Genomic DNA, 43,822 nt, shown 5'->3' on the forward strand with positions numbered 1-43,822 from the left:
GATCTGGCCGTTGGCCGCTTTCAGGTTGAACATCGGGCTGCCGTTGGCTGCGTTCTTTTTCTCGTAGCGGGCGTCGTGCGGTGCGTTCTCCTTGACCGAAGCGATGCCGTTCTGAGCGCCAGCTTTCGATGCGTACAGCTCACTGGTCAGGATGGTTTCGCCGTTGCCCGCTTTCAGGACGAAGCGGTACTGTGAATTGGCGGCGTTGCTGAGGACAAATTTTCCGGCCATCGGTGTTCCCCTGGGTGGTGTGTGGGCGACGCAGTACTCGGACTGCTTCAGTCTGCCGCGGTGGGCCGCAACCTCCCATCCCCGGGCGTATTGAGCATGGACTCAGACCCGCATCCGCGAATCCGGAATGCTCCGGTCAGCGCATCAGAATTTTCCGAGGCAAGCGCCACCCCGCGAGCCGCACTCGGCTCATGTGGCCGCCCAATTGTTTCTTTGTGCCGCCCAATGCGAAGGCATTGTTGTCGAACGCGGCAACCCGGCAGCGGCTCTGGATGTCGGCGCGGCTACGTGTCGGAGGTGTTCTGGCCGAGCACGGCGTAGAGGCTGCGGACCAGCGCCACCAAGGCGGCCTGATTCCGGGCACCGGCTTTTCCGAAAACAACTTTCAGCCGCGTACGCGCTCCCTCCGTCGACACCCCCATCGCGGCAGCTGTTTCAGCCAAGTCCGAACCGGTCGCCAGGCGCTCGGCCAGTTCCGCCTCGCGTGGTGTTAGCCCATGCAATGCGGTCAAAGCCTGCCGCAGCAAGGGCGGACGCATCGCCGTCAGGGAGTCCACGAAAACGACGGCTCGCGCGCGGCCCAGCGCGCCGTGCCCCGGAAGGCGATGGGCGGCCGCGTGCCCGCCAACGCTCCCGTCCCGTCGGCGCAGAACCGTCGTTGCTCCGGTCGATGCGAACAGGGCGCCGCTGCCCGGATGTGCGGCGACCAAGTGGCCACCCCGAAGGCGCACTAGGTCGCCTTCGATGAGGAGCGAATCGGCTGCCGCGTTCCATCGGGCGCACCGGCCCCGCTCGTCGAAGAAAAATGCGGCGGTGCTCAGCGCGTCCAGCGCCCGTGTGGCGTCTGACTCGTTGCGTTCGTTCGGGACGAGTCGGTTTCTGAGTCTGCAGGCATTGACCCAATGGGGGGCCAACCGTCCCAACCAAGCGCGCTCCTCTGCGTCGTAGACGCCTCGGCGCGCGGACCGCAGCAGCGTCAGGCTCACCACTTTTTCGGGTGAGCGAAACCCGATAAGGCCGCAGCCGTGGTCAATTTGCATGGGCCTCAAGAAATCCGACCAGAACGCCGTCCGGCGCAGCGCCGATAGGGGCAGAGCGTCGTCCGGCACAACAACGGAGCCGGCTGGGGGCCCGCTAGCCTCGTCAGTGGGCCGCCAAGGATTTCCTTCCGCGTGCTTGCGTTCGAACGCCACCGCCATTTCCCGCCCCTGTCCGACGTAGGCGGGAAGCGTTTGCCGGCGCGAGGCGACGTCCACCTGCAGGAGGGCACCCGCCGGGCTCTGGGTGGCCTCGCACACGCCCGTGAGAAAAGCGCTCGCCCAGTCGGGTTCGGCCAACTCCTCGAACAACGTGCCGATGAGTTTCAGGTCAGCGTCCATGCTGCGTTCCTTCATGCCTGTCCATTCCCATTTGGGAATGCTCGGCGCGCGCCGACATGCGGAGGATTCCCCGTGCGTCGCTCAAGGCGCCCCACGGAGTTGCTCTGTCATGCCGACCCCCAACCTCTCGCCCCGGCGCTGGCTGCTCGCGCTGCTGTTGACGCTCAGCCTGTTTCCGGCCTTCGCGGCGAAGCCCCTCGAAACCACCGAAACCGCGGAGGCCGACGCCCAGACCGCCGCGCTGGTCGTCCGCCGGCTCGCTCGCGACGACCTGGAGCTGTATCACCGCATCGATGTGCAGGTCGTCAATGGCCGCGCGATCCTGACCGGCTCCGTGCGCACGCGACAGGGGCTCGATGCCATCGTGAAGGAAGTCGGAAAGGTGCCCGGCGTGCTTGCTGTAGAGCAACAAGTCAAGGTCGAGCCGACTCCGTAGCCGGACCAGAAGGTGTACTTCGAAATCCAGCGCATCGCGGGGCTGATAAAAGAGGCAGCCACCCCGCGGCCGACCCGCTTCGACCCCCGCCCCCGGCTTGCCCAGGAACTGAGGCGCATCCTGGACTCCATCCCCTCCGAGTCCATCCCGGAAACGCTCCGGGCCGCCCTCCTGAGCGGCGAAGCCGTGGGGGACGAGGCGGACCACTGGCTGCCTCACGTTCGGCGGTGGCTTGCCGACGAATGCGCCCGCACGGGCGTTTGATTCGCACGGTTCCCGTTGCGTGCCCCGGCCGCTGGCTTCCGCCGCGGCCGTTCCTTTTCCTGTGCGGATTGCCATGGCGGCATTCGGGGAGGCGGACGTGGTTGATCGGCTGCGGCAGCGGTTGGAGGTCTTCCGAGCAATGCTGAATTCATCGGCCACGGAGCCCGCCCGAGTTGGCGCTTCCCGAGTCAACTCAGCCCGAGGATGCGTCGGGTCTCTTCGAAAACCGCGTTGGCGGTCGCGCCGGTCATGCATCCGGCCAGCGGGTAGCTCCGGCCTTCAGCTTCGACCTCGACCTGGTAGGAGATCGGCAGCAAGGCGTTCGCGTCCGCCGTGTGGCGGGCCGCACCGAGCGCAGCCGCGCCGCCTGCCATGCCCGAACCGCCGCCCGTCGTGAGGATGAACACGCCGTCCAGCGCGTTGCGGCACACGAGCCGGTGCACGCTCTTCGCCGGAATCTCACGGCCGCTCGGTAGCCGGATCGCCTGCGGGCTGACAACGAACGATCCTGCGGGTGCCCGGTGGCGGCGGAAGGTACTCAGCGACGACGCGCGGCCGATGACGTAGCACGCTGCCAGGAAAAGCCCGGCAATGATGCCGCCCACCGCCTGGGCGGTACCTATCTGAAATCCCAAGCAACCACCCACCACCGGACCAACTGCCAGCAACCAGGCTGGCACGGTCGGGCCGACGGCGCCGACGACGTCGAAGCGCATCCAGCCGCCGCCGGCGTCGGTGGCGCGGTAGCTGCTCTGGCTCGGGTGGGGCACGGCCGGGCGGGCGCCGGCTGCAGCGGTGGCGGACATGAAAGCCTCCAATGGCATCGGGTGGGGCCGCCCATTCGCCGATTTTCGACTCGGCGTACTCCCCCAGGCGGGCGGTGCGGCGGACCGTAACATGCAGTTTCAGCAGATAAGTGAACTCTGCTTAAAGCATAGTATGCTTATGCGAGCTTCGCTTATAGCTTCCATGACCGCCCAGCCTTGCGTGAGCGGTCATGCTGAAATCCATCTACCGAGCCGAGAACCGCGAGGTGTGCGCCCAGCTGCGCGCCATGCGGGAAGCGGCGGGGATGACTCAGTCGGAGCTGTCGGAGAAGTTCGGACGGTTCCAGTCCTTCGTCAGCACGGTCGAGCGCGGCTTGGTGCGGCTCGACGTGGTGCAGACCCGCGAATGGTGCATGGCCTGCGGCACAACCTTGACGGCCTTCGCGCAGGCCGTCGAGGCGCGCATCGAGGCTTTGCCAAAGTCGTAGGCGGCTCACCGGCTCTACTCCGAGCCGACGAAGGAACGCTGAGAGGAGCGCCGCGCTGGCTACAGCCGCAGGTGGCGCCCTCTGAACCCCACCGTTCCGCCCCTCCGCGTAGCTGTGCCGTCGCCGACTATGAGGCGGCCGCTCGCGGGCGTTCCTTCACCTTGAGCAGGGAATCTCAATGAACGAGCCGTTGTCGGCCGCGCTGATCATTGGCCGTAGTGCCGAGTCGCGTTGCAGGAGCTTGCGATCCTCGCTTTCCGCCTCCGAGGTGCCCCGCGCCGACGGCGGTTCTGCTCGGTCGAAATCGCGGCGTTTTTCCCCATTGCGTTCCGGCATAAAATGGGGGCGTTTTTGCCTTTGCGTGCTTTTTCTGTGGCTGCTGGCACTCCCTGCATCGGCTGCCGAGCGCACCCGCTCGTTCGTCTACAACGCCCGCAACCAACTGACCGACGTCATCGACACCGCAGATCCAGGGCGGTCGATTCGGTTCACCTACGACGCCAGCGGCAACCGTGAATCCAAGACGCAGGCTGGGAGCACGACGACCTACCGCTGGGACGCCCGCGATCGCCTGGTTGAGGTGCTGCGCGACGGCGTGTGGGTTGCCCGATACGACTACAACGCTGCAGGGCAGAGGACGTTCAAGGAGGTCAACGGCCCATCCCCGACGGCCGTGCGCTACGTCTACGACGGCGCGAACCTCATCGCCGAAACGAACGTCATCGGCAACACCCTGGCCACGTACACCCGTGCAGCGGACGGCCGCTTGCTGTCGATGCGCCGGGGAAATCAGGCGTATTCGTATCTCCTCGATGGCCTCGGCACCCCCATCGCCTTGTTGTCCGCGGACGGCGCCGTCGTGTCGCGCTACCGCGTGGACGCGTGGGGCAACCCGCTGGCCTCCGTCGGCACTGTGGCCAACCCGTTCGGGTACACGGGCTACCCCATCGACGACGAGTCGGGACTTTTCTACGCGAACGCGCGGTACTACGACTCCGAACTCGGCGCGTTCCTGAGCGAAGACCCGGCGGCGGGCGACCCGACGCGCCCCATCACTTTTCACCCCTACATCTACGCCAACGGGAATCCGCTGGTTTACCTCGATCGCAGCGGGCGGACCGCCGAACTCGTTGAAGTGTTGGACGGCCACGAGCGCAACCAGGCCGAGATCGTTGCTCTCGCCGAGCAAATCAAATCCATGCGCGCGACCGCCATGTGGTACGAGCGGCCGTTCGTGGAACTGGGTTTTGTCGGGACGGTGCTCCTAACGGCGGGAAACCGGCTGGGGCAGGGCGTCATCACCGGGGCGAACGCGGGCGCCAACGTCGCCCTCAACGCCGCGGACACTTACCTTGTGGATTTGGGGGAGGGTGCCGACCCCGCGAACGCCGAAATCGCGGCCTTCGCGGACGACGGGTTTGCCGCGGCCGAAGCGGCTTACCACGACCCGCGGTCCGCGGCCTATGGGGCGATGGCCGCGGCGGCCGAGCCGTACCAGAAAGCATACGACGGCGACACCGGCGTCCAGCTTGATCTCGCGGCCAGCCTCGACCCCCGGCGTTTGAGCCAGAGGGTGATGCGCGGAATGGCTCCCACGCGTGGACCGCCCGCCGCCAGCCATCAGGCGTCGTACGTCGTGGAGGGAGCGGACGGGCGGCCGCAACTGGCGACGCTCGGCGCGACGATGCCCAGAACCGCACCGCCCGCACCCATGGCGTCCATGTACGCGGCGGTGCCGGCGGCACCGTCGCTCGGACCGCCCCCGGCCGCGCGGCCCCCGCTGGGGGTCAACGACCCGCCGCAGCGCTACCAAGGCCCGTGGACGCAGCGCGACTTGGCACGGGCGCAGTTGGGGCAAGGGCCGCTGGACTTCGTGCCCCTGCGGGACCGGCGCGGGCGCGAGGTCCCGCTGGAGCTCCACCACGCCGACCAGATGCCCGGCTCGGCTATCCATGAGGTGAACGCGGTCGAGCACCGCCAGCCCGGCGTACACGGACAGCCCAATCAGGGGGTAACCCCGGAGATGCGCAAAGCCGACGCACAATTACACTGGCAGACGCGCGGGCAGCAGATGGGCAACCCGCCCCCGGAAAAGGATCCTTGATGGCTCGACATCTGACCGAATCGGACGCCCGGCTGGCTCTGCGCCAAGGGCGCGCCATCGAGCAGTTCCTGGGCGCCCGACTCGACGAGGGCGATCGGCTGCTGCGGTGGGTCCGCTGCCACACCGAACCGAGCGGGGCTCGGGTGGTGTCGCTGTTCGAGGTGTACGACGAGGGGCGGCCGGATTTCAGCGACTTGGTCGAGTTCGCCGCGTTCGACCCGGACGAACCGTACGGCGCAAACCGGTCGTTCGACACGCCGGAGGAGGCGTGGTCGCACTTGGTCAACACCGTGGGGGCGGCTCCGGAGAAATTTGTCGGAAGCGGCATCGCGGCGGAGGAATACCGAGATTTTGTGGCCGAGCATGGCTGGTGGCCGGCAGCTTGATCCGCGCCGCAGCCAAACGCGCTCGTTCGCACCACACGTTGAGAAGGACTTGCCAACTATGACAGAGCCATCCCCATCCGACTGGCGCGACCACTGGCACGGGCGCACCGACCATCCATTTTTTGCGGCGCTTACGGAGCGAATCGAACCGTTCGGGTTCTCGTGGATCGGTGCGGACATCGACGACTATTCCGGCCTTGCACGGTGGGGCCGCCCGTTGTTCGACGATTACACGCTGGAGCTGTCGCTCACGGCGGTACACCCGAAATATTTGCGGGAGAGCCACTTTGGATTCCACGCGTCGATGTTCGTGGTGTCGCCGCGGCAAAAACAAGTGTGGGACGAGCTGCACCTGTGGGAGTGCGTGAAACTCCTGCCGGACCTATACGAGCAGGTGGGCGACCACGCCCCCACGGTCGCGCACATCTTCCTGGAACTGCTGCTCGATAAGTGGGATTCCGGAGGAAACCCGCCGGGAAGGCCGCGGTGGAATCGGGTGGCGAACGCGGATGCCGCTGTATGCGCGAACGATCTCGCTGCGTTGCTCGAACGGCATCTGCCTCGGATTTTGGCGTACGTTGCCAGCGGGCCGGCGCTCGCCGATCTCTTGGTCAACCTGGAGGCTCTTCCTGGATACCCCGAAGACTGCGGGTTTGAATGCGAGGCGCGGAACGTATGTGCGTCGGTTCTGCTCCACGATCTCGGACGCACCGCCGAGGCGTGGCAAGCGTTGACGGCGGAAGAGCGGCGGGTGATCGCCGCCGGCGATGACCTGGATCCCGAGATGCTGGATGTTGTCCGCTGCCAAAACAAACGCCTGAAGCGCTGGATGAGCGCGGCTGGGTGAATCCGCAAGTGGCAAGTTCCACTTAGTTGCTTTGTGCCAACGTTTCGAGTCGAGCTTTGGCTTCCTTTTTCCCCATGCCACGCAATGCAGCGATTCTCTGTATCTGCTCCTGACGCGGGGTGTTTTTCTCCTGCTCCCAGTTGTAGATCGATTGGCCGGAGGCACCCGCCAAGCGGCCGAACTCTTGCGCCGACAGACCCAGCTTGGCGCGCAACGTCTTCAATCCCTTGGCGCTGAATCGGATACGGCCGCCGGCGGCTTCGGCGTCGGCCGCGTCCTCCGTCTCGGACACTTTCGCCTTGTTCTTCTTTTCCACGGAGGCTTGATTGCGCTGCAACGACGCGACCGTGCGTTTGAGCGCTGCAATTTCCTTGCGGTAGCCGGCACTGGCATTGCGAAGGGCGTCGAGTTCCGCTTTGACGGCTTTGCGGGCAACGCGGGTGATTTCGCCTTTCAAGGCTGAGGCAATATTCGGCATGTGTTTGGTCGTCCTAGTTGGGTGGGCGGGCGTGTGGAAAATGCGTTCCTCCACGACGCCCGAGAGCTATGCGTTGGCAAACAAATACCATAGCTGTCTCGGTTATTCTCTGGCGAAATTCGGCGGTAAAGCATCCCTCCGAAAGGCGGCCCATCCGCGCGTCTGACCACGGCCGCCGCTGAATCTCGCAACGCGGGCGCGGTTTCGCCGACGAGATGGGACGTTCAGCTCGAAGGTTCGCAACCCGCTGGGCGTTTCGAATACGATGGTCGAAGGTCGAAGTATCGCAATCGGGGAACGAAATGCGGCACTTTTTGGATGCTCATGCGGCGTTCGTGAACTGGCTTGACGGCGCGGCGGAGTGCGAACCCACCGCTGCCCAAGTCGAAGAGGCCATGTTTGTCTTGGCTGCGAAAGCTGCCCGCCGCGGGATGACCGGCGCCCGTTGGCAGTTCGTGGTGGACGGGCTGATCGCCCACGCCAAGCGCCGATGCCCCAACAACGCCGACTTGCCTCAATTCGTGGCCCGCGGTTTCGATTTCTCTGCAAACTGGTCGGGCATTCAAGCGAGCGCAACTCGGTCGCACTGAACGCGAAACGAGATCATTTCGTTCTCCGCACACGCTTCGGCACGGTCGCTTGAAGTAAAGGCCGTGCAGACCTTCCGGTTTGCGCCCGCAGTCGCCGCGTACGTGATGCGGTATACCGCAGAGCCGCGGTGGGCTGTGTTGTCGTACGCACTCCGAGCGCTATGTGGCGTAGAGAGGCCGATACCGCCGTAGCAACAGAATGGATCTGAATGCGTGAAACGCACTTTAAGGTGCTGCCCGCGATCCCGTCATGATGATGGCCATTCCGACGAAGCACACCGCCACACCGAGCCAATCCGTGGCGGTGGGCCGGACCTTCTCCACCGCCATCAGCCAGACCATGGCAACGCCGATGTACACGCCGCCGTACGCCGCATAGACGCGGCCGGCGGCGGTGGGATGCAGGGTGAGCAGCCACGCAAACAGAGCAAGGCTCGCGGCGGCCGGCACGAGAAGCCACGCCGACCGCCCTTGCCTGAGCCACAGGTAAGGCAGGTAGCAGCCGACGATTTCCGCCAACGCGGTGAGCGCGAAGAGCACGAAGGTTTTGAGAAGGTCCATGGCGGCAGTGTAGCTGTGAGGTCGGCGGGCCCGGACGGCCCCAGGTCCTGCCGCTTCACTGCCGACTACTGCACACAGCTATCCGCCGCTGAGAGCGCGCACCGCGCAGGCCCCCGCCACGCAGAACCCCACCACCACCCAGCTTGGCGCCTTCGTCGCGAGCAGCGCTGCAGCGCCGACGGCCGCGATCCCCGCGTCCGTGGGCGAGCGCACGGCACCCGTCAGCACCGGGTGGTAGAAGGCGGCCGCCAGGAGGCCGACGACCGCGGCGTTGATGCCGCCCAGAGCCGCGCGTGCGATCGCGCTGCGGCGCAGCTGGTCCCAGAACGGCAACGTGCCGACCAGCAGCAGGAACGACGGCAGAAAGATCCCGAATAACGCGATGGCCGCGCCGGCCCATCCATTCGGAGCCGGCGTCATGGAAAACCCCAGGAAGGCCGCGAACGTGAACAGGGGACCCGGTACGGCCTGCGCGACGCCGTAGCCCGCCAGGAAGGTGTCGGCGTCGAGCCAGCCCCGTCCGACGGTCTCCGCATCGAGCAGCGGCAAGACCACGTGGCCGCCGCCGAAGACAAGCGCGCCGGACCGGTAGAAGCCGTCGAACACGGCCAGTCCGTGGCTGCCGGTCCACGCGGCCAACGGCGAAAGGCCGAGTAGGCCGATCGCGAAGATGACCAGGGCACACACGGCCCAGCGCCGCCGGTAGGGCGGGCTTTCCTGCGCGGCCGCGACGGCAGCGACCCTGGGCAGAAGGAGCCATCCGAGCAGACCGCCCGCTGCGATGGCCCCAAGTTGGGCCCACGCGGAAGGGAGCGCGATGCACGCGGCGGCCGCAGCTACCGCAATGCCAAGCGTGGTTGGCCCGGTGCAGAGCTGGCGGCCCATCGTCCACACCGCGTGCGCCACGACGGCCACCGCCGCGAGCTTGAGCCCATGCACCCAGGCCGTCTGCGCCACGCCGCCCACGGCGGCTACGCCGGAGGCCGCGGCGATCATCAGCAGCGCCGAGGGCAGGGTGAAGCCCACCCAGGCCGCCAGCGCGCCGCGGACGCCGGCGCGGCGCAGGCCCAGCGCCATGCCGACCTGGCTGCTGGCCGGCCCGGGCAGGAACTGGCACAGGGCAACGAGATCCGCGTATTCCGCTTCCGTCAGCCACGCCCGGCGCTCGACGAAGGCCCGGCGGAAGTAGGCTAGGTGCGCCACCGGTCCGCCGAACGAGGTGAGCCCCAAGCCTAGGAAGGCGAGGAACACATCGAGCCAGCGGTGGCGAGTCGGGTTCGTATGGGTGGGCATGGGCGGGACGTGGAAGGTCTACGGTTGGCAAGCAACGCCAGGCCGCGGGCGGTGCGCAGCCCGGTGCCGTCCGTGCCAATCAGCCACGCCGTTTGAAGCGCGCGTAGACGAACGACTGCACGTTGCCGCCCGGCGTGGTGTGGGCGTCGGCCGCTTGCGCTGCCAGCTGAAACCCGTCGCCGAACACGGCTGCAAGCGCGTCGGCATCGTACCGAACCACCGGCAGGCCGCTGCACTGCTGCGGCCCGTCCGGTGCGAACGTCGCAATCACGAGGTGGCCGCCTCGCTTCAGAACGCGGCTCACCTCGTGCACGTAGGCCCGACGGTCCGCCGCCTCGGTGAGGAAGTGAAAGACGGCGCGGTCGTGCCACACGTCGATGCTCTGCGCCTTGATGCCGGTATCGCGGGCGTCCGCGTGCAGCCAATTCACCGAAGCGGCCGCCGCGCCGAGGCGGTCGCGCGCGGTCTGCAGCGCGGCCGCGGACAGGTCGAGCACCGTCAGGTGCCGACGCCCGCGGGCGAGCAGATCGTCCACCAAGGTCGAAGCGCCACCGCCGACATCGAGGATGCGGGCGCCGGGCTGCGGTGCCGCCGCTTCGATGAAGGCAAGGGACGTTTCAAGGTGCGGGCGGAACCAGCTGACTTCGGTGGACGCGCGGGTCTGGTAGACCTGCTCCCAATGCGCCGACGGTTCAGTAGGTTGGGGGTGTGGATCGGCCACGGCGGACTCCTCGTGCGGGCTTCGGAGTCTACCGCCGCGTCTCGTCAGGGACCGCCCGCGGGGCGGCGGTCCGTACACGCGCAAGGAGCGGTTCGACGCGTACGGCTGGAACCCATCGCTTAGTTGGACGAGCCGGGATGGATGGCCCCGAGGATGCGGCATTCGCGGACCGTGCCGCCGTGGCACGAGGTCAGCATGCCTTCGAGTTCGTGGCGAAGCGCGGTGAGGTCGGCGATCTTGCGGTCGATGCTCTGCAGGTGTTCGTGGGTGAGCTGATCCACGCGGGCGCAGTCGCGTTCGTGGTGGCGGGTCAGATCCAGCATTTCCCGCACCTGCTCGATCGGGAAGCCCAGTTCGCGCGCGCGGCGGATGAAGCTGAGACGTTGGACTTCCGCCGTGGTGTAGGTGCGGTAGTTGCCGGTTGCGGTTCGGGACGGCTTGGCGAGCAGGCCAATTTTTTCGTAGTAGCGGATGTTGTCGGCAGCCATGCCGGAGGCGGCAGCGGCCTCGCCGATCGTCATGCTTGCGTTCATGGGCTTGACCTTGGAGCGACTTCAAGGTTTATAAGAGCGGCCTGCTCCCCTGTCAAACGCAGGCCATGACCCCATTGCCACGCTTGTTCGCCGTCTTGGCGCTCGCAGCCCTCTGGGCCGCTCGGGCGGCCGACGCCGCCCCGCCGCCCGACGTCGGTGCCGAAACACCGCTCACCTTGCAGGAAACCCTGCGTCGGGTGGCCGAGCAAGGCCCGCAGTCGGCGTTGGCGGACGCCACGCTCCGTTCGGCCGAGGCTAATGTGGGCGTGGCCCGCCAGCTTCCCAACCCGACCCTATCGGTCGAGGCCGAAAACATTGGGGGGACTGGCGCCTACTCGGGCGGCCAACTGCGGGAAACCACGACCTCGCTGGCCTGGCCGCTCGAACTGGGCGGCAAGCGCGCCGCGCGCGTACGCGCCGCGGAAGCCGAGCGTACCGCCGCGGTGCTGGGCGCCGATGCCGCGCGGGCCGACGCGGTGCTGCAAGCCACCGAAATCTTCATCGAGGCCGCTGCAGGCGAACGGCGCCTGGTTCTGGCGCGGGAGCGGCTGCGCCTCGCAGAAACCGGCGTCAACGCTGCGCGGGCGCGCGTGCGTGCCGGCAAGGCGTCGCCCATCGACGAGCAGCGCGCCGAGGTGGTGCGGCTCAACGCCGAGGTCGCGGTGGGGCAGGCGCAGCGCACGGTGGATCTGGCGCGCGCCACGTTCGCACGCTGGACCGGCACGCCGGGCGCGGTGCCGCGCGCCGCGTGGTTCGAGACCGTCGAGGGCGATGTATCACCAGAGACCGATACCCCGCCAGCCCTGGCGCTGGCGGAGGCCGAAGTGGCCGCCGCCGACGCGCGGCTTTCGGTGGCGCGCCGCGCCCGCATCCCCGACCTGACCCTGAGTGCCGGCGTGCGGCGCTTCGCGGCCGTGGACGACCGCGCCACGGTGGTCGGCATTGCGCTGCCGTTTCCGGTGTTCAGCAGCGGCCGAGCGGGTGTGGCGAAGGCCCGTGCGGATTTGGATGCCTCCGAGGCGCGCCAGCGCACCATCGCGCTCGACTACGGGCGCGCGGCTGCGAGCGCCCAGGCCGAACTCGACAACGCGCGCGCCGCCGCGCAGACGGCCGGTGGGCCTGCCCTGGCCGCGGCAGAAGAAGCCGCGCGCATCGCCCGGCTCGGCTACGAGGCCGGCAAGTTCTCCCAGCTCGATCTGCTGGAGGCCGAACGCGTGCTCGCCGAGACACGCGGGGGCGCTGTGCAGGCGCTCACAGACTTCCATCTCGCCCGAGCCCGGCTGATTCGCCTGCAGGGCCGCGCCGACCCGCTGTTCAAGGACTGACCATGCGCACTTGTCAACTTCTTGTTTTGTGCTTTGTTGCGTTGGCCGCATCCGGCTGTTCCCCATCCAACCCAAATCCTGCAGCGCCCGCGCCAGCAACGGATAAATCGCTGGCCGCGGCCGCGAAAAGCGCGGATCCGCACGCACACGGCGACGGCCACGGCGGTGCGAAAGACGAACACGGCCACGGCGAAACCGCAGCAGCGGACGAGCACGGCCACGGCGCTGAAGCGAAAGACGATCACGGCGACGGCCACGGCGACGCGCACAGTCATGGCGAAGACGAACACGGCCACGGGGAAGGCGAGGGTGGTCATGTCGAAGACGAACACGGGCACGGTGAGGGCGGTCATGGCGAAGGCGAAGCCGACGTTATCCACCTCACCGACGCGCAGATCGAGGCCGCCGGCATCGAGACGGCGGTCGTTCGCAGCGGTGCCGCCGCGGCCACCACCGTGCCCGCCGTCATCGCCGCCGACTCCGAGAAATCGACGGTGGTCGTCGCGGCCGTCGGTGGCCGCGTGGTATCGCTGACGCGAAACCTTGGGGAAGCGGTCAAAGCGGGCGATGCACTCGCTGTCATCGAAAGCCGTGAGGCGGCCGAACTGCAGGCCGACGTCGAAGCCCAGCGCCAGCGATCGGCGTTGGCCGAGGCCACGCTCAAGCGCGAGGAGCAGTTGTTCGCGCAGAAAGTGTCCCCCGAACAGGATGTGCTGCAGGCGCGCGCGGCGGCGGCCGAAGCGCGCATCCGCCTGAGGCTGGCGCAGCAGCGCCTGGGCACGACGGGCGGCGCGGGCGGCTCGTTCAACCGCATCGTGGTTCGGTCCCCGCAGGCCGGCCACATCGTCGCGCGCAGCGTCGGCCTGGGCCAGGCCGTACAGGCCGATGCCGAGCTGTTCCGCGTCGCCGACCTCTCCGTGGTTGCGGTGGAACTGGCCCTGCCGCCGCAGACCGCGTCGTTGGTCGCCGTCGGCGGCAGCGTGTCGGTCAGCGTGGGCGATCGCGAAGCGAGTGGCCGGCTTGCCTTCGTCTCGCCGGTCATCGATCCGGAGACGCGCCAGGTGCGCGCGATCGCGCTGCTGCGCAACGACGAGGGCCGCTGGCGGGTCGGTGAAACCGTACAGGCGTCCGTGGCCACAGGCTCGGACGCCTACACGCTGTCGATTCCGAAAAACGCGGTGCAGACCGTCGAAGACAAGCCCAGCGTGTTCGTGCGCACGAACGACGGGTTCGCGGTCAAGCACCTCGAACTCGGCCCGGGCAGCGGCGCGTTCGTGGTGGTGCGCTCGGGCCTCAACGGCGGCGAGCGCATCGCGGTCAAGAACAGCTACGTGCTGAAGGCGGAAGCCGGCAAGGGCGAGGGCGGTGGCCACCATGACCACTGAGTCGCCCGGTCTCATCGCGCGCATCGTCGAGTTTTCCGTTGCACGCAGCTGGCTGGTTTTGTTCGCCACCCTGATGGCGGTGCTCGTCGGTGCGGCCGCGCTGTCTCGGCTGCCCATCGATGCGGTGCCCGACATCACCAACAACCAGGTGCAGATCAACATCACCGCGCCGGCGTTGTCGCCGCTTGATGTGGAACGCCAGATCACCTTCCCGCTGGAAACCGCCATGGCGGGCATACCGGGGCTGGAGTCCACGCGCTCGCTGACGCGGCACGGCTTCGCCCAGATCACCACCGTGTTCACCGACGAAACCGATCTCTATTTCGCGCGCCAGCAGGTAGCCGACCGCCTGCGCAGCGTGCAAGGCGATTTGCCGTCCGGCGTCGATGCGGAACTCGGGCCTGTGGCCACGGGCCTGGGCGACATCTACATGTGGACGGTCGAGTATTCCGGTGCAGGCACCGACGGGCAGCCCGGTGCGCAAATCGACGGCAGCTACCTCACGCCGGAAGGCGCCACACTGCGCAGCGAGAAGGAAAAGGCGGCGTATCTGCGCACCATCCAGGACTGGATCGTCGCGCCGCAGTTGAAGACCGTGAAGGGTCTGGCTGGCGTCGATGTGATCGGCGGCTACGTCAAGCAATACGTGGTGCGCCCGGACCCGCAACGCCTGGCGGCGGCCGGCATCACCTTGGTCGAATTGGCCGAGGCGCTGGAGCGCAACAACACCAGCGCCGGCGCGGGCGTCGTGGAACGCAGCGGCGAATCGCTGACGGTGCGGGCGGATGCGCGGGCCAACTCGGCCGAGGATTTGGCCAAGACCGTGATCGCCACGCACGAGGGCGTCCCGGTGCTCGTGGCGCACGTCGCCGAAGTCGGCAGCGGCGAAGCGCTGCGTTTCGGCTCGGCTTCCGAAGCCGGCCGCGAAGTGGTGGTGGGCACCGCGGTCATGCGCATCGGCGGCAACAGCCGCACCGTGGCCGCCGCGGTGGACCAGCGCTTGACCCAAGTCGCCCACTCGCTGCCACCCAACGTCATCGTCAAGCCGGTGCTGGACCGTACGCGCCTGGTGGACGCGACCATCCACACGGTGGCGAAGAATCTCACGGAAGGCGCGCTGCTCGTCATCGCCGTGCTGTTCGCCTTGCTCGGCAACTTCCGCGCCGCGCTGATCGCCGCCGCGGTGATTCCGATCACCATGCTGCTCACCTCCGCCGGCATGCTGCGCGCGGGCGTTTCGGCGAACCTCATGAGCCTGGGCGCGCTGGATTTCGGGCTCATCGTCGATGGTGCGGTCATCATCGTTGAGAACGCGCTGCGCCGCATCGCGGAAGCCCAGCACGCAGTGGGCCGCGTGCTGGACCGCGACCAACGTCGTGCCGAGGTGTCGGCTGCGGCCAAGGAAATGATCCGCCCCAGCGTCTACGGCCAGGCCATCATCATCCTCGTCTACGTGCCGCTGCTGACCTTCGAAGGTGTTGAAGGCCGCATGTTCTCGCCGATGGCGATCACCGTGATCCTCGCGCTGGCGTTCGCGTTCGTGCTGTCGCTGACCTTCGTGCCGGCGCTGATTGCACTGTGGCTGTCCAAGCCTGTCGAGGAGAAAGAAAACCGCATCATCTTGGCCACCAAGAGCCGCTACGCGCCGCTGCTGGACAAGGCACTGGACCGGCCCGTGCTGACGGGCGGATTCGGCGCTGCGGCGCTGGGCGGCGCGCTGTTTCTGTTCGCGACGCTGGGCCAGGAATTCCTGCCAACGCTCGATGAGAAGGACGTGCTGCTGCAGGTCTGGCGCATCCCGGGCACGTCGGTGGATCAGAGCCAGCAGATGCAATTCGGCGTGGAAAAGGCCGTGTCCGCGTTGCCCGAGGTCAAGCTGGTATTCTCCCGCACGGGCACGGCGGAACTGGCGTCCGATCCGATGCCGGCGCATGCGACGGACACGTTCGTCATCGTCAAGGACCGCAAGGACTGGCCCGACCCGAGGCTTTCCAAAGAAGCTCTTGTGGAAAAAGTCGAACAGGCCGTGTCCGGCCTGCCGGGCCAGACCTACGAACTGACCCAGCCGATCCAGATGCGGTTCAACGAGCTGTTGGCCGGCGTCCGCGGCGACATCGCGGTCAAGGTCTACGGCGACGACTTCGCGGCCATGGCAACCACGGCCGAAGCGATTGCCGCACAACTGCGCGCGACGCCGGGCGCCGACGACGTGCGCGTGGAACAGGTCGAAGGGTTGCCCTTGCTGGACGTGCGGCTCGACCGCGATGCGATGGCGCGCGTGGGTTTGGCGGCCGCCGACGTGTTCGCGACGCTGTCGGCCGCCGTCGCGGGGCGGCATGCCGGCATGGTATTCGAAGGCGACCGCCGCTTCGACGTGGTGGTGCGGCTGGACGACGCGCTGCGCACGGATCTCGATGCGCTCGCGCAATTGCCAGTTCCCACGCCCGGTGGCGGATTCGTGCCATTGGGGTCTGTGGCAAAGCTGGTTCAAGCCAAGGGGCCGAACCAGGTCAGCCGCGAAAACGGCAAGCGCCGCGTCGTGGTGCAGGCCAACGTACGCGGCCGCGACATCGCGGGTGTGGTTGCCGAAGCGCAATCCCGCATCGCCTCGCAGGTACAGCTGTCCGCCGGCACCTGGCTGGACTGGGGAGGCCAGTTCGAGAACCTCGAACGTGCCCGCGCACGCCTGGCCGTTGTCGTCCCGGTGGTGTTCGCTTTGATCCTGTTCCTGCTGTACTCAGCGGTTGGTTCCTGGCGCAAGGCGGCCATCGTGTTCACCGGCGTACCGCTCGCGCTGGTCGGCGGCGTGCTGGCACTGTGGCTGCGCGGCCTGCCGTTCTCGATTTCCGCGGCGGTCGGTTTCATCGCCCTGTCCGGTGTGGCCGTGCTCAACGGCCTGGTCATGGCGCGTGCCATCGACGATCTCGCCCTGACCCACGCTTGGCGCGACGCGGTGCGCGACGGAGCGCTGCAACGCCTGCGGCCGGTACTGACGACCGCGCTCGTCGCTTCGCTCGGCTTCGTGCCCATGGCGCTGGCCACGGGTGCAGGCGCCGAAGTGCAGCGCCCGTTGGCCACCGTCGTCATCGGCGGCCTGATCACGGCCACCGTACTCACGCTGTTCGTGCTGCCGAGTCTTTACCTGCGCATCGGCCGCGCCAAAGGAGCTCCCCGTGGCGGATGACTGTTGCAACAAGAAAGGCGAGGAGCTTGCGCGCCTGGCCATGCAGGCGGAACAGCGCCGCGTTCTCATCATCGTGCTGGCGATCAACGCCGCGATGTTCCTCGCCGAATTCGGCGCTGGGCTCGTCGCGCGCTCCTCCGCGCTGCAGGCTGACGCGGTGGACATGCTCGGCGACGCGGTGGTCTACGGCCTGAGCTTATTCGCACTGGGACGCGGCCGGCGCTGGGAGGCCGGTGCGGCGCTCGCCAAGGGCGGGCTGATCCTGCTGTTCTTCGTGGTCATCGTCGTCGATATCGCGCTGAAGCTTGCGCACGGCATGCCGCCGTCCACGCGGCTGATGCTGATATTCGGTTCGCTCGCGCTCGTGGCCAATCTCACCTGCCTGGCCTTGCTGTGGCGCTTCCGCAACCTCAACGTAAACATGAGCAGCACGTTCGAATGCTCGCGGAACGACGTGATGGCCAACGCCGGCGTGCTGGTTGCTGCCGGTGCCGTGATGGCGTTGGGCGCGGGTTGGCCGGACATCGTGGTCGGCCTGGTGATCGCGCTGCTGTTCCTGCGTTCGGCGGTGCGGGTGATCCGCGGCGCGTGGCCGGTGTTCCGGACTTGAGTACCGTGGCACGCCGCTGCGTTGGCGTTTTGTTGCTCGCGGCTCGGAGCGGCGGGCGAACAGGAATTCGGATGCGGAGTCGTGATGGGCGAATCCGCCTCCGACTGTTCGCTCGTGCTTGGATGCACGTCGCCGACGGTACGTCTGAGCGCAAGCCAGCTGCTGCGCATGCCACCGATTTCCGGTCTGCAGTTTTGGCGCATTCGCCTCAGCGACGCGATCGCTGCCGTCCACCACGACGCCGGAGACCACACCAGTGATTCCGACGGTTGCGCAGGCGTTCGCAAGCGAGTGGCAGGCAGCGAGGAGCGCCAGGAAAACGGGTCAATTCGATCGGGCCTTCGCCCATCTGGAACGCACCCACATTCTGGGTCAGCGCCGCACGTGGCTGCACGTGCGCAGTCATGTGGGCATGCTCCGCATCGCGTGGCAGCGGCGGGACGCCCGAGAAATCGTGGGCCAGCTCACGCGCGTCGTTGCGGCCGCGGCGTTTTCGCGCCTGTGGATTCCCGAAGGCAACACGGGCGGCGCCAACGTGAGCGCCCTGCAGCCGATGGCCATCCCGGACGACCTCCGTGCAATTCTCGACGCCGACCGGCGCGGAACGAAAAGCGGGACGTAGTGCGTGTTCTGGCGGCACCGCGATCTGCCGCGGTTTTACTTAGGCTCTCGTGAGTCAGTCGGCCGGTTCTTTGGGACTGCGTCCGGTAGCGGCGAATTCCAAGCAAGCTGCAATCGATTTCCGGTCGTTCGCGACGGCCGTCCGATGGCTGAGCTTTAGCATCACGTAGTTGATTCGGACGACCTGCTCGCGGTTCATTCGACGGCCCCGACTGACCCGAATGTATACGTCCTCGGGGAGGTCCGTGATCGGGTCGAGTGCTTCCAGTTCGCCGTTGTCGTACGCCGGATGCCGCATCATCAATAAACGATTGGGCGTCAGCGGAAACAGCACGTCCGTCCCAGCCAGGGCCACGCCCGCGTCGGCCGGCGGCGGGATTTCGGGGTTGTAAAAATGTACCGGGCTGTCGGTCGTGATGAAGGGCATTTCCCCGTCCGATTCGACAACCTCCCAGTCCATCGCCATGAAATACGGCGACAGGCTGGACATCGCATCGCGGAAAAAATCGAATCGGACGAAATCCTCGATGTGAATCCCGATGCGTCCGGAGACAACGGCCTCTCGGATATCGGGAGGCGCTTGTTCCAAGACGAACGCGCGCAGGCGGGCTTTGACGCGCTGAGCTTGCCGCGGGACCCGCATCCATTGAAATTCGAGGTAGGTCAGAAGCGCGGCGGATTCGTCGGCATCGAGCGAGCCCGTGCCGAGCAGCGCCTTGTCGATGGCCTGCTGGCCCTGAGGCTCCAGTTCGGCGCCGAGGAAGCGTTCAAGCTGAACCGGGTCGGTTCCTTCGGGCGCCCACGACTGCCGGTAGTAGTCGTTGATGCGCATGATCTTGTTCGGCCGCTGCATCCGCCACGTTTTGGTGTGGGTGTCGTAGACGTGCAGAAAACCGCGGGAGTCTGCGAATCGTTGGAGGTACCACTGAGGCACGTAGTGGTGTCGTCGGGGCTCGTTCACGACCTTGGCTGTCAGCGGACCACGTTCTTCACAACGGTTGGCGGCCTTCCGGCGTTTCTGCGGGCGGCATGTATTGCCGATTCCGAGCCGGATGCCACGCGCAGCAGCATAAGCCGTTTGCGGCTCGCGAACGCCGTCGCGTAAGCGTGGTCGGCGACTGGGCATTCGAAAGGCGGCGGGCATACCCGTTGGCGCGCGCAAAGCAGGGCCGAAGACGGTCCAGTCAAGCATGGGGCCGGCCCGACTTGTCTCATCCGATGCGACGGATGCGGCATACACCTCGACCGCCACCGGAGCTTCCTCCGATAAGCCGTTGATGCGTGGACCCGTTGCGTTGTGCCCTCCCAGTTTGACTACTATTAGTCATGCCTCTGACCGACCGACAGCGCGCCATCCTGGCTTTCATCGAGGAACGAATCCGCCTCGACGGCTTCCCGCCGACGCAGCTCGAAATCTGCGCCGCCTTCGGTTTCGCGCAGAACGCCACGGCCAACTACCACCTGCGCGCACTCGAAGAGGCCGGCGAAATCACGCGGGTGCCCGGCGCGGCGCGCAGCATCCGCTTACGGAACCCCGCGCGTCCGTCGGGCGACGTCCTGCGCCTGCCGGTGCTGGGCCGCGTGGCCGCCGGCAGCCCCATCGGTGCCGACGCCGAGGCGGGCGAGGAGGCCGTGGTGGGACGCGCGCTCTTCTCGCCGGCGCCCGACTACCTGCTGCGCGTCAAAGGCGACTCGATGGTCGACGACGGCATCTTCGACGGCGACCTGGTGGCCATCCGGCGCAGCGCCACCGCGCGGTCCGGGCAAACCGTCGTCGCCCGCCTCGACGACGAACTCACCATCAAGCGGCTCAAGATTCGCGCCCGCGACATCCAGCTCCTGCCGCGCAACCCGGCCTACAAGCCCATCACCGTGCCGAGGCACGCCGACTTCGCCATCGAAGGGATTTTCTGCGGCCTCATTCGGACGGGCGCCTGATGGGCGCCGTCGTCGCCCTGGACCGGCTGCTGGCCGACCGCACCGTCTGGCGAGGCAACGCGCCGCCCCGCACCGAAGCCCCCGCGCAGCCGACGGGGTTTCCAGCGCTCGACGCGGTGCTGCCGTTCGGGGGCTGGCCACCGGCCAGCCTCAGCGAAGTTCTGACGGCCTGCGACGGGGTGGGCGAACTCGCGCTGCTGTGGCCGACGCTGGCCCGCCTGACGGCCGCCCGGCGCCCCGTGGTGGTGGTTGGGCCGCCTTACCTGCCGTACGCACCGGCGTGGCACCTGGCGGGCGTGGCGCTCGACCACGTCGCCGTGGTGCGGGCCGATGAGCGTGGCGCGCTGTGGGCGGCCGAGCAGTGCCTGCGTTCGTCGGCGTGCGGCGCCGTGCTGTGCTGGCCGGCCCGCGCCACCGACCAAGCCTTGCGCCGCCTCCAGGTGGCGTCCGAGACCGGCCAGGCGCTGGGCATCGCCTTCCGCCCGGAGCGCGTGGCGGACAACCCGTCGCCTGCGGCGCTGCGCCTGCGGGTGCAGGGCAACCCCCGGCGCGTCCAGGTGCTGAAGTGCCGCGGCGCCAATCCGCCGGCCCACAGCATCCCCCTTCCACCGTTCGCCCTGTCCTGATGCGGCCGTGCGCTGGGCCTGCATCGTGTTCCCCCATTTCGCTGTCGATGGCGTGCTCCGGCAGCGCCACCCGTCCGCGCGGCCGCTGGCCCTGCTCACCGGCCCCGCGCACAAGCGCACGGTCCACGCGGTCAACGACGAAGCCGCCGCACGCGGCCTGAAACCCGGCCAATCGGTCCAGGCCGCCCAGGCGCTGGCGTCGGACGCGGAGTGGGTGGAGTTCGACGCCGCCGCCGTCGCGCGCGACCGCGAGCTGCTGGCGGCCTGGGCGTACGCCTTCAGCTCGCACGTGAGTCTGGTGTTCGACGATGCGGTGGTGCTGGAGGTCGGGCAGAGCCTGGGCCTGTTCGGTCCGTGGCCCGTCTTCGAGCGCCGGCTGCGCCAGGAACTCACCGACCTCGGGTTCCGCCACCGGCTGGTTGCCGCGCCGAACGCGTGGGCCGCGCGCACGCTCGCCAACGTCCACGACGGCGTGGCGGTCGACGCGCCGCACCTCGCCACGGCGCTGGGGCGCGTGCCGGTTGAAGCTGCGGGCTTCGACGCCAACGTGGCGCACGCCTTCGCCCGCATGGGGCTCAAGCGATTGGCGCAGGTTGCGGCGCTGCCCCGGGATGCAGTGGCGCGCCGCTTCCCGCCCGACGTGCTCGCCTGGGTCGATGCGCTGCGCGGGCGCGTCGTCCCGTTGCCGCTTTACCAGCCGCCGGTCGTGTTCGACCGGCGCATGGAGTTCGACCACGAAATCGAGTTGTCCTCCGGCTTGGTGTTTCCGCTGCGCCGGCTCGTCCGCGACCTGGCGGCCTTCGTGCGGGCGCGCGACGGGGGCGTGCAGCGCTTCCGCCTCGTGTTCGAGCACGACCGCCACGCACCCACGCACCTCGACGTGGGCCTGTTGGCACCCGAGCGCGACGCCGTCCGCCTGCTCGACGTGGCGCGCCACCGGTTGGAACGCATCGAGGTCAACGGCCCGGTGCGCGCCGTGCGCCTGGTGGCCGACGATCTGCCGCCGTTCGTGCCGCCGTCCGGGGATCTGTTCGAGCCCCACGCCCCCGGTGCGCTGACCTTCGACCAGCTGCGGGAACGGCTGCGCGCGCGCTTGGGCGACGCCCAGGTCCACGGGCTGGCGACGGACTTCGACCACCGCCCCGAGCGCGCCTGGCGCCCCGGGCGCGAACGCAACGAGCCCCTGGCCGCACTTGCCGAGGCGCGGCCGGGCTGGCTCCTGGAACAGCCCGTGCCGCTGCGCGCGCGCGTCCACGTCCTGGTCGGACCCGAGCGGGTGGAAAGCGGGTGGTGGGACGGCGACGACGTCCGCCGGGACTACTACATCGTGGAGGCGGACGACGGGCAGGTGATGTGGGTCTACGCCGCACCGGGCGAGCGCGGGCCGTTCATGCTCCACGGCTACTTCGCGTGAGCCGCACGCACGCGTTCGAGCACTGGGGCATTCCGGCATGAAGCTGCCGGACTACGCCGAGCTTCACTGCCTTTCGGCTTTCAGTTTTCAGCGCGGGGCGTCCGTCGCCAAGGAGCTTTTTCACCGCGCGGCGCAGGTGGGCTACACGGCCCTGGCCATCACCGACGAGTGCTCGCTGGCCGGCATCGTCCGTGCCCACGAAGCGGCCAACGAACTGGGCGTGCGGCTCATCGTCGGCAGCGAGATCCAACTCGCCGACGGACCCAAAATCGTGCTGCTGGTGGCCGACCACGACGGCTACACCGCGCTGTGCCGGCTCATCACCGTGGGGCGGCGCGCCGCCGACAAGGGCTCGTACCGGCTGACCCGTGCGGACCTTCGCGAGCTGCCCGAGGGGTTGCTCGCGCTGTGGGTGCCGGAGAAGGCGCCGAACGAGGAACACGGGCGGTGGCTCAGCGCACTGTTCCTGCACCGCTGCTGGCTCGCCGTTGAACTCCACCGCAGCACCGACGACGACGGGCGCTGCATCCGGCTGCGCGCGCTGGCCGAGCGCTTGGGGATGGGCGCCGTCGCCGCCGGCGACGTCCACTACCATGTCCGTCAACGTCGGGCGTTGCACGACGTCATGACCGCCATCCGCCACCGCACCACGGTGGCCAAGGCCGGTGCGTACCGCTTTCCGAACGCCGAGCGGCACCTGCGCAGCCGCCGCCAGTTGTCCGCGGTTTACCCTGCAGAACTCCTGGCCGAAACGGTGCGCATCGCCGAGCGCTGTCGGTTCAACCTCACGCAGTTGCGCTACACCTACCCGCGGGAACTCGTTCCCAACGGGCACACGCCGACGTCGTGGCTGCGGCACCTCACCGAGAACGGGGTGCGGTGGCGGTGGCCGGAGGGCGCATCCGAGAAAGCACGCGCGCTCATCGAGAAGGAGCTGGCCCTCATCGCGGACCTGAAGTACGAATCGTATTTCCTGACGGTCCACGACATCGTTCGCTTCGCCCGCGGCAAAGGCATCCTGTGCCAAGGCCGTGGATCGGCCGCGAACAGCGCGGTGTGTTTCGCGCTGGGCATCACCGAGATCGCCCCCGACCTCATCGGCATGCTGTTCGAACGCTTCATTTCAAAGGAACGGAACGAACCGCCGGACATCGACATCGATTTCGAGCACGAGCGGCGCGAAGAGGTGTTGCAGTACGTGTTCCAGCGGTACGGGAGGGACCGCGCCGCGTTGACGTGCATCGCGACGAGCTACCGGGGGCGCAGCGCGGTGCGCGACGTGGCCAAGGCGCTGGGCCTCGCGCCCGACCAGGTTAACGCGTTGGCCGGCACGCTGGATTCGTGGAGCACCGAGGCACCGGTAGATGACTTTCTGATCGAGGCGGGGTTCGACCCGAATGCGCCCGTCGTCCGCCGCGTGGTCGCCATGACGGCCGAGCTGATGATGTTCCCGCGCCATCTGTCGCAGCACCCCGGCGGCTTCGTCATTTCCGAATACCCGCTGAGCACCTTGGTGCCGGTGGAGAACGCGGCGATGGACGACCGCACGGTCATCCAATGGGACAAGGACGATCTCGACACGCTCGGGCTGCTCAAGGTCGATTGCCTGGCGCTGGGCATGCTCACCGCGGTGCGCAAAACCCTGGAGATGCTCAAGCGCACGGGCCGGCACGACTTGACCCTCGCCACCATTCCCACGGAAGACCCGGCCACCTACGAAATGATCGGCCGCGCCGACACGCTGGGCGTGTTCCAAATCGAGTCCCGCGCGCAGATGTCGATGCTGCCGCGGCTCAAACCGAAGTGCTTTTACGACCTGGTCATCGAAGTCGCCATCGTGCGGCCAGGCCCCATCCAGGGGGACATGGTCCACCCCTATTTACGCAGGCGCCAAGGTCTGGAACCGGTCGATTACCCGCCGGCGTTGAAGGCCATTTTCGAGCGCACGCTGGGCGTGCCGTTGTTCCAGGAACAGGTGATGCAAATCGCCATCGACGCCGCCGGCTACTCGCCCGGCGACGCGGACCAGCTGCGGCGGTCGATGGCGGCGTGGAAGCGGCGGGGCGGGCTCGAACCGCATCGAGAACGATTGACCCAAGGGATGCTGGCCCGGGGGTATTCGGCCGAGTTCGCGGAGAAGCTGTTTCATCAGATTCAAGGCTTCGGTAGCTACGGGTTTCCCGAAAGCCACGCAGCCTCGTTCGCGCTCATCACCTACGCCTCGTGCTGGCTGAAATGCCACGAGCCGGCGGCCTTTGCGGCGGCCCTCATCAACTCGCAACCGCTGGGGTTTTACACGCCCGACCAAATCCTGCAGGACGTGCGCCGCCACGGTATTGCGGTACTGCCGGTGGACGTGCGGTACAGCGACTGGGACTGCACGCTCGAAACCGACCCGCGCGGCGGTCCGAACGGGCACACGGGGGCGGGCGGGTGGCCCGCCATCCGTCTGGGGCTCCGGCTCATCGGCGGGTTCGTCGAAGCCGTGGCGAAGGTGATCGCCGAGGCACGGGACCGGGCCGCGTTTTTGGACGTGGAGGACCTGTGCCGGCGCGTCGACCTCGACCACCGCCACCGCGACCTGCTGGCCGACGCGGGCGCACTGCGCGGTCTGGCCGGCCACCGCCACCGCGCCCGTTGGGCTGTCGAGGGTGTGGAAGCCCAGCGACCGCTCTTCGAGGACGTGGCACCGACGGCAGAGCCTCGCGTCGAGCTGCCGCCGCCCACGGTGGTAGAGGACATGCGCACGGACTACGCGACGGTCGGGACGACCCTGGGCCCTCACCCCCTGAAGCTGCTGCGCGGCCGACTGCAAGCGCGGCATTGCCGCAGCTCCGACGACCTCGCGCGTCTGCCGCACGGCACCGTGGTGCGCTACGCCGGCTTAGTGCGCCTGCGGCAGCGGCCGGAGACGGCGAGCGGGGTGGTCTTCATGACCTTGGAGGACGAGGGAGGAATGATCAACGCCATCGTGTGGCGGGACATCGCCGACCGACAAAGGCGGGTCATGGTCGAGAGCCAGTTGCTATGCATCCACGGCAAGGTGGAGCGCAAGGACGGGGTCCAGCACTTGATCGCGCAGCGGCTCGAAAACTGGAATGCACTGCTGGACGGGATGAAAACTCCGTCGAGGGACTTTCGATAGGCGAGCGTGCCTGTATTGCGTCAGCGCGCGACCGACTCCTCAGGAAGAGTGAGTCAAAGTCGCCGACAAATAGCGTCTGAGCAGGTCGAACAGAGGAACCGTGGGCAATGTCCGTTCATCCACGTTCTCACCGTGAAACAGCCGGTTTCTGAGTTTTCGAACGGAGTCGAAAATCTTCAGTTGGGTTTCGACTTCGTCCCGCGACCACACCGGAAACAGCCAGGCTGTCGCCAGCAGGAACTGGCGGATTGAGCGCCGATTGTGGTCGGGGTCTTGCCGTTCGACCTCGACCAACACTTGAAGTGCCGGGATTCCCGCAGGCAGCGCGGCGCGGTTCACAAGCCCGGCCGTTTTTCCAATAAGGATTTCGAGCGCGCACCAGGCATGAAGGAAGCGGAGTAGGGGATCGGAGCTGCCTGCGACCATGCGTCGGGACAGGCGAGCAACCGCAGCAAGTTTCGTATCATCCAACAGCGCGCACGCACGAGCCTGGATGTCCAGTTGGTCATCATTGGGCAACGCGCGAGACACCGACAAATCGCCAAACGCCGTCGCGGATAGCGACTGAACCTGCCGGCCATCGTCCAACAGTCCAACGACGGACTCCCCTAACTGTTCGAAGCGCGGTGTCCATTCGAACGATGTCGAGAGCACCGTCATCAACGCATCGACGTCCCTTTCATGCGCTTTTTTCAGACCTTCAGCGTCGAACAACTCCCAGCCGAACACGTCGTCGTCGATGACGACCGCGCCGTCAGGATTCCCTATGTCGCCGTCCAGCACTCCATCGACGACAACGACGACGAACCACGCGGAGGCAACCTTATCTCGCCGCTCGACGGCAACTCGACTGAGTTCACGCGCGATGGCCGCGTTGTCCCACCCGCTGGCGTTGCGATACGGGCCCCCGCCGAGCATGTGGTTGGCCACGAGCATTCGGCGGTCGAAAACTCTCAGGTAGTCGGCAGGGTCAGTGGTGAGAACCAGCCGGCGACCGGCATGGTTGACCAACTCGCGGGTAGTTGGTTGAGAAGGGAAGCTCCAGCCGCCCTGCATGCGCCACGCTGAGGTATAGCGGTACTTCATGGGAGCATCCCGAGGGACTCATGCCAAGTCTAGCGACTGATCGCGCGAACTGTATCTGCCCGCGAAAAATCCACCTCCGCAACTCCCATAAGCGATGTAGATGTATCACCGCGAAGGTACGGTCCCGGACTCTCTATCCGCGCAGAGGCGATGCGCATCGCCGTCGGAGCCAAAGGCCGATCCCGAATGGTGCACGACTTCAGGCAGCCAATCGGTGCTCGTAATACGGTCGAGCGCGGTCGTCGAGGATGGCGTACTGCGCGGCGAGGTTCTTCGGGTCCGGGTTGAGCCAGGCGTCGAGGTGGTGTTCCTGGATGGGGATGATGCATCGGTCGTGGCCCGCTGCCGCGATCTCGGGGGGAGGTTCGTCGGTGATGGCGGCGAAGCTGTAAAGCTCCTCATCGCCTTCGACCCAATGCGACCACAGGCACGCCACGAGCATGACCTGCTGGGGCTGGGGTCGGAACTCCAGGACCACGTTCTCCTCTTGCTCGCCCGGCGCCAGTTCGCGGCCTTCGACGGCGTGCTTGGCGACGTTCTCGAAGAAGGCGTTGGCCAGCATCACGCCGTGGCGGTAGCCGAAGAGGTCCCGCCAGAATCCTTCTAGGTTGTCGCGGCGCGCGTTGTACGTCCCTGGGAACTTGCGGTCGAAAAAGGCCGGCTTGCCGACGGGCCTGCACTGGTACCGCATAGGCTTGATGGTTCGCCGGCCGTTCTCGAAGACCACTATGGGCGCGTACCAACCGGGGAAGATGCGGCCGTCTTTTTCCTTAGGTTCCGTGCGCTTGATGTCGGCCATCCGGCCCAGCGCCTGGTCCACCTTGTTGGTCGCGATGCGCTTGCTTTCTGAGGCGGCCTTCGTGGGCTTGGTGGCGAGCTTCCGCTCGGCGTCGGCCAGCCGCTTGCGCTGGGCGAACACCTCGGTTTCGAGTTTGGCCACCTGCAGCTGGTTGTACTCCGTGATGAGCGCGGGAATTTCGGGCGCCTGGGGAACCGCACCGCTGAGGAACCACCGGTCCAGGGCCTTCGGGACACGGATGGGGAGTTCGCGCTGACGATCCCAGTACAGGCGGACGAAGTCTTTGATGTTCATGGCCTCGTCCAGCCCCACCACTCGGACGTAGCGGTTGTAATCGGCCACGACTTGGGCGCTGTAGCACATCCCGGCGACTCCGATGGCGAAGACGGCAAGCTACACCAACGAATGCCTGGAGACGTGAAACGCCCGCGTTGACGAACCCCGAAGCCGGACTCGACGGTTTCGCTCAGGGATATTCCGGTCCGAGTGGCATCGGGGCACGCCTCTGGCACGCCGCGAGGTAGCTCACCGCGCGACCCTGGTCAATGCGGAGGGCTTAAGCCGGACGGGCGACGAGTGAAGCGTGGCTGCCCACCGAGTCGGACCAGACGCGCGCGGCGTTGGCGAGCAGGCAGCCCCCCTGGTCGAACGCGCGATAGCTTGGCGGCCGCAGCTGCTCCGCCTTCAGTAGGGCGGATGCAGCACGGCCCACAAGGCCGGGGTGCCGTCTGTCAGGCGACGCGGCCCGTTTCCCTCCACAACGCGCACAGATGCTCGGTCCACTCGTACACTTCGGACAGCCGGTGGAAGTTGGCCGGCTGGACCGGATTTCGCCTGTGAGAGTTTGGCGCGTGTCGCGACAGTCAATGAGTGCCAAAGCGCCCAAGTGAAAGCGGGCCGCGCTCGACGACCAGGGGAGTGGAATGCGCATCGAAAAAGTGGAAGTAAAGAACTTTCGTCTGCTCAAGCACGCAACCCTACTGCTCGAAGAGCAAGCCACCGTCGTCGTGGGGCGGAACAACAGCGGCAAGACATCACTGACGGAACTGTTCCGCCGCCTGCTGAAAGACACCACGCCGCAGTTCCGCCTGGAAGATTTCGCGCTCCCCGTGCATGCAGATTTCTGGACCGCTGCCCAGAAACTGTCCGGTGGGGAGTCCTTGGACGATGTCCGGAAAGCGTTGCCGTGTATCGAGGTGCGGATGACGTTCCGGTACTCAGCCACCGAAGAACTCGGACCGCTGACCCCGTGCGTTGTCGATTTGGACGAGGCCTGTTCCGAAGCGCTGGTGGTCGTCCGTTTTGAGCCGCGCGACGGCACCCTGGCCGACCTCCTCGCGAAGGAGGGGCCGACGGACGCCGCGATTGACCTGCAGCGGGACCGATTCTACCGAGCGCTCCAAGACCGCATCGGCAAATCGTATGGGTGTTCCGTACACGCCGAAGACCCGAACGACTCCACGAACAGGAAAGAACTCGACCTGGGCCATCTTCGGGCCATCGTTCGGGCCGACATCATCACCGCGCAGCGCGGGTTGGACGACACCACCGCCCGAGACCGGGACGTGCTCGGAAAGATTCTGCAAGACCTGTTTGACTCCGCCTCCGCGGAAGGAGCAGACAAAGCCGGTAAGGATCTTATCGACGGGCTGACGCAGGCGGTCGATGGCATCCAGGAAACCCTTCGATCCCAGGTGGAGACCCACCTGCAGGGGCTGCTGCCGCACTTCGAGGTTTTCAACTACCCGGGGTTCAACAACCCCGACCTGACGACGGAAACCGGATTCGACGTGGCGCGGCTGCTTCAAAACCACACGAAGGTCCGCTACCCGGGGGCGCACGGCCTGACGTTGCCGGAAACCTACAACGGACTCGGTGCGCGAAACCTCATCTACATCCTGTTGCACCTCTACAGCTTCTTCAAACAATTCCAGGTGGCACCCGCTGCTCCGGCCGTCCATCTCGTTTTTATTGAGGAACCGGAAGCGCACCTCCACCCGCAGATGCAAGAAGTGTTCGTGCGGCAACTGGAGGTCATCGCGAAGAAATTCGCCGAACTCAACGGCGGCGGGGACTGGCCAGTTCAGTTTCTCATCTCCACGCATTCTTCCCACATCGCAAACTCTGCGCCCATCAACGCGCTCCGGTATTTCGTGGCGGGTGCGGAAGCTCCAGCATCATCCTGGCGGGCGGCGCGGATCAAAGACCTGCGTGCAGGTCTGTCGGGCAAGGCCGCCGACGACCTGAAATTCCTCCAGCAGTATCTGACGCTCACCCGCTGCGATTTGTTCTTTGCCGACAAGGCCATCCTCATCGAGGGTACCTGCGAGCGGCTGTTGCTGCCGGTCATGATGCGGCTGGTTGATGCCGAAGACGCGACGGCTCCGCAATTGGCCAGCCAATACTTCACGGTACTGGAAGTGGGTGGGGCGTACGCGCACATTTTCGATGACTTGCTGACGTTTCTCGAACTGCCGGCGCTCGTCATCACCGACATCGATGCCGTTGATGGCGACGGGGAGGCTTGCCCTGTCGCCGGCGGTGAGAAATCGAGCAATGCCTGCATCAAGGCATGGTTTGACGGAAAGTCTTCGAAGCCAAGCGACTTGGTTGCGTACGTGGAAGCTGATCGTGTTAAGGGCATCAAACGCCTTGCTTATCAGATTCCGGAAGGCGACGGCGAGCCGTGCGCCCGGAGTTTGGAAGACGCCGTGATGCTCGCCAACAAGACCGCGTACGGCCTTCAGAACGTTCCAGCGGCAGACCTCGGCCAGCGGGCCGCGGACCTCGCCAAAAAGCAAAAGAAAACGGAGTTCGCCCTGAAGTTGGCGCTGGGTAATCAAGCGTGGAGTGTGCCGCGGTACATCGCTGAAGGCCTACGCTGGCTGGCCCGGACGAATGCACCCGAGTCGCCTGCGCCGCCACAGCCGCTACCACCGCCGGCAGCGGTGGCCGCGGCGATGCCGGCAGCAACGGGAGCGACCGCGTGAACCACTCGGCTCCGCTCAATCCCGCGCAAGCGGAGGCTGAAAAGGCCATGGCCCAACTGTTTGAGTGCATCCGCGCCGGGCAGAGTTTCGTGTTCGAGGCCGGGGCGGGCGCCGGCAAAACCTATTCGCTCATCGAAGCATTGGAGCGGTTGCTGGCCGAGCGCGGGCGCTCGTTGGTCCGCCAACACCAGCAAATCGCCTGCATCACGTTCACCAACGTGGCGAAGAACGAAATCGACACGCGCACGGACCGCCACCCCGCGGTGTACTCGGACACCATCCACGGTTTCTGCTGGTCGCTTCTGAAAGACCAACAAAGCGAACTACGCCGGCTGGTTCCCGAGTTGAAGAAGTGGCCGGAGCGCCTGGCGGAAGCCGGCGAAATCGGAACCCGACAAATCAACTACGAACTCGGCTTTCCGCATGTCGAAGACGACGGCCTCTCCTTGAGCCACGATGACGTGCTCGACCTGATGACGGCCTGCCTGGGCAAGCCCAAGTTCAGGCGCATGATGACGGCCCGCTACCCCATCCTGTTCATCGACGAGTATCAGGACACCGATGCGGACTTTGTGAATGCGTTGATGACCCACTTCTTGGGGCAGCCGGGGGCGCCGCTCATCGGCCTCTTCGGAGATGGGTGGCAAAAAATTTACGGCGACGGATGCGGCACGATTTCTTACGACGGCTTAACGCCCATCGGCAAGGGAGCCAACTTCCGCTCGGTCCCCGCCGTGGTGAATGTCCTCAACAAGATGCGGCCCGAGCTGCCCCAGGCCGTCGAAGACGAAGACGCCCCGGGCAGCGCGGTCATCTATCACACGAACGCCTGGACCGGGGCGCGGCGAACGGAAGCCCATTGGAAGGGCGATGTCAGCCCGGAAGCGGCGAAGGCCTACATGGAGCGCGTCAAAGCACTTCTAACCGAAGACGGGTGGCGCTTCGAACCGGGTGAGACCAAGGTGCTGATGCTCACGCACAATTTGCTGGCCCAGGAGCAGGGATACGCCGGGATCGCGGCCGTCTTCGGGGGGCGTACGGACGCCTTCGTGAAGAAAGAGGATGCCCACATCGCGTTCCTGGTGGACGTCGTGGAGCCTGCATGCGCGGCCTTCGCGGCCAAGCGGTACGGCGACATGTTCGCGAGACTGGGTGGTTCGGTGCCCCAGATCACCAGTCCCCAACGGAAGGCGGCCATCCGAGCATCCATGGAGCGCCTCGTGGCGTTGCGGACAACCGGCACCATCGGTGAGGTCGTCGACTACCTCCGTGCCGAGGACGGCTTTCATCTGCCGGAAAAGGTGGAAAGTAAGGAAGCGAACTTGCTGAACGCTGTAGACAAACCAGCCGGCACGACTCCGTCCGAAGCCGAGGCCGCTGAAGAGAAAGAGGGCGGCGAGCAACAGTCTGCGACATGGATGGAAAGGCTTCGTCAACTGCGGCAGGTCCCCTACGCCGAAATCGTCGCACTGGAACAATTCATCAACGGAATGACTCCCTTCGCTACCAAGCACGGCGTCAAAGGGGCGCAGTTCAACAACGTGCTGGTGGTCGTCGGCCGAGGCTGGAATCAGTACAACTTTGACCAGATGCTGGCCTGGGTAAGCAAGGGAATTCCGAGGGGAAAGGAAGCCACGTTCGAGCGAAGCCGCAATTTGTTTTACGTGGCTTGCTCTCGGCCACGGAAAAGGCTAGCGGTGCTGTTTACCCAGGAAGTTTCCCCGTCCGCCATGGATACTCTCAAGTCATGGTTTGGTGCGGGTAGCGTGCAAGAAATGTATGACGTGGGTTAACCCGAGCAGACTGTTTTGGGTGGACCATCTACGGAAATCAGACCGACTAGGTGCCTACAAGCGGGTTAGTCCAAACGGACCTGGTCCGCCCGGAGAAAATACATGGCTAGCTCAGAAGTTGTAACCGCGCAGGGGCTTTTAGGCTTGGGGGTTGAGCTAAAATTCTTCTTGCTGTGTGTATTATATGGCGCGTTGATAGCGCTTCTTTTAAGGCTTGCACTCGGAAGAGCCTTGGGGGCAATTGTTTCTTTGGTGGCCGTACTTGTAGTTTGTGGGATAATTTGTCTGGCTGCTTCTGTAGGCCCACTTTGGTGGGCTTATTTCCTTGTCGCGCCAATCGTTGGTGTTGTAGTGGTTATGGCTTTTCCCTAGATATTTCTCTAAAAAAGAAAATTGATTAGGCTTATTAATTCGCGTACAAGAACGACAGAAGAGACAATTATAACTGTGGCAAAAGAGTATGGCGCCGCTAAATAAATGGCCCATTCGAGGCACTTGAACCAGGGCGGCTTTCTTCTCTCGACATCGATACTCCAACGTTGCATGCGCTCATGAAGCGATCCGGGCTGTGGCGGTATTGGCTGCAGCCATCTCATCGTCCCATGCGGCAAGCGATTCGAAGCCGGCAGGCAATGAGGTTGAGAGCTATGCGGAGGGAAGAGCATTGACGGGACGGAGCAGTGAGGGCAGTCACAACCTAACAGGTAACTGACGCAGCGCAAGATGATCCGGCGAGGCTGTTTTTTTATTCAAACCTTTTTCATTCGGCGTCGCTAAGACTTTTTGTACACCAGGTGGCCAGGCCATGGACGAACGCATCGCACGCCTAAAGACGCCCCAGGATGCCCACAACCTTGCGGCGAACGCAAAGCGATTGGGGCGTCCGGACCTGGAAGCAGAAGCCCTGCAGCGCGCCAGCGAACTTAAGGCTGCAGAGGAGGGCTACATCAGCCCCGCCCAGCAAGCCATTGCCCTCGCTCTGTACGCTTACGAGGACGAGCAAAGTCGGCTCAAGGGCCGCACCTTCCGCGCGAACCGGACCCGCCAGATGCTGGAGCGACACGGCGTGCTGGCCGCAGCCGAACGAATGGTGCTGACCCGTAAACCTTCTACGGGCTACGAAGTGCTCGAAGAAGCGGGTCTTCAGGAACTCAGTTTCGAGTCCATCATCGACCGTTTCCCGACCGAGTTCTCACCCATTGCGGTGGAGGCTGCGCGGGCGCGGTTGGAAGGAAAGCCTTTGCCACGCGCCGTCAGACAGTTCGACTCACCAGCGAGTACGGCGGTGGACAAGCCCGACGAGTTGTTCCCTGTTTCGTCGGCCGTGCTTGACGATGAGGCACGAATTTTCGTCCAGGGGTGTGTTAACCCCAGTTCGTGGTTCCAGACCGGATGGTTGCCGGATTACCGCAAGGCGGTGGCAACCATTGCACGGGCAATGAAGGACAACCGACCCGAAGATGCGTTCGTAGCCGTCTGGCGGACTCAGGAAAACTCCATCAGCAGCGGCGGACAGGGAATGCTCAGCTACGAAACCGTAGATCGGATGCGAGAGGAGCTCATCCAGGTCATCCGCGACATCCACATGGATGGCAGCCCGGCGAACTTCGACCGCACCGTAGAACGCTTCGAAGGCTGGAAGACCGAAGGGCGCATCGAAAAGGTGCCGCGATTGCTAATCGCCCGTGCCTTTGCTGGCGTACATCCTGTCCTCTACCACACGACCGTGGATGGGGGCCGGCACACTCGGGCTTTGGACTGGTTTGTCCAGCACACTGGGTTTGTTATGCCTCGCTCGGACAGTTGGGCGGCTCGCGCTCGGGCATTGACGATGCACCTCGACAGGGCGGGAATCTTTGATGACGATCTCGCTCGAAACATGTTCCCCTGGTTTGTGATCGAACAGCTGAATGCGCGCATCCTCCCGCCCAGCGTCCCGCCCGGACACCGGCCCCGAGCGGCCCAGGCAGTTGCCCACCTGCCCGAGGCTACGCGCATCCTGGTGCTGAGGCACAACATCTTGCTCTCGGCTTTGTTCGAGTCCCTGGTGTCGGAGTTCGGTAGGGCGAGAGTTTGGACCGAATTCGCGACAGGGACCGGCGGTTTTGCCGATGCTGTCGCTTTGCGTCCCGACGGACGCTGGCAGGTCTACGAAATCAAGATTGCTGACACCGCCGCCGAGGTGGTCCGCCAAGCTATGGGTCAGTTGCTCGAATACGGCTTCCGTACGGGCGGTCTGGAGCCGTTAAAGTTGGTGGCCGTCGGAGAGCCCGCATTGGATGGCATCACAGATCGCTTCCTTACACGCCTTCGCTCGGAATTTAATCTCGACATCGACTATCTGCAGATCGATGTGCCGGCCCTTGCTTAAAGGTGCCCGCCTCGGATTCCTAATAGCGTCGTTGGCTTCAGTCGCTTGATCCGAGCGAGCCCCGCCTCCGGCTCCTCGTGGTCTATGGCAAGCATCTGAAACCCAGAGTCCTTCCAGAGCCAAGCCACTGCGTCGGACCGCGCCACCCGCAGCAACGCTCGGGCGGCCATCTCCAAAAACGCTTCGTATAACGCTGGCAAGGAATGGCTTTTGCGGTTGGTTAGCGGGACATTGGCCGCATTCGAGAGGAGTAAACGCGCTTTCTCCAGTCTTCGCAGGCGGTGTCTTCCACGTTGATGCCGTGGTAGCGCCAGTTGCCGAACACCCGGGCGTCGTTCCCCGTTCCCGGATTCGCTACGAGTCCCGCGTGTTCAGGCAGCCCCGCACCTTGCCGCAGTCGGCCTTCCAGTCGAAATCTAGGCCGTACAAGACCTCCCCCACCGCGTGCCCGCGGCCTAGGAACCCCGGCAGTTTGCCGCAGTTGCAATGGCAGCGAGTCCGGAAGGCGCCGCATTCGAGCATCGGAATTTTCCGACTGAAGAGTGGGGCAGTGTCCGTTCCACGCGGACCAGGAGTGCGCACGACGGTGAGTAGCTTCGCCCCGTCGGCGGGAAGCGCAACACGGGTGTGTGCTCCACGGTGTTTCGCCGCTGCGCGTGCGCGTCCCTCGGTTCGACGGGGCTGCCGGAACTCACCGGCGCACCCCCTCGCGCCGCGGAGAACCGACATGGGCTTCATCCGCCAACTCGACGGCACCTACCGATTCCAACGCCAGCGCACGCCCGTCGCCGAATGCGACATTTTGGCCGCCGCGGAAGACATCCTGCGGCTCAGGCTCGAACGCCAGGGCGCCATCAAAACACCCCGCGACGCCGCCGAGTTTCTGCGCCTGCGAATCGGTCATCTGGTCCACGAAGAATTTCACGTCCTCTGGCTCGACACGCGCCACCGCATCCTGGCGGTGGACCGGCTTTTCAGCGGCACGCTCGACGGCACGGCGGTGCATCCCCGTGAGGTCGTCCGGCGCGCCTTGGACGTCAACGCCGGCGCTGCGGTGCTGGCCCACAACCACCCTTCGGGCGTTTGCGAACCCAGTTCGGCCGACCTGCTCATCACCGAGGAGTTGAAGAACGCGCTCCGGCTCGTCGGCGTGCGGCTGCTCGACCACCTGATCGTCGGTGCCGGAGCCACCGTATCGCTGGCGGAGCGGGGCGCGATGTAGCGCCCCCACAGGCCTCATTAGTCCTTCCGCCCGGGTCTTTGCCATCAGCATGCTGGGCCACTCGTATGAAGACTGCGGTCGGCGGCGCGATCGATAAGAAGGCGGAGCAGACCGAAAATTCTGCGGGTCAGAGACGCACGTTGTGATGGCTTTGTGGTCAGAGTGGTATCTGATGCATTACCTTGCCAATCGAAAGCAAGGACGACGCCCATGCGCTCATGAGCTGGAGCCCTTGATGGTAGAACGACACACTTGCATCGATTCCTGTGCGGGAGAATGCATCGCTCAAGTCGCTTTTTGGCAGGTGAGCATCCGATAACCGCAGGTCGTAAATTCCCGAAAGCGGAGTGAGCAGGGCGTACGCATTTTCCTCGCCCACGTCAAGGGCAAGCAGCCGTTCCACGAGTTTCAACGAACGGCTCTTGTCGTCCTTGGCAGTGTTGAGGGCTTTTTTCAATGCTGTTTCGTCAAAGAGGTCGGCTGTAAGCCGAGCGACATTTTTGGCGAGCGCAAGCAGCGAGGTGTGGTCCCTGGCCTTGAAGCGGTGCGTTGCAGCGACCAGTTCGGCCAAGTCGGAGCGGTGGCGGAACAGCGCAAACCCGTATCGTGCCTGACAGCCTTCATCGACCCATTTCATGAGATCTAGGATTTCGGCTTCGGGAGCCTTGGTTTCGGCCGGTTCCGTGCGAACCTGCGCTGAAACCAGCTCTTCGCTCACACCGCCTTCGGGCGAAACGTTCCTGGCAGCCCACAGGCGCCTCTGCCACTCAGGGAGGCGGGCAACGTCATGAGCGTAGACCGTAACGTTCCCTATGGTATTCATCCCGAAGTGAACACGCTCGCCAGAACTCATCATCAGACTGGCGGTGTCCTGCGAATGCCATTTTAAGGATGAGCCTTTCTGCGCAAGTACCTCTAGAACGACGGTAGGGCTGAACCAGAGCCAGCGGCCAATGTCTTCATCGTTGAGATCGTCCGCGTTCGCCAACGTCCCATCAGCTTCGATGAGGAAGCTGACGGCTGAGGGCACCTTGTCCCCGCGCACCCTCCTGCTGCCGGCGGCCGGTTCGATCCATTCGGCGCTGAAATTTTCTCCAGAGTATTGATGAAGGGTCGTCCCGCTCTGTTCAACGCCCCATGTCTTTCCATCGGTGTTTTCTTCGGTTTCTTCGCCCAGCAACGGCACGTCGCTATCCATGTCGTCGGTCCGCCACATCTTGAATACCGCGACGCTGCGACCAACCGGCATGCCGCCCTCGAAAATTTCATGGGCCATACCGACGAAACGTCCGTGCTCGTCCTCGATCTCGTGGGGAGTTTCTGGCCAATTGACGATGTCGGCCTTCGTTTCGACGCACTGGCGGATGCGAAACTTGAACAGTCGCAATGCCATGTTTCGAGCGCACAGGTAGTCCCGCAGGGCCTCGGAACGTATCTCGATCCCTTCGGGCGCGCCGTTCTGGTCGGTCATCAGGCGAATAACCTGCTCGAAACCTTCTTCCGGCGCGACCCAGACGTTTCCCTCTCTTACCACGCGCAAAGCCATGACCAAATCTTGGTGGACATGCCAAACGCTCTCGGCTCCCGAATACTCTTGGATCAGTACGAGTTCCAGAGCGGTCTCGTCCTCATCGTAAAACCGTCGTTTGCCGGTTTCCGTATAGGTTTCATCGTCGATGGTAGGGCCCGAACCGGCATCGACGTCCTGCCATGTCAGTTGCTCGCCTTTGGGCCGGAGGCCTGTTGGGAAGGCGAGCGAGTAAACGGATTCAACATCTTCCGTATAGCCCGCATGCCCTCGCTGGCCGCTTTCGGTAGTTCGGTACCGGTATAGGGGTATCCACGCATCTCGGGCGAGCCTGCGGCGGCGCAGAGCAGCCATTTCTAGCCATTGCTGGTCCATTAAATCCCCTGGTACTTTTGCGGCCGGGCTGCAATCGGAATCTCGAATCAGAATAACTGGCCGGGGGCAAGTTCAGTAGTAAACGTCCCGACGAAGAATCCCCAAGGCATGTCTGGTAAGACAGTGGGCGTTCTCTCACCGCTAGCAGGCAGAAACAGCCCTCGCGCTCGGCTTCCCCGGTCAAGGGCCGGCCCACGGCCCGAGTCGTCGCTCCCTTCGGTTGCTCAAGCCCGCGCCAGCCGTGGGCCTGCGGGCGTTCGCCCGCTCCCTTGACCGCGCCTCCCTCCGGGCGGGGGTTCGCCCATGCCGGGCATCGGGACCCCGATGCCCGGGGACCGAGCCAACCGATAAGGAGCAAGGCATGTTTACCCCTGATGACGTGATCCATACCTACACCCGCCGCGAAGCCTTGGACGATGGGGTGCTCATGGACGCCGGTGCTATGTCGCTGGAAGCAGGGTTCAAAGTGCCGGTCGCGCTCACCGCCCGAGTGTGGGCGACCTGCGTTGGCTGGGGCTCCGACGAGAAAGTGCCGCAGGACGAATCGGGCCGACTGTGGGATGTTCTTTGGATGGCCTCGCTGGCCGCCCGAGCGGCAGCCCGCCGGGGCGATTCTGGGCGAGTTGAGTTCCAAGTGCTGGTGGTGCCGCGGGGCGGTCGCCGCCCGCGTTTGACCCGGTTGGCCCTGCTTTTGGGGCCGGGCGACCACGGCGAACCGGTCGCCACCATCTTGGCCCCGGACGAGGACTGACTGGAGTTGGTCATGGGGGTACCGGCGGCATCTCTGCTGCTGGTACCATCCCGCCCGCTCGCACAAACGCCTCGCACAAATGAGGCCGGAAACTGTGACCGCTCAAGGGCTTACGGGTGCTGGGATTCGCACTAGGTACAACTGATCCTAGTCTCCCAGCCATCACGTCTAAGCCCTTGAGAAATCAAGGGCTTTTTCGTTTCTGGCCTTTCACCGCCTCGCACACGCGCCTCGCACACATTGGAGCGCCGAAATGCGTCTGGCCCACCACCTGGTTCGCCCCCGGAACGGCATCTACTACTACTACCGGCAGCGCGTTCCCGTGGAGCTGCAACCGGCCCTCGGCGGCTGCGCTTGCTCGCGCAGACCGCGTTGCCTCCGATGGCGGCTCCGACCCCTGCACCCGCCGTCGTGCCGGTCCCGGCGGCGACGCCGGTTCTCCCGAAGCCCGCAGGCCTTTCGTTGTCCGCGGCGATCCAGCTCTACACCGAATCCGAATCACCCACGCTCAACCCCAACACCTGGTCGCAGCGCCAACGGGCGTTCGATTCGCTCAAGGCCACGCTGGGCGAAGCCACGGCGGTTTCCACGATCACGCGGGAACAAGCCGGCGAATGGGCGCACGGCTTGATCACGCGCGTCCCGAGCGACGGCGGGAATCCGATGACGAAGAGGACCGCGGCAAACACGGTCTCCCACGCGGCGCAGCTGTTCGTGTTCCTCGCCAAACGCGGCAAGTTCGAAGGCACCAACCCGATCAAGGGTGTGGTCGTGATGAGCAAAAGGAGAAGGCCGCGCGCCGTGCTGCCGGTTTCCGGTGGGAGCCGTTCGAGCTCGATGCCCTTCAGCGCGTCTTCGATCCCATCAACCTGTCAAAGGTTGGAACGGAGCACACCCGCTGGGCGTTGTTGATCGGGCTCTACACGGGTGCGCGCGTTGGCGAGGTCGCCCAGCTGTATCTGCGGGACTTCGTGAAAGAAGGAGGCACCCCGTGCGTGCGGTTCACCACCGACAGCGACGGGCAGATGGTCAAAACAGAGGCTTCCAAGCGCCTCGTACCGCTGCATCCGGACCTGATCGAGCTGGGGCCTGTGGGGGCGTGTGGAGCGGCTGCGCGAGGTCGGGGAGGAGCGTCTGTTCCCGGGCATGCGGGTCGACAGCAAAGCCGGGACGGGCAACGCGATTTCGAAAGGGTTTGGGCACTACTTGAAGCAGCTCAAGATCGGTCCGCGCCGCGCGAACGGCACGGTGGGCTTTCATTCTTTGCGTAAGACGGTGATCGGCGGCGCGTTGCTGAGCAGTGACGAGGGTGGACGGGACGTGCCGGTGGTACGAAGAACGCGCCGCCGGTCGTCTCGTCCGAGACGCCGCACCTGCATCTGGTCGCCGCCACACGCGGCGAGCGCACTTCCTGCCGCGTGGCGCGCATTGAGGTCGCCACCTCCGCCGAGTTCGACGCCGCAGGTGGTCTGCGCGATGTACGGGATCAGCGCCGTGACGCCACCGGGCGCTGATCCCCTGACTGGCGACGAGCGGGCACCGGCCTCGATGTCGATGTATTTCGAGATCCAGCGGATTGCTGTCTTCGTTGCCGAAGCAGCCGCGCCGCGCGCCGCAGGTTTCGACCCTGCGCCGCGGTTACGCGTCGAGTTGCAGCGGGTGCTGCGGGACGTGCCGGAAGATCGAATTCCGCCGGAACTACGCGACGCGCTGCTGACTGGGTTGGTTCTCGGCGCAGAGGCGGCCGCCCGATGGCTGCCGGGATGAAGCGCACGTCCCTCCACACTCCGGAATACACTGCTCTGGTGGCGCTGCTGCGCGACCTGCGGCTTGAAGCCGGCCTGTCGCAAGCGGAGGCGGCGGAGAAGGTCGACCGGCCGCAGACATGGTTGTCGGCGTTGGAAGTGGGCGGGCGAGGCCTCGACATCCTTCATGTGCGGGAGCTGGTGGCTGTTTACGGGTTCGACTTCGCCGCCTTTGCGGTCCGACTTGAAGAGCGCATCAAGGCGCAACCCTACCGCCCGCCGCGCCGCAAGCGCGTGGACGCAGGCGTCAAAGCCACCCCGCAGCCTTCGAGCAAATCAGCCAGCAAAGCGGCTAAGAAACCGGGTCGGAAACGGCCGGATGGGCGTTAGGTTCCTCATCGAGACAACCCGATTGTCGTGTTATGGCATCGAAAATGGCGGAGTGCGTTTCGCGCAGATTCCGTTCGATGGTGGGTGTTGGCTGTCGTCCTGAGGGCCCGTCGCGGTCCTTGCGACCACGATGGCTCAAACTCCCGGTCGAGCATCGAACACTAACTACTTCGTTGGTTTTGTTCAGAATGTGGAAAATTGATGCGGGTTGAGAGGAGCGGCGCGCTGGTAGCAGTGCATCGAAACGCCGTGCACGGTCGCTGGAATGCCCTAAATTTCCTTTGCTACTCTGTGTGCGGGGAAACAGTTGGGGTGTTGGGAGTGCGGCTGCGGCGCAGCGCCACGAGCCTTGCTGGCCCGTACTTGCCGTTTCGAAGGGAATCGCTATGAACCGCGCGTTGAACGTCACCACCCCGCTGGGTTCCGAAGTGCTTCGTTTTGACAGTCTGCAGGGGCGCGAAGCGCTGTCTCAGCTGTTCGAGTTTCAGCTGATGCTGAAAAGCGACGAAAAGGGGCTTTCCGCGGACGATCTGTTGGGCCGGCCGATCACGGTGGACCTGGAGCTCGACGGGGGCGCGCGGCGGCACTTGAACGGTCAGTGCGTGCACTTTCGGTCGGCGGGACGCCGCGGCAAACAGCACTTGTACATCGCTCAGCTGAAACCCTGGTTGTGGTACGCCACACGGCGCAGCGACTACCGTATCTTCCAGGGCCAGAGCACGCCGGACATCGTCAAGCAGGTGCTGGCGATGTATCCGTTTCCCACGAAGTGGCTGATCTCCCGCAGTTACCGCCAGTGGACCTACTGCGTCCAATACAGGGAGACGGACGCGAACTTCGTGCAGCGCCTGCTCGAGCACGAAGGCATCTGGTTCTATTTCGATCATTCCGCCGGCGAGCACACGCTGGTGCTTACCGACGACATCGGCTTGGCCAGCCCGTATCCCGGCTACGCCAAAATCCCTTTTTACCCGCACGACCACACCGTGCCGGACAAAGACCACCTGCACGGCTGGGCCGCGGGCGGCAACGTGCAGAGCGGCAGGTATTCGGCACGCGACTACAACTTCGTCATGCCCAGCGCCGACCTGACCACGCTGCGCAACCGCCCCGCCGCGCATCCGCACGCGAGCTACGACATTTTCGACTACCCCGGCAGCTATCCGACCCTGGGCGAGGGCGACCCGTATGCACGTACACGCCTGGAAGAGCTGCAGTCCGGGCACAAGCGCAGCCACGGCGCCGGTCGTGCCCGCGGCCTGGCACCGGGCCGTCTGTTCACGCTGGAGCGGCATGCCGTAGGCGGCTACAACCGCGAATACCTCGTCGTCGGTGCCGACTACGATTTCAGCGACAACGACTACGAAGCAACCCAGGACAGCGGTGAGCATCGCCTGACCATTGCTGCGGAATTCCACCCGACCGACCAGCCCTACCGGCCGGAACGGCGCACGCCCAAGCCGCATACGATGGGTCCGGAAAGTGCCGTCGTCACCGGCCCCGCCGGGCAGGAAATCTTCACCGACGAGCACGGCCGGGTAAAAGTCCAGTTCCACTGGGACCGCTACGGCAGGAAGGACGAGAATTCCTCGTGCTGGATCCGCGTCTCGCATCCCTGGGCCGGCACGGGTTTCGGCGGCGTGCACATTCCTCGAGTCGGCCAGGAAGTGTTGGTCGATCACCTGAACGGCGACCCGGACCAGCCCATCATCGTCGGCCGCGTCTACAACACGAACAACCCGCATCCCTGGAACCTGCCGGCCAACGCGACGCAGTCCGGCTTTCTCACGCGCTCGTCCATGGGCGCGACCTGGCAGAACGCCAACGCGTTCCGTTTCGAGGACAAGAAAGGCGAGGAGCAGGTCTGGCTGCACGCGGAAAAGAACCAGGACATCGAAGTCGAGAACGACGAGACGCACTGGGTCGGCCACGACCGTAGCAAGACCATCGACCACGATGAAACCGTGCACGTGAAGCACGACCGTACGGAAACCGTCGACCACGACGAAACCATCACGGTGCACAACGACCGCACCGAGACCGTCGACGGCCACGAAACCATCACCATCCACAAGAACCGCACCGAGACGGTGGACGGTAATGAAACCATCACGGTCCACAAAAACCGCACGGAAACAGTGGACCAGAACGAGACGCTGACGGTACACAAGGACCGCACACGTACCGTGGACGGCAACGAGGCGCTGAAGATCGGCAAGAACCGCAACAAGAAGGTCGGCAAGAGCGAGACCGACAAGATCGGCAAGAACTGGTCGATCACGGTCGGCAAGATGAAGACCGAGACCGTCGGCCTGCTGCACATGGATTCGGTCGGCATTGCCCGCATGAGCAACGTCGGCCTAGCCTACAGCCTGAATGTCGGCGCCATGATGAACGTGGTCGTCGGCAAGAACCTCAGCAGCCAGATCGGCAAGAACCAGACCACCAAGGTCGGCACCAAGTACAGCCTCACGGTCGGCGGCAGCGAAGGCGGCGAAGGCGAGAAGAAGACCAGCGAAGTGCAGATCGACGGCAAGAGCATCGCTCTCAACAGCGATTCGATCCGGCTGACCGCCAAGCAGGAAATCGTACTCGTCTGCGGTTCCAGCACTATCCGTGTTTCGCCGGACAAGATCGAGATTCTCTCGACCCTGGTCAATATCAACTGCTGATACCGGCGCCGGTACAGTCGAGGAATCCACATGGCAGGCAAGCCCGCGGCGCGCATCGACGACAATGTCGGTGGCAGCAAGATCCTCAGCGGTTCGACCACGGTGTTTTTCGGGGACAACGCCGAGGGCAAGGCGGACAAGCCTTCGTCGTGCAAGCCCTCGACCGGCTGCCCGGTGAATCCGCTGCTGGGCGTGAAGCTGCTGCCGGCGGAAACCGATTTCGCGCTGGTGGCACCGTCGACGTTCGCATTCGCCCGCGGTTACCTTTCCAGCAATGCTCGCGTCGGCGTGCTTGGCCGCGGCTGGACCACGCCGGCCGACGGCATCGCGTTGCGCATGGAAGAGAACGCGACCGTGCTGATCGACGGGCAGGGCAGGCAGCTGCATTTCGGGCCCTTGGCAGGCGGCGAAGAACGCCATTCCCCCAGCGAGCAGGTCACCCTGCGCCGTGGCGGCGGCATCGAACCGTGGCAGGGGCGCTGGGCCGATGTACCCCCGGAATTGCGGCAGGATCCGCACTCGGTGTTCCTGCTCAGCGACGAAGGCTGGTTGCGCTTCACGCCCCAGGGCACCTTGTGGCGGCTGCAGGACATGGCGACGAGCTTCGGTTACACCACGCGCTTCGTCTGGAGCGAGTCGGGCGTGGTCAGCGAGATCCACGACAGCGCCGGGCGCTGCTATGCGTTGGTGTATACGCGGATACCTGTGGACGATGAAGCCGACGCTGGCCTGCGCCTGGTCGGCGTCGTGCTGGCCAACCGCCAGGGACCGCTG

Annotated in this window: 39 protein-coding genes (1 of these 39 only partly in view); 27 read left to right on the forward strand and 12 right to left on the reverse strand. The window is 65.4% G+C overall.

Translation table 11 applies throughout. From position 1 onward, the window contains the following. Together DFR29_RS21295 and DFR29_RS21300 are read right to left on the reverse strand one after the other, a co-directional pair. Positions 1–231: the 5' portion of a YegP family protein gene (locus DFR29_RS21295; protein ID WP_133820665.1), read on the reverse strand. Its footprint begins 105 nt before the window's first position; only the first 231 of its 336 coding nucleotides appear in the window; its start codon is at positions 229–231; its stop codon lies beyond the left edge, outside the window. A 284-nt stretch (positions 232–515) separates the two neighbouring features. After that, on the reverse strand, positions 516–1,625 hold the full coding sequence (locus tag DFR29_RS21300; RefSeq protein WP_166654253.1) for a helix-turn-helix transcriptional regulator: 1,110 nt from the start codon (positions 1,623–1,625) through the stop codon (positions 516–518). 94 nt (positions 1,626–1,719) lie between these two features. Here DFR29_RS21300 and DFR29_RS21305 point away from each other — a divergent pair, with 94 nt between their 5' ends. Together DFR29_RS21305 and DFR29_RS21310 are read left to right on the forward strand one after the other, a co-directional pair. After that, positions 1,720–2,046: a BON domain-containing protein gene (locus DFR29_RS21305; RefSeq protein ID WP_166654254.1), complete on the forward strand. Its 327-nt coding sequence runs from the start codon at positions 1,720–1,722 to the stop codon at positions 2,044–2,046. A 12-nt stretch (positions 2,047–2,058) separates the two neighbouring features. Continuing rightward, positions 2,059–2,310, forward strand: coding sequence for a hypothetical protein (locus DFR29_RS21310; protein ID WP_133820668.1), 252 nt, complete (start codon positions 2,059–2,061; stop codon positions 2,308–2,310). Positions 2,311–2,498: 188 nt separating this feature from the next. On the opposite strand, the gene DFR29_RS21315 is transcribed toward DFR29_RS21310, so the two are convergent. Then, positions 2,499–3,116, reverse strand: a complete 618-nt coding sequence (locus DFR29_RS21315) for a hypothetical protein (protein ID WP_133820669.1) — start codon at positions 3,114–3,116, stop codon at positions 2,499–2,501. A 191-nt stretch (positions 3,117–3,307) separates the two neighbouring features. Between DFR29_RS21315 and DFR29_RS21320 the strand changes: the two genes are divergently transcribed. From DFR29_RS21320 to DFR29_RS21335, 4 genes are all read left to right on the forward strand, one after another. Continuing rightward, positions 3,308–3,565 (forward strand): helix-turn-helix domain-containing protein, encoded by a 258-nt coding sequence (locus DFR29_RS21320; protein WP_133820670.1) that lies wholly within the window; start codon positions 3,308–3,310, stop codon positions 3,563–3,565. 178 nt (positions 3,566–3,743) lie between these two features. Then, complete coding sequence (locus DFR29_RS21325; RefSeq protein WP_133820671.1) at positions 3,744–5,669, forward strand: RHS repeat domain-containing protein; 1,926 nt, start codon at positions 3,744–3,746, stop codon at positions 5,667–5,669. Then, positions 5,669–6,055 (forward strand): hypothetical protein, encoded by a 387-nt coding sequence (locus tag DFR29_RS21330; RefSeq protein ID WP_133820672.1) that lies wholly within the window; start codon positions 5,669–5,671, stop codon positions 6,053–6,055. The genes DFR29_RS21325 and DFR29_RS21330 overlap by 1 nt, the downstream gene beginning before the upstream one ends. Before the next feature lie 58 nt (positions 6,056–6,113). Further along, positions 6,114–6,902 carry a hypothetical protein gene (locus DFR29_RS21335; RefSeq protein ID WP_133820673.1) on the forward strand — a complete coding sequence of 263 codons (789 nt, stop codon included), beginning with the start codon at positions 6,114–6,116 and terminating at the stop codon, positions 6,900–6,902. Positions 6,903–6,924: 22 nt separating this feature from the next. On the opposite strand, the gene DFR29_RS21340 is transcribed toward DFR29_RS21335, so the two are convergent. Then, positions 6,925–7,380, reverse strand: a complete 456-nt coding sequence (locus tag DFR29_RS21340; protein WP_133820674.1) for a helix-turn-helix transcriptional regulator — start codon at positions 7,378–7,380, stop codon at positions 6,925–6,927. Between the two features lie 302 nt (positions 7,381–7,682). Between DFR29_RS21340 and DFR29_RS21345 the strand changes: the two genes are divergently transcribed. Further along, entirely contained in the window at positions 7,683–7,970 is a 288-nt protein-coding gene (locus tag DFR29_RS21345) for a hypothetical protein (RefSeq protein ID WP_133820675.1), read from the forward strand. 225 nt (positions 7,971–8,195) lie between these two features. On the opposite strand, the gene DFR29_RS21350 is transcribed toward DFR29_RS21345, so the two are convergent. The 4 genes from DFR29_RS21350 to DFR29_RS21365 form a co-directional block, all read right to left on the reverse strand. Beyond that, the gene (locus tag DFR29_RS21350; RefSeq protein ID WP_133820676.1) at positions 8,196–8,531 is read right to left on the reverse strand and encodes a YnfA family protein; all 336 of its coding nucleotides are present in this window, start codon (positions 8,529–8,531) and stop codon (positions 8,196–8,198) included. A 78-nt stretch (positions 8,532–8,609) separates the two neighbouring features. Further along, positions 8,610–9,824, reverse strand: coding sequence for a chromate efflux transporter (chrA, locus tag DFR29_RS21355; protein ID WP_133820677.1), 1,215 nt, complete (start codon positions 9,822–9,824; stop codon positions 8,610–8,612). A gap of 79 nt (positions 9,825–9,903) precedes the next feature. Continuing rightward, entirely contained in the window at positions 9,904–10,545 is a 642-nt protein-coding gene (locus DFR29_RS21360; protein ID WP_243746134.1) for a class I SAM-dependent methyltransferase, read from the reverse strand. A 119-nt stretch (positions 10,546–10,664) separates the two neighbouring features. Next, entirely contained in the window at positions 10,665–11,066 is a 402-nt protein-coding gene (locus DFR29_RS21365; RefSeq protein WP_208113677.1) for a MerR family transcriptional regulator, read from the reverse strand. Positions 11,067–11,161: 95 nt separating this feature from the next. Here DFR29_RS21365 and DFR29_RS21370 point away from each other — a divergent pair, with 95 nt between their 5' ends. The 5 genes from DFR29_RS21370 (at position 11,162) to DFR29_RS21390 (ending at position 18,204) form a co-directional block, all read left to right on the forward strand. Continuing rightward, positions 11,162–12,403, forward strand: coding sequence for a TolC family protein (locus DFR29_RS21370; RefSeq protein WP_166654255.1), 1,242 nt, complete (start codon positions 11,162–11,164; stop codon positions 12,401–12,403). Between the two features lie 41 nt (positions 12,404–12,444). Further along, positions 12,445–13,788: an efflux RND transporter periplasmic adaptor subunit gene (locus DFR29_RS21375; protein WP_166654256.1), complete on the forward strand. Its 1,344-nt coding sequence runs from the start codon at positions 12,445–12,447 to the stop codon at positions 13,786–13,788. After that, a complete protein-coding gene (locus DFR29_RS21380; RefSeq protein WP_133820682.1) occupies positions 13,778–16,972 on the forward strand; it encodes an efflux RND transporter permease subunit in 3,195 nt (1,064 codons plus the stop codon). Before DFR29_RS21375 ends, DFR29_RS21380 begins: the two co-directional genes overlap by 11 nt. Next, a complete protein-coding gene (locus DFR29_RS21385) occupies positions 16,962–17,582 on the forward strand; it encodes a cation efflux transmembrane domain-containing protein (protein ID WP_133820683.1) in 621 nt (206 codons plus the stop codon). The genes DFR29_RS21380 and DFR29_RS21385 overlap by 11 nt, the downstream gene beginning before the upstream one ends. A 256-nt stretch (positions 17,583–17,838) precedes the next feature. Further along, a complete protein-coding gene (locus DFR29_RS21390) occupies positions 17,839–18,204 on the forward strand; it encodes a DUF3703 domain-containing protein (RefSeq protein ID WP_133820684.1) in 366 nt (121 codons plus the stop codon). 54 nt (positions 18,205–18,258) lie between these two features. Here DFR29_RS21390 and DFR29_RS21395 read toward each other — a convergent pair whose 3' ends face one another. Continuing rightward, a complete protein-coding gene (locus tag DFR29_RS21395; RefSeq protein ID WP_166654257.1) occupies positions 18,259–19,395 on the reverse strand; it encodes a DUF4238 domain-containing protein in 1,137 nt (378 codons plus the stop codon). A 134-nt stretch (positions 19,396–19,529) separates the two neighbouring features. Here DFR29_RS21395 and lexA point away from each other — a divergent pair, with 134 nt between their 5' ends. From lexA to DFR29_RS21415, 4 genes are read left to right on the forward strand one after another with little or no spacing between them, the layout of a single operon-like run. After that, positions 19,530–20,141, forward strand: a complete 612-nt coding sequence (lexA, locus tag DFR29_RS21400) for a transcriptional repressor LexA (RefSeq protein ID WP_133820686.1) — start codon at positions 19,530–19,532, stop codon at positions 20,139–20,141. Continuing rightward, positions 20,141–20,767, forward strand: a complete 627-nt coding sequence (gene imuA / locus DFR29_RS21405; RefSeq protein ID WP_133820687.1) for a translesion DNA synthesis-associated protein ImuA — start codon at positions 20,141–20,143, stop codon at positions 20,765–20,767. Before lexA ends, imuA begins: the two co-directional genes overlap by 1 nt. A gap of 7 nt (positions 20,768–20,774) precedes the next feature. Then, positions 20,775–22,181 (forward strand): Y-family DNA polymerase, encoded by a 1,407-nt coding sequence (locus DFR29_RS21410; protein ID WP_133820688.1) that lies wholly within the window; start codon positions 20,775–20,777, stop codon positions 22,179–22,181. A gap of 37 nt (positions 22,182–22,218) precedes the next feature. Beyond that, positions 22,219–25,326, forward strand: coding sequence for an error-prone DNA polymerase (locus DFR29_RS21415; protein ID WP_133820689.1), 3,108 nt, complete (start codon positions 22,219–22,221; stop codon positions 25,324–25,326). Positions 25,327–25,365: 39 nt separating this feature from the next. On the opposite strand, the gene DFR29_RS21420 is transcribed toward DFR29_RS21415, so the two are convergent. Next, the gene (locus DFR29_RS21420) at positions 25,366–26,412 is read right to left on the reverse strand and encodes a hypothetical protein (protein WP_133820690.1); all 1,047 of its coding nucleotides are present in this window, start codon (positions 26,410–26,412) and stop codon (positions 25,366–25,368) included. Positions 26,413–26,611: 199 nt separating this feature from the next. Then, on the reverse strand, positions 26,612–27,574 hold the full coding sequence (locus DFR29_RS21425; protein WP_133820691.1) for an SOS response-associated peptidase family protein: 963 nt from the start codon (positions 27,572–27,574) through the stop codon (positions 26,612–26,614). 560 nt (positions 27,575–28,134) lie between these two features. Here DFR29_RS21425 and DFR29_RS21430 point away from each other — a divergent pair. The 5 genes from DFR29_RS21430 to DFR29_RS21450 all read left to right on the forward strand — a co-directional run bounded on the left by DFR29_RS21430 (position 28,135) and on the right by DFR29_RS21450 (position 35,587). Next, positions 28,135–30,201: an ATP-dependent nuclease gene (locus tag DFR29_RS21430; RefSeq protein WP_133820692.1), complete on the forward strand. Its 2,067-nt coding sequence runs from the start codon at positions 28,135–28,137 to the stop codon at positions 30,199–30,201. Further along, positions 30,198–31,994 (forward strand): UvrD-helicase domain-containing protein, encoded by a 1,797-nt coding sequence (locus DFR29_RS21435; protein WP_243746135.1) that lies wholly within the window; start codon positions 30,198–30,200, stop codon positions 31,992–31,994. The genes DFR29_RS21430 and DFR29_RS21435 overlap by 4 nt, the downstream gene beginning before the upstream one ends. Before the next feature lie 102 nt (positions 31,995–32,096). Next, positions 32,097–32,366 (forward strand): hypothetical protein, encoded by a 270-nt coding sequence (locus tag DFR29_RS21440; RefSeq protein ID WP_133820693.1) that lies wholly within the window; start codon positions 32,097–32,099, stop codon positions 32,364–32,366. 433 nt (positions 32,367–32,799) lie between these two features. After that, the gene (locus tag DFR29_RS21445) at positions 32,800–34,365 is read left to right on the forward strand and encodes a hypothetical protein (RefSeq protein ID WP_133820694.1); all 1,566 of its coding nucleotides are present in this window, start codon (positions 32,800–32,802) and stop codon (positions 34,363–34,365) included. A 727-nt stretch (positions 34,366–35,092) separates the two neighbouring features. Beyond that, entirely contained in the window at positions 35,093–35,587 is a 495-nt protein-coding gene (locus tag DFR29_RS21450) for a JAB domain-containing protein (RefSeq protein ID WP_133820695.1), read from the forward strand. 157 nt (positions 35,588–35,744) lie between these two features. Here the strand turns inward: DFR29_RS21450 and DFR29_RS21455 are convergent, their stop codons facing one another. Then, positions 35,745–37,490: a hypothetical protein gene (locus tag DFR29_RS21455; protein WP_133820696.1), complete on the reverse strand. Its 1,746-nt coding sequence runs from the start codon at positions 37,488–37,490 to the stop codon at positions 35,745–35,747. A gap of 361 nt (positions 37,491–37,851) precedes the next feature. Here DFR29_RS21455 and DFR29_RS21460 point away from each other — a divergent pair, with 361 nt between their 5' ends. From DFR29_RS21460 to DFR29_RS29360, 6 genes are all read left to right on the forward strand, one after another. After that, entirely contained in the window at positions 37,852–38,241 is a 390-nt protein-coding gene (locus DFR29_RS21460) for a DUF6573 family protein (protein WP_133820697.1), read from the forward strand. 354 nt (positions 38,242–38,595) lie between these two features. Further along, a complete protein-coding gene (locus tag DFR29_RS21465; RefSeq protein WP_133820698.1) occupies positions 38,596–39,153 on the forward strand; it encodes a hypothetical protein in 558 nt (185 codons plus the stop codon). Between the two features lie 189 nt (positions 39,154–39,342). Beyond that, complete coding sequence (locus DFR29_RS21470; RefSeq protein WP_166654258.1) at positions 39,343–40,008, forward strand: site-specific integrase; 666 nt, start codon at positions 39,343–39,345, stop codon at positions 40,006–40,008. Beyond that, a complete protein-coding gene (locus DFR29_RS21475; RefSeq protein ID WP_166654259.1) occupies positions 40,005–40,376 on the forward strand; it encodes a helix-turn-helix domain-containing protein in 372 nt (123 codons plus the stop codon). Before DFR29_RS21470 ends, DFR29_RS21475 begins: the two co-directional genes overlap by 4 nt. A 386-nt stretch (positions 40,377–40,762) precedes the next feature. Further along, positions 40,763–43,048, forward strand: a complete 2,286-nt coding sequence (locus DFR29_RS21480) for a type VI secretion system Vgr family protein (RefSeq protein WP_133820701.1) — start codon at positions 40,763–40,765, stop codon at positions 43,046–43,048. Positions 43,049–43,078: 30 nt separating this feature from the next. After that, positions 43,079–43,822, forward strand: a 744-nt coding sequence (locus DFR29_RS29360; protein ID WP_243746136.1) for a DUF6531 domain-containing protein, incomplete at its 3' end; no start/stop codon positions are given.

The sequence above is a fragment of the Tahibacter aquaticus genome, assembly GCF_004363655.1.
In the GTDB taxonomy this organism is placed as follows: domain Bacteria; phylum Pseudomonadota; class Gammaproteobacteria; order Xanthomonadales; family Rhodanobacteraceae; genus Tahibacter; species Tahibacter aquaticus.

What these genes read in the sequence shown, in the direction of transcription:
- DFR29_RS21300 (WP_166654253.1), bottom strand. Translation starts at nt 1,625, where the DNA reads ATGAAGGAACGCAGCATGGACGCTGACCTGAAACTCATCGGCACGTTG.
- DFR29_RS21305 (WP_166654254.1), top strand. Translation starts at nt 1,720, where the DNA reads ATGCCGACCCCCAACCTCTCGCCCCGGCGCTGGCTGCTCGCGCTGCTG.
- DFR29_RS21315 (WP_133820669.1), bottom strand. Translation starts at nt 3,116, where the DNA reads ATGTCCGCCACCGCTGCAGCCGGCGCCCGCCCGGCCGTGCCCCACCCG.
- DFR29_RS21320 (WP_133820670.1), top strand. Translation starts at nt 3,308, where the DNA reads ATGCTGAAATCCATCTACCGAGCCGAGAACCGCGAGGTGTGCGCCCAG.
- DFR29_RS21325 (WP_133820671.1), top strand. Translation starts at nt 3,744, where the DNA reads ATGAACGAGCCGTTGTCGGCCGCGCTGATCATTGGCCGTAGTGCCGAG.
- DFR29_RS21330 (WP_133820672.1), top strand. Translation starts at nt 5,669, where the DNA reads ATGGCTCGACATCTGACCGAATCGGACGCCCGGCTGGCTCTGCGCCAA.
- DFR29_RS21335 (WP_133820673.1), top strand. Translation starts at nt 6,114, where the DNA reads ATGACAGAGCCATCCCCATCCGACTGGCGCGACCACTGGCACGGGCGC.
- DFR29_RS21340 (WP_133820674.1), bottom strand. Translation starts at nt 7,380, where the DNA reads ATGCCGAATATTGCCTCAGCCTTGAAAGGCGAAATCACCCGCGTTGCC.
- DFR29_RS21345 (WP_133820675.1), top strand. Translation starts at nt 7,683, where the DNA reads ATGCGGCACTTTTTGGATGCTCATGCGGCGTTCGTGAACTGGCTTGAC.
- DFR29_RS21350 (WP_133820676.1), bottom strand. Translation starts at nt 8,531, where the DNA reads ATGGACCTTCTCAAAACCTTCGTGCTCTTCGCGCTCACCGCGTTGGCG.
- chrA (WP_133820677.1), bottom strand. Translation starts at nt 9,824, where the DNA reads ATGCCCACCCATACGAACCCGACTCGCCACCGCTGGCTCGATGTGTTC.
- DFR29_RS21365 (WP_208113677.1), bottom strand. Translation starts at nt 11,066, where the DNA reads ATGACGATCGGCGAGGCCGCTGCCGCCTCCGGCATGGCTGCCGACAAC.
- DFR29_RS21380 (WP_133820682.1), top strand. Translation starts at nt 13,778, where the DNA reads ATGACCACTGAGTCGCCCGGTCTCATCGCGCGCATCGTCGAGTTTTCC.
- DFR29_RS21395 (WP_166654257.1), bottom strand. Translation starts at nt 19,395, where the DNA reads ATGCTTGACTGGACCGTCTTCGGCCCTGCTTTGCGCGCGCCAACGGGT.
- lexA (WP_133820686.1), top strand. Translation starts at nt 19,530, where the DNA reads ATGCCTCTGACCGACCGACAGCGCGCCATCCTGGCTTTCATCGAGGAA.
- imuA (WP_133820687.1), top strand. Translation starts at nt 20,141, where the DNA reads ATGGGCGCCGTCGTCGCCCTGGACCGGCTGCTGGCCGACCGCACCGTC.
- DFR29_RS21415 (WP_133820689.1), top strand. Translation starts at nt 22,219, where the DNA reads ATGAAGCTGCCGGACTACGCCGAGCTTCACTGCCTTTCGGCTTTCAGT.
- DFR29_RS21420 (WP_133820690.1), bottom strand. Translation starts at nt 26,412, where the DNA reads ATGAAGTACCGCTATACCTCAGCGTGGCGCATGCAGGGCGGCTGGAGC.
- DFR29_RS21425 (WP_133820691.1), bottom strand. Translation starts at nt 27,574, where the DNA reads ATGTGCTACAGCGCCCAAGTCGTGGCCGATTACAACCGCTACGTCCGA.
- DFR29_RS21430 (WP_133820692.1), top strand. Translation starts at nt 28,135, where the DNA reads ATGCGCATCGAAAAAGTGGAAGTAAAGAACTTTCGTCTGCTCAAGCAC.
- DFR29_RS21440 (WP_133820693.1), top strand. Translation starts at nt 32,097, where the DNA reads ATGGCTAGCTCAGAAGTTGTAACCGCGCAGGGGCTTTTAGGCTTGGGG.
- DFR29_RS21445 (WP_133820694.1), top strand. Translation starts at nt 32,800, where the DNA reads ATGGACGAACGCATCGCACGCCTAAAGACGCCCCAGGATGCCCACAAC.
- DFR29_RS21450 (WP_133820695.1), top strand. Translation starts at nt 35,093, where the DNA reads ATGGGCTTCATCCGCCAACTCGACGGCACCTACCGATTCCAACGCCAG.
- DFR29_RS21455 (WP_133820696.1), bottom strand. Translation starts at nt 37,490, where the DNA reads ATGGACCAGCAATGGCTAGAAATGGCTGCTCTGCGCCGCCGCAGGCTC.
- DFR29_RS21460 (WP_133820697.1), top strand. Translation starts at nt 37,852, where the DNA reads ATGTTTACCCCTGATGACGTGATCCATACCTACACCCGCCGCGAAGCC.
- DFR29_RS21475 (WP_166654259.1), top strand. Translation starts at nt 40,005, where the DNA reads ATGAAGCGCACGTCCCTCCACACTCCGGAATACACTGCTCTGGTGGCG.
- DFR29_RS21480 (WP_133820701.1), top strand. Translation starts at nt 40,763, where the DNA reads ATGAACCGCGCGTTGAACGTCACCACCCCGCTGGGTTCCGAAGTGCTT.